Origin of the sequence: Halalkalibacter oceani (genome assembly GCF_023715605.1) — a bacterium.
Lineage (GTDB): Bacteria > Bacillota > Bacilli > Bacillales > Bacillaceae_D > Halalkalibacter > Halalkalibacter oceani.
Window position 1 is genome coordinate 115,344 of the sequence record NZ_JAMBOL010000002.1, and the last position, 57,671, is coordinate 173,014.

Consider the following 57,671-nt stretch of genomic DNA (forward strand, 5'->3'; position numbering starts at 1 on the left):
CGTTTTCTGAGTATAAACGTGCGAAAAATGAATTGCAAGAAGATAAAGAAGCGCAGGAGTGCATTCGGCGGTTTAATGCTGTCAAGGAGCAGTACGAGGATGTGCAGCGCTTCGGGAAGTACCATCCTGACTATAAGCGGATTTCCACGGAGATTCGCGAACGGAAGCGTGAGATGGACGTCATGCCAACCGTAGTCGCCTTTAAAAAGGCGGAGCGTGAGCTGGAGTCGCTGTTGAATGAGGTCAGTGAGATCATAGCCCGCGCGGTGTCGCCGACGATAAAAGTACCAACAGGAAATCCTTTCTTCGATTCGATGTCCTGCAGCGGCGGCTGCGGTTCCGGCGGCAGCTGCAGCTGTGGCGGATAAGAAAGCCGACAAAAAGAAGATTGAAGAGCAGAAACGGTCCATGTTACAGTAGAAAGAGATGAATAAAAGGAGATAAATTATGCTAAGTTCAAAGCGCCAGGGGATTGCCGTATGGCTGACTTCTCTTAAATTTGCCAGACAATTACGCCGGTTTGGACATGTTCACTATGTCTCAAAAAAAATGAAGTATGTCGTCTTTTATTGTGATCAGGAAAAAGTGGAAGACACGATCAAGAAGCTCGAGTCCTTTCATTTTGTCCGGGAAGTAAAGCCGTCAATGCGACCGTTTATTGCGACGGAGTTTCAAAATGCGAAGCCTGACAGAGCAAAGGAATATGATTATAAAATGGGGATTTAAGAGTGTCCAAGCTTTACGGGCACTCCTCTTTTTTGCATTTTTCGTATGGATTTCCGGAAATGGCCGTGTCGCCAGTTTTCTCAGGTTCATGCCAGCAAAGACAAGCATTGCAGCGTGCCCCCCATCCCAGTAGCGAACCCTGGTTACTAACAAAAAGGCCAAGAGGAGAGGTTGGATGAAATAAACAGCTTTCCGCGGAGAGTGAGGGCTATGCTCTCATGTAGTGGAAATACTTTTGTCTCCCGAAAATCAACCGTTGCCTAAACGGCAGGAAAATCGAAGAAATGTATGAAAACCCGCTCAATCCCTTCGCTAAGCATAGGAGAAGCGAGTTGTATATTTCGCAAAACGAAATATACAATAGAAATAAGGAAGTGATTCGAATGAGCGGGTGGAAGCGAAATTTATATATTTTAATGATCTGTCAATTTCTTGTGATGAGTGCCATGACGATGATTATGCCTTTTCTTCCTCTCTATTTGCAGGAGCTCGGGGTAAATGACCCCGCGGCTGTTGGCTTGTGGGCCGGTGTGATCTTCGGCGCAAACTTCTTGACGGCATTTTTATTTTCCCCGTTCTGGGGACGCTTAGCTGATCGATACGGGCGGAAAATGATGATTTTACGTTCCGGCTTCGGCATGGCGCTGATTGTCAGCTTAACAGGCTTTGCAACGGGGCCGGTGTCTCTCCTTTTTCTGCGCCTTGCAAACGGGGTGATTGCCGGGTTTATCCCGGCTTCAATCGGCCTTGTTGCGACAAATACGCCGAAGGAGAAGGCGGGGCACGCGCTCGGACTTCTGCAGGCAGGAACGGTCGCCGGGGCGATATGCGGTCCGTTGATTGGCGGCGTCCTAGCACAGGCTTTCGGTTTCCGGATGATTTTCTTTGTAACAGGAACAGGGCTGCTTGTGGCAACGCTTGTCGTGTTTTTTTTCGTTCGGGAATCCTTTACACCGGCAGAGGTCACTGAAAAGACAAATACATGGCAGGAATGGAAGCAGATTACCGGACATCGGCCTGTCCTTGCGATCTATTTCGTCATCTTTTTCATTCAGCTGGCGATTATGGGTGTCAATCCACTGCTTTCGATTTTTGTGGAAGAGCTGACCTCTCCGGAGCAGGCCGCCTTATTTGCCGGTCTCGCTGTTTCTGTGCTTGGCTTTGGCAATATGCTCGGATCGTCACAGCTTGGCAAGCTCGGGGATAAGGTTGGGGCGCATCATGTCCTGATTTATGCTCTGCTTGGGGCAGCCTGCTTTTCGATTCCACTGGCTTTTGTGACAGAGGTTTGGCAATTGATCTGTTTGCGCTTTTTTATCGGGCTTTGTCTCGGAGGACTTTTGCCTTGCGCCAATACGTTGATCCGGCTTCACGCGCCGGGCGGAATGGAGAGCCGGACATACGGCTTTTCCAACAGTGCGATGTATTTAGGAAATATGCTTGGTCCGGTACTTGGCGGCTCGGTTGTCGCCACGGCGGGAGTGCGCGGTCTGTTTCTCATTTCGGCATTGCTGCTGCTCGGCAATGTGCTGCTCGTCAAAAAGAAAGTGATTCCACCTGCCAGCCGGCGTTTTCGTGCGGAACAACAACGAAATCAAAAAGCGTTGTCATAAAGAAAGGAGGCTGTGCCAAAAGGTTGGTTTTACCTTTTGGCACAGCCTCTAAGCAATGAGCGGAACCGCCACGATTTGTTAAAGCCCGTTGTGAGTGGGTTTCTCACAACGGGCTTGTGGCGTGTGGAGCCATTGCCAGTAGGTCCAAAGCTAGTTTTGGACCAAGACCTTGTTTTTATAGTAGGAAAGCAAAGACTCTTTGTTTTTTGGCTATTGGAGGGGCGGGATAAAACGGTTGAGGCGAAGAACGCCGATCACATATTGAAAATAAAGCTCAAGCTCGTTAAAGTCCGCGGAAGGTTTAACTTCAAGCCGGTGAATCGGGGCGTCAAGTTCATGGGAAAGCTGCTCGAACAGCTGATAGCGCTCTGTTTCTTTTTCTTCCGGTGGGTAAACGCCTTCCAGTGAAAGGTAGAGCGGCATCAGCTTACCTGGTTCGGCAGGCTGCAAAATAACGACCAGCGAAGACTTTTTCTGCCCGGAAATGACCGTATCGAGCTGAACGAGCCGCAGAAGCCGGCGCTGGTTTGTACGGGCGATTTCAAACAGCTCATATAAATCGGTATAGCCTTCCCCTAATAAAATAAAGCGTTGAATCATTGTTATGCCTACTTTCCATTTAGATTCTAGCTGAAAATGTAGCAGACTTTGGCGGTTTTGTCGAGAAAAAAACCTCACAAGGATGTCCTTGTGAGGTGCCTATATGCATATATTCATATGCTTGTAGGCTATGGGAGAGGAGAAACCGGAGGAAGAACTTATGGGGAAACGTAAGCCTTCTCCGCGGTTGTCGTAACACTAACAAGAGTGCTACTACTGTCAGTATGGACGAATTCGGCTTGCTTCATACATAAAAATCAAATGAGAAACAGAAGAGGATAATGACTCTTTTTTATGGTAGGATGAAAGAGGTAATTTCGGAGAAGAAGCAGGTGAAGATGGTATGAGAGTCATATCTGGAAACAAGAAGGGACTGCCTTTGAAGGCTGTGCCCGGCAGCTCGACGAGGCCGACGACGGATAAGGTGAAGGAGTCGATTTTTAATATGATTGGGCCGTACTTTACCGAAGGCCGGGCCCTCGATCTTTATGCGGGCAGCGGAGGGCTTGGAATTGAGGCATTGAGCAGGGGAGTGGAGCAGGCGATTTTCGTCGATCAAAACCGTAAAGCGGTGGAAGTGGTCAAGCAGAATTTAGCGGATTGTGAACTGACTGACCGGGCTGAGGTGTATCGAAATGAAGCGTCGCGCGCCTTGAAAGCGTTGTTAAAAAGAAAGCTGACTTTTTCCCACGTCTTTCTCGACCCGCCTTACGCAAAGCAGAATCTCGTTAATGAAATTCGGATTCTTCAGGATTTTGGCCTGCTGGGGCCTGCATGTACGATCATCTGTGAGCATGACCGGGCTGTGGAGCTGCCTGATTGCATCGGTGATGTGAACAAGCAGCGCAGTGAAACGTACGGAGACACAACAATTACGATCTACAACTATACGGTTGAAGGAGGAAGAATGGATGACTAGTATTGCCGTGTGTCCAGGAAGCTTTGATCCTGTCACGTTAGGACATATTGATATTATTTCAAGAGGGGCGGCGGTGTTTGATAAAGTGATTGTCGCTGTCTTACATAATCGTAACAAGCAGCCGCTTTTCTCAGTCGAAGAACGCCTCGCTTTGCTCCGGGAAGCGACGAAGCATATTGAAAATGTCGAAGTCGACGCCTTTAACGGCCTGTTGATCGATTACATGAAAACAAAAAAGGCGCAGACGATTATTCGCGGTCTGCGGGCTGTTTCTGATTTTGAATATGAGATGCAGGCCGCTTCGATCAATAAGAAGCTTGGCCCGGAAATTGAAACCTTTTTCATGATGACGAATCATCATTATTCGTATTTAAGCTCAAGCATTGTTAAAGAGGTAGCCAAATACGATGCCGATGTCTCTGATATTGTTCCCGAGGTGGTCGCAGCCGCTTTGAAGGAAAAATTCAGCAAGTCTTAAACAAAAACTGTGGCTTCGAGAGGCTGGGTCAAAAGGTTGTTTTTTTACCTTTTGCCCAGCCTTGCTAGTTTTGTCTCAAGCTTTTCTCTTTATTCGCTCTTCAATGTCCGCGACGCCGTCAACAAAATGAAAATGACAAGCATCAAAAGGGTAAAGACGGAGCCATATTGACTGAACGGCTGCCATATCGTTTGAATCCACTGTCCGGACGGAGCGTCGAGAAAGACGGGAAGGCTTGGGCGAAAGTCGGAGCCTGCTTGCTGATTTACGTAAAGCGGCTTCCACAGGAGAAAGACGAGAACCGCTGCGAAAAAGCCGTGAAAGATGCGGGCGATAAAAAACGGTTTAAAGCGAATGTCAGTTTCCGCTAAAATGCTGGCGACCTGAGCCTGGATCGAAAATCCGCTGAAAGCGAGAAAGAAGCTCGTGACGATGATTTGCTGCAGCAGCTCGGTATTGGTCACTTGACTGACCATCTGCGCCCCTAATGTAATTTCAAACAAGCCGGAAATGAGCGGAATGCTTAAATCGTTTGGTAAATGAAAAAAAGCGAGTATAATAGAACAAAATGAAGCTAATACGGCCTGAATTCCGACCAGGCTCAAGATTTTGTTCAATACGGAAAACAAAATAATAAATCCGCCGATCATTAAGAGCGTCCGCACTGAAGAATGAACAGCATCGCCAAGCAGCTTGCCGATTGGCCGGCCGTCGCGGATCCGTTCTTCATGCATCAGCTTTAGCGCATGCGACAGGCCGCGGAAGGGAGGGCGCTCGACGGAATGCTTGGCCTCTTCATCGCGGCCGTGGAACCGCATTAACAGTCCGACGCAAATGTTGCCGATGTAATGCGCGAGGGCAAGGACAATGCCTAACGAGGCGTTGTGAAAAAAGCCGACCGCGATCGCGCCGAAAATAAATAATGGATTGGATGAGTTTGTGAAGCAGACGAGCCGCTCGGCTTCAATTTTTGTCACTTTTTTTTCCTGGCGCAGGCGGGCCGTAATTTTGGCTCCGGCCGGGTTTCCTGAAGCAAGTCCCATGGCCCAGACGAATCCACCGACGCCGGGAACCCGGAAAAAAGGCCGCATCAACGGTTCAAGCAAGGTCCCGATAAAGGTAACGACGCCAAAGCCGATTAACAGTTCAGAAACGATAAAAAAGGGCAGCAAAGAGGGAAAAACGACATCCCACCACATCTCCATACCACGAATCGAAGCATCGAGCGATTCCTTTGGATAGAGCATTAACGAAGCTGCTAATATCATGCTTACCATGGCAAGCAAAAAGGTTTTGGTGATGGATAAGGACATCAATATATGGCCTCCTTCATTAACATAAGCATACGTGAGACATGAATTTTAGAAACATGTCCGTTCATTTAACTATACGTATACAAGCCCGTAATAGACCATATCATTGAAAATAAGTTCTGAATGAAAGTGGAGAGATGGCGGTGAAACAAATGCGTCCTAAAATCGGTCTCGCTTTAGGGTCTGGCGGAGCGCGCGGCTATGCTCATATCGGTGTGCTGAAGGCGTTGCAAAGTGAAAATATCCCGATTGACATGATAGCCGGAAGCAGCATGGGTGCGCTGGTCGGCAGCTTGTACGGCGCGGGCCAATCGGTTGCTCATTTGGAAAGGTTCGCGACTTTATTTCGACGGAAATACTACCTTGATTTAACCGTGCCAAAGCTTGGTTTCGTCATGGGGGTAAAGGTGAAAGAGCTGATCAGGCTGCTGGCCAAACATAAACATGTCGAGGAGCTTGACCCGCCTGTGGCGATTGTCGCCACAGATATTAAAAAAGGCGAGCGTGTCGTCATCCGCTCAGGGGATGTCGCCGCGGCGGTGAGAGCGAGCATTGCCATTCCGGGAATTTTCGTTCCGGAAGAATGGAATGGACGAATGCTTGTCGATGGCGGCGTGATAGACCGCGTTCCGGTTTCGGTTGTAAAAGAAATGGGAGCAGACATTACGATCGCCGTTGATGTATCTTATTTCCGCACGGAGCCGGAGCTCGGGACGATCTATGATGTGATCATGCAGAGCATGGATATTATGGCGCGTGAAATGATCCGTTCCCAGGAGATGAACAGCTCAGTAATGATCAGGCCGATCATCAAGCATTCAAGCTCGCTTGATTTTTCCGGCGTTGAACAGCTGATAGCCTGTGGAGAAGCCGCAACAAAAGAAAAAATGGCTGCAATCAAACAATGTATTCGCGAGTGGGAGGAAAGACATCAATGACACAAACGAAACCGTTACTTAAGAAAAGATGGATTTTTTTATTGGCTGCTTTGCTTTTTATCCATTTCTTTCAGCTTCCGTATTATTATTCGCAGCCCGGCGGAGCACTGGCCCTCGATCAGGTGATCGAAGTGGAAGATGGCTTTCGCGAGGACGGCTCGTTTATGCTGACAACCGTGCAAATGGGAAAAGCCAATTTATTATTTTATGTCTGGGCCCATTTCAGTCCTTACCGGATGCTGTATCCGGAAGAGCAGCTGCGCTTTGAAGGAGAAACGGATGAAGAGTATGAGCATCGGCAATTAATGGCGATGACGAACTCGCAGGAAACAGCGAAAATCGTCGCCTATGAGCATGCCGGTAAAGAAATTGAGTATGTACATAAAGGGGTTCTTGTCACAACGTTAATCGAAGGAATGCCGGCAGACGGCGTCCTCCAGCGAGGCGATCATATTGTGGAAGTCGACGGGACGCCGGTGCAAACTGCGGAGCAGCTAATTGAACTGCTCAATGGTAAAACAGCCGAGGATCAAGTCCGGCTGTCTGTTACCCGCAATGGACGCGTTGAGCAGGTTGAGCTCGGCTTTGCTCCATTTCCCGAGGAATTCGGACTGACGGATGAACGGGTCGGAATTGGCATTTCCGAACCCGTAACTGATCGCGAGCTGACATTTACGCCGGATGTTCAGATTGATACAAGTCAAATTGGCGGCCCTTCGGCCGGGCTGATGTTCTCGCTTGAGATTTATAATCAGCTGCATGAAGAAGATTTAACAAAAGGCTATGCGATTGCCGGAACAGGGACGATCAATGAAGAGGGTCAGGTCGGCCGGATTGGCGGCGCTGCTCAAAAGGTCGTGGCAGCGGATAAGGAAGGGGCGGAGTACTTTCTCGCCCCTAATGAAAACGGCGCTCCCGACTCCAATTACGAGGAGGCATTGGCGGCCGCTGCCGATATCGGCAGCGAGATGGAGATTATTCCAATTGATACGTTCAATGAAGCACTGTCCTTTTTGGAAAGTTTGCCGGCGCGCTCCTAATGTGGACGCACCGGTGAGCGTTTGAACTCCTGCTGAATCTGTTCGGCTTTGAGCCGATTCGGCAGGGCGGATAAATAAATCGCGGTGGCACGCTCCTCAAGCTTAGCGATGATCGCTTCTCCTTTTGGAAAGCGGGTGACGAGCGGGAGCTGCCGCTGTTTTTTTGTATCGTTTAAATAGCGCTGGCCGGCAGCTGTCATTCCGAGCAAACGAATATACGGAAGCGGTGTGGCCAGTCCCGCTTTCATTTCCTCCTTCGTCGTATTGGTTAGCAGGTGGGTTGCCAGCCGTTGCAGGCGGGTCCATGTGTAGCGTTTTGTTTTCATTTTCGTCATCCAGTCCTCAAAGGAAACAGCTGTCATCATCATTTCCTTTACCCGGTATTCCAGTCCTTCTTCGCATTCATAACAGGCGCGCAGGCTCTCAAGCGGGCTCGCCATCACTTTATAATGAAGGAGCGGGAAATAATGCTCCCATGTATGTAAAAGCGTATACGTTTGTTGATAGTTAATCAGCAGCCGGAAAGTCGCTTCAGGCATCACATGCTTTGTTTGTGACAGGCCACTTTCCTTATCCTTACGCAATGCCTGACGAATGCTTGTTGCGCTTGCAATCGCAGTTTGCGGCAATGTTTGCTCATGGTAATGAGCCTGCTGCCGCGGTGTCGTCGAGGCTTGAATCGAATAATTCCCTTCCCGAATCGCCTTCACATAATGATAGCCTAAAATATTGTTCGGCTCCTGCAGGCTGAGGGTATCCGGATCAAGCTGTAATTGCGTAAAGGCTTCGGCTGTCGCGCGCGGGTAGCTTACGCCCTCTTTCATCCTGTCTTTTACAAGCCGGTTAAATGCCTCTTCGTGCTGCTCCATCGTCTCCACCAGTGAAGTAAACCGTTCGATCTCCCCGGCCTCGCTGCCGAAGTTGAGGAAATCGACGCCCATTTCTGCGAGGATGGTTACCGCTCCTTTGGCAAATAATTCGGCTTTTTGGGTAGAGTAAAGATACGGCAGTTCGACGACAAGATCAACACCATTAGCCAGTGCCATTTCCGTTCTATGCCATTTGGAACATAGCGCGGGTTCGCCTCTCTGCAAAAAAGAGCCGCTCATCACAGCGATGACAAGGTCAGCCCCCGTCTGCTTTTTGGCTTCTGTCACATGGTAGAGATGGCCATTATGGAAAGGATTATATTCGACGACGATGCCAACTGCTTTCATTCCAACACTTCCTTTCAGGATCGCTCTTTTTGCTATTCTTTACACACATAGGAGGACGTGCTACAATAAACCTCATGCTCCAAAGAGGATAAATGCTATGTTTATTATAGACAAACCGCTGTAAAGAAAAAAGGTTGACAAAAAAAAGGCGGAGAGCTATACTTAATTTTGTTGTCTTAGAGGTGATTGATCATGAAATGGTCTCTTCAGCAGCTTCAGGCTGCTAAGCATAAGCCATTTACATTTGAGGAAACCGTTGATCTGACGAGCTTAAAAGAACAAAATGCGGAAATTCGCGCCGTCTCTCCAATCGTCGTTCGTGGGGAAGTAACATTCTCCCGTTCACTTTGGACTTTTGAGCTTGATCTATCAGGTGAATTAATTTTGCCTTGCGCAAGGACATTAGCAGATGTCCATTTTCCGATTGACCTGCATGTTACCGAGCGTTTTCATCCATCGGCTGATGAGTGGATCGCCGATGAAGAGGACGATGACATTCATCCGATTGAAGGAGAATCGATCGATCTGCTTCCTTATGTCAAGGAGCGGATTTTGCTTGAAATCCCGATTCAGGTATATGCGGATGATGAAGCGCAGCGTCAAGCCCCTCCGTCCGGGACAGATTGGGAGCTTGTCACGGAAGAACAGCAGAAAAACCGGATTGATCCGCGGCTTGCTGATTTAGCGAAGTTTTTTGATAAGGAATAGGAAAATCGAAGCACCGGCATTGCTCGGCCTTCATTTCATAAAGCCAGTCATATGCTGGTATTGAAGAATTGAATTTTGTAAGGAGGTGGGAATGATGGCAGTACCTTTTAGAAGAACGTCTAAAACTCGTAAGAATAAGCGTCGTACTCACTATAAGTTAGCAGTACCTGGCATGACTAAGTGTCCTGAGTGTGGAGAGTTGAAGCTTGCGCACCGTGTTTGTAAAGAGTGTGGCTCTTACAAAGGCCAGGAAGTTATTAGCAAATAATGGATCATTGATTCAATTAAAGAGGGTATCCAAAAGGTTGAGCGCAACCTTTTGGATACCCTCTTTTTGTATGCCGGGAAACCTCCTCTTTCTCAGAAGTGAATACATTATCAGCAATTGGTCATAATTCTAATAGAATGGCATATTTTTCTGTTGAAAGAACAGAAAGGATATTATTTTTCGGCTTGATTGGAGAAATGCCTCTGGCGTTTTTCTTAATTGTACGTCTTTCTACTCTAGTAGATGCATACAGTATAAGCAACGAAACTTTAGGGAGGGGCTAATTCTATGACCACAATCCGACAAGATGCATGGACTGCAGATGAAGATTTAATTTTGGCAGAAGTTGTTCTCAGACATATCAGGGAAGGGAGCACCCAGCTTGCCGCTTTTGAGGAAATTGCCGAGCGGCTCTCAAGGACAAGTGCGGCTTGCGGCTTCCGTTGGAACTCAACCATTCGTAAAAAATATGAATCAGCCATTGCGCTCGCTAAAAAGCAGCGCTCGAAAAATAAAAAAGGAAAAGCGGTGCAGGAGAGCAAGTGGCAGGAGGAAACGAGTGAGGAGCTGACCGCTCAGGAAAGCCCGGTTGAACAAGTCGAGCAGAAGCCTGAGCAGGAAACCGAGCCAGCCAGCGCAAAAGCCGAGCCGGTGACGCTTACGATGGAGCAGGTTATAGACTTTTTACATGAGTACCATAAAAATCAGCAGCAGGCCGTTGCAAAAGATGTAGAAAGCTTGAAACAGGAAAATGAAGCGCTGAAGCAGGAGCTTGAAAAAGTAAAAGAGGATAAGCGAATCATGGCCGAGGATTACCGCGCGTTATTGTCGATTATGGATCGCGCCAGAAAGATGTCCGGCTATCAGCACGCATCAGAATCGTAGGGCGGCAGGTTCATGCCTTGAATAGAAACATAGAGGGGCTGGGCGTAAGGTTGTTTTTTACCTTTTGCCCAGCCCCTATCTACTATCTGGTTTCGTTTTATCTTTTTATTGTTAAAGTTCCTGGTTTGACTCGACGTTAACCGGCGTTGTGTTTTCCTGCTGTTCCTGAACTCCTGCCGGATACCAGACATACGGGCTTTCCCCGCGGTCGCGCGCCGGCTGGTACGTCACCGGCTCAAAGCCCATATGACTCCAGAATTCCCCCGAGCCTTGACGGGCGTTCGTCTTGATCGGTAAGTTGAATGATTTGGCAAAATCGACGAGCGCTTTTCCGTACCCTTTCTTGCGGTATGGTTCCAGCACTTCCAATTTCCATAATTCCAAATAATCTTGCGGTGGGTCGAAGTAACGGTCGAATTTCGCTTCGATTTTATACAAGCTCATACGAGCAACGAGCTTTTTACCAAAATAGATTCCATAGAATGGTGATTCACTGTCGTTTTCAATAATGTTTGCTTCTAAATCATCTTTCATGGAAAGTTCAGCAGCCCCGAACTCTCGGAAGTTCTTGAATTCTTCTAAGGTTTTGTAGTTCACCAATAAGCGTGTCACTTCATGATTTCCCATTTAGCATTCCTCCCGATTTCCAATGATTCTGTCTTTACCCTTTTATTTTACTACAAGTCGGCGGGAAAGCGTTTAAAAATGCGAAAATTTTTGGGCGGATGGAATAATTCTAATAATCAGAATATAAACGATAGGCATGAAAGGCTAGTAATATGGTACAATTTTCATATGTGATACTAGTTGATAGAAGAAGGGGTTTAGAACGAATGAAGGTTGCGATTGTTGGGGCGGGTGCAATCGGGATGCTGACGGCCTGCTATCTGGCGGACCGCAGGCACGATGTCGTCTTGTTGACACAGCGAAAGGAGCAGGCGGAACGGATTAACGACCACGGGCTGCAGCTGATCGATTTTTATGGAAGGACACAGAGAAAAGCGGTCAAAGCCAAAACGTTAGCCGGGTTGACGGAAAAGGATCAACTGGATGTCGTGATTTTGACCGTGAAAGCATACAGTGTGAAAGACGTGCTTTCCCAATTGAAGGATAAGCGGATTTCCTCGATTTTATTTTTGCAAAATGGGATGGCTCATATCGACTATTTTGCCGACCTGCCAATCGCGACTGTCGCCGTTGGGGTGATGGAGCATGGAGCGGTACGGGAAAATGATCATACAGTCCGGCATACCGGACGCGGCCGGTTGAGATGGGGTTACGTCAGAAAAGAAGCGGCTCTGCTGGACGATCTGTTCGCGGCGGATAGTGGTGAGGACGCTTTTCCGGTCCGCTATGAAGGGGACTGGCTCGAGATGCTGCAGCAAAAACTGATCGTCAATGCCTGTATTAATCCACTGACAGCTTTGCTGGGAGTGAAAAATGGCGAGTTGGTTACAAGCCGGCCCCGCAAAGAGATGATGAGAGCGATCTTTACCGAAGTGATGCAAGTATTGGAGCGTGATGATGAGGAGGAAAGATGGGCTCATGTTGTCCGGGTTTGCGAGCAGACAGCGTCGAATACATCGTCAATGCTCGTTGATCTCTCCAATCGGCGGCAGACGGAAATTGCCAGTATTTCAGGCTATCTCATCAGGCTGGCCGAACAAAAGCAGCTTGCCGTGCCGGTCCTGAACTTTGTTACTATGGCGGTTAGCTCAAAAGAAGAGGCAGCAAGAAAGGAGGGAGACGATTGAGTCAGGTGCTTTCATGGTTTATCGCGACAATCATTACTTTGCCATTACTTGGCTGGTACGTGCTTTATCTCATAACGGTAAAGATAACAAGAAAGAAAGCGAGAGCAATGCGGGTCGCCTCCGATGGAAGTGTGGTCTTATTTATGGCAGCTGTTTATTTTATTATGTATGAGCTGTGGGGGCGCTCTTTTTTGTGGATGATTTTGGCGATTTTCTTTTTTATTGCCCTCGTCTTCACCTGGCTTCATTGGCAGGCATCCGGAGACATTTATACAAGGAAGCTGTTAAAAGGAATCTGGCGCGTTAACTTCCTGCTATTCTTTGTTCTTTATCTCGTGTTAAGCGGCTATGGCTTGCTCTCGCGTCTGATTTCATCATGAACGACAGGTTCCAGTTCATAACGTTTGGTGTTCATAAAAGTTTTTGCTATGATGGGGTAAGAATTTAGCAATACGAAGGGACGTCTTTACATATGAGAGTTGGAGAAGTGAATCTTTCATCCAGGTCCGGCTTTTTGAAAGATTATAGTGAAGGGAAGGAGCGATGTTTGCCTTTTTTAGACTATGCCTTTCTTGATCAGGAAAAGTATAAGCAGAGAGCGGCAGAATTGCTTACCCGTTCTTATCAAAGGGAGCAGTTAGCTGATTACTTCACGGAAGTTCATGCCCGGCTGTCTTATCGGGAGGAAGCGAGACAACAAATTGAAAAGCTGAAACAAGCCAACTCCCTCGTTGTCGTAGGGGGGCAGCAAGCAGGTCTGCTGACGGGACCGCTTTTTACTGTGTATAAGGCGATGTCTATTTTGCTGATGGCGAAGCAGCAGGAAAAAGAACTTGGGCTTCCGGTCGTCCCTGTTTTCTGGATCGCTGGTGAAGATCATGACCTTGATGAAATACGATATGTATACATTGAAAAAAATAAGAGATGGAAAAAGCATATGCTGGAGGAAGGAGGCGCAGCCAATTCGGCGTCTAAGCTTCCACTTGAGCGAAAACAGCTGAAGCAGTGGCTTCAGACCGTGTTCGCTTCCTTGCCGGAAACAGCGTATACGAAGCAGCTCCTCACCAAGCTTGAAGGGTTTCTTGAAGAAGGGGTGACGTATGTCAGCTTCTTTCAAAAAGTGATGAACTGGTTTTTCGGCCATGAAGGGCTATTGCTGCTCGATGCTCATGATCCGTTGCTGCGCCGCCTCGAGATCCCTTACTTTGAACGGTTAATCGAGGAAGTGGAAGAGGTGCAGACCGCTCAGCAAAGGGGAGCGAAAGCCTTTTATGAAGCGGGATACGGCACTCCTGTGGTGACAGAAGCGGAAAATTCCCATCTCTTTTTAGAGGTGAACGGGGAGCGAAAGCGGCTCGATTATCAGGATGAAGCCTTTGTCGTGCGCGGGGGCAAGCTGCGCTTTACGAAACGGGAGCTGCGCGAGCTGCTGCAGCAAGAGCCGGAGCGCTTCAGCAACAATGTCGTCACAAGGCCGTTAATGCAGGAATGGCTGCTGCCGGTACTCGCTTTTATCTCAGGTCCCGGTGAATTGTTATATTGGGCTACGTTAAAGGATGTGTTTCATCATTTTGGCTGGAAGGTCCCGCCGGTCATTCCGCGTTATCAGGCGACGATCGTTCCGGCGGCTGTCCAGAAGTGGCTTGATCAGTTCAGCTATGAAATTGAACCGTTTTTAAGCGGCGGAATGGAGCAGCTGCGCGAGGCATGGTTAGCGGAGCAGAATCCATATCCGGTTCATGAAGTGGCACAACAGGTGCGTGAACAAATGCTGAGCTATCATCGCCCGCTGCGGGAGCTGGCGGTGGAGATGGACGTTACTTTGGCGGCGCTCAGTGAAAAAAATGCGGTGATTATTGAGGATCAGCTGAAGTTTTTAGAAAAAAGAATGGCACATTTCGTTCGACAACAGCATGAACATACGCTTGAAAAATTTGCCGAGGCAGAGCGGTGGCTGTTTCCGCTTCAGCATCCGCAAGAGCGGGTCTTTCATCCGCTTTTATTTGTGAATTTGCTCGGGATTGAGGAATTCCGCCGAATATTGTCGACTGATGTAACTTTAGATATGCGCCATAAGCTCTTTTATTTGTAAATAATTGTTTCTTTTTTCTGTCGGAAGAATGAGAACGAAAAAACTTGCTTTTACGAGCAAGTTTTTTTTGTGGAGAAAAATAAAATTTACAGTGGTGCAAAGTGGAGGGTTGTGGTAACTTAAGGGTAGGAAGTGGGGGGAGTTGGATTCGAGATGTTTATGGGGGAGTATCGCCATAACGTAGACGAAAAAGGGAGAATGATTATTCCGGCTAAATTTCGTGATGGCCTCGGTTCATCCTTTGTGATGACACGTGGGCTGGATCGTTGTTTATTTGTCTATCCTTCTGAAGAGTGGCGGAAGCTCGAAAACCAGCTGAAAGAGTTACCCTTTACAAAAAAAGATGCGCGTGCGTTCACCCGTTTCTTTTTTTCAGGCGCTGCCGAATGTGAACTGGATAAACAGGGAAGGGTAAATATTGCCTCCCCTCTGCGTGAGTTTGCTCAACTGGAAAAAGAGTGTGTCATTATCGGCGTCTCGAACAGAGTTGAAGTGTGGAGCAAAGAGAATTGGGAAACGTATTTCGCTGAGTCTGAGGATTCCTTTAGCGAAATCGCTGAAAATATTGTTGATTTTGACCTCTAGTAGAAAGAGGAACACGGTTTTAGTCATGGAGGTGAAGAATTGTTTCTACACGTAACAGTTTTAAAGCAGGAAGCGGTAGATGGACTACATATTAAGCCTGATGGCATTTATGTTGATTGTACGCTGGGCGGAGCCGGCCATTCCTCGTTAATTGCCTCCCGGCTTTCACCACAAGGTCACTTATATGCATTTGACCAGGATGACAAGGCGCTCGAGGTTGCGAGGGAGCGGCTAGCGGAATTTGAAGGGCGCGTGACCTTTATTCGCAGCAATTTTCGCTTTCTCAAACGGGAGCTACATAAGTACGGCGTTACAGGGGTTGACGGTATTTTATTTGATTTAGGAGTTTCCAGTCCGCAGCTGGATGAAGCTGAGCGGGGATTCAGCTACCATCAGGATGCTGAGCTGGATATGAGAATGGATCAAACCGCTTCTTTAACCGCATATGAAGTGGTCAATGAATGGTCCTTTGAACGGCTCCATTCGATCATTGCCAGATACGGGGAAGAGCGCTTTGCCAAGCAAATTGCACGAAAGATCGAGGCGTACCGCGAACGGAAAGCGATTGAAACAACAGGTGAGCTTGTCGAGATCATTAAAGAAGCGATTCCCGCCCCGGCCCGCCGCAAAGGTGGTCATCCGGCGAAACGGACTTTTCAGGCGATCCGGATTGCCGTTAATGATGAGCTTGGTGCATTTGAGGAAGCGCTGGAGGACGCGATCACGCTGCTTAATAAAGGCGGACGTTTATCGGTGATTACCTTTCACTCACTTGAAGATCGTCTTTGCAAGGAAATCTTTAAGGAGCACAGCAAAGGCCCTGATTTACCACCAGGTCTCCCGGTTGTCCCTCCCGGCTATGAGCCGGTTTTAAAGCTTATCAACAAAAAGCCTGTCGTCGCATCAGAGGAAGAACTGCAAGTCAATAATCGCGCGCGTTCTGCAAAGCTTCGCGTAGCAGAAAAACAGTAACAAGGAGGGTTTCGATGAATATGGTTGCACGTAAGTATCAGGAGCAGCAGCAACAGCAGGTTCAAACAAAAACGCGTGTTCGCCGGGTAAGGATGAACGTTACCTTCGGCGAAAAACTAATCATTGGTTTCATAGTCGCCTGCACCTTTCTTATGGTTAGCATGATTGTACATAACTACGCTACGATTTACGGAACGAATCAGGAAGTATATGAACTGGAAGCGCTGATTGCCGAACAGGTTCAGCTGAATGAAGGGCTATCCTTGCAGGTCGTGGAGCTTAGTGCGCCTGACCGGATTCTCTATCTTGCCTCTGAAGAACTCGGGATGACGCTGGATGACAATAAAGTGAAAGTCGTCAATAACTAGCTCTTGCTACAGGGCTAGTTTTTCCGCGTAAAGAAAGAAGCGTTGATTGAGGGATTAGAGAACGTTCAAGCAGTCTTTCTGTCAGTTTCAAAGGGAGTGACTCCAAAGAAAAGGCGTCTCTGGCGTTTTTCTTACATCATGTTTATGGGATGAGGTGAGAGGGTTGGAAATTAAGCGTAATGTGATGAATAAACGAGCGGTTGTTCTTTTGTTATGCGTGTTGATGATTTTTGTTGTATTAGTAGGCCGATTTATTTTCATTCAAACAAGCAAGGAAGTGAACGGCACGGATTTAGAGGCTTTAGGCAAAGATCGCTGGACGCGCTCGCAAGTTTTAAAAGGAGTTCGGGGCACGATTTATGACCGTTCGGGCGGAGTACTTGCGACGGAGCTTAATTCCTACACCGCCTATGCGATACTGGATGAAGGGCAGCGAAGCTATGTCAAAGATCCGCAGGCAACGGCGGAAAAGCTTTCGCCCTATGTTAACATGCCGGTTGACGAGCTGACCTCGCTGCTTTCCTCCGACCGCTTTCAAGTAGAGCTTGGTTCAGGCGCGAAAAATATGACGCATGAACGAATGGAAGAAATCAGCGCCCTTCAGCTTGAAGGAATATTTTTCAGGGAGGAGCCGCGGCGCTACTATCCGAAACAAACGTATGCTTCCCATGTTATCGGCTATACGGAGCGAGATATGGCGACGGCACGGATGGGGCTGGAACGCAGCTTGGATGAGCAGCTGCGGCCAACGGACGGCCTGATCCAATATCAAAGTGACCGCAAAGGGATTCCGCTTCCTGATCCAAAGCAGAACATCACACCGGCCAAAAATGGCCATGATGTTTATCTGACTCTTGATTCTAACATTCAAACAGCGTTAGATCAGGTTATGACGAAGGTCGAGGAAGAATACGAGCCCGAAAAAATGATCGCGATTGTAGCCGATCCGAAAACCGGCGAAATTTTGGCAATGAGCAATCGGCCGAGCTTCAATCCGAATCATTATGAGGATATTACAAATTATACGAATTATGCCGTGTCCGACCGGTTCGAGCCGGGTTCGACGGTGAAGATGTTCACCTTGGCAGCGGCGATTGAAGAAGGCGTGTATAACGGCGAGGATACGTACCAGTCCGGACGTTACCAGATCGGTCCTGATTCAATTCCCGATCATAACGGCGGCCGCGGCTGGGGAGTTATCACCTATAATGAAGGGCTTTTACGCTCCTCGAATGTCGCCTTCTCAAAAATCGCGCTCGAAGTGCTGGGGCGGGAAAAGCTGTATGAGTACTGGCAGCGGTTTGGCTTTTATGAGCCGACAGGGATTGACTTGCCAAATGAAGCTGATAGCTTAATAGCCGATCAGTACCGGATTGACGCAGCGACAACGGCTTTGGGGCAGGGTACGGCTCTGACGCCGATTCAGCAAGTCCAGGCGGCGACAGCGATTGCCAACGGCGGAAAGATGATGAAGCCGTATATTATTGACCACATCGTCGATCCGAATACGAATACAGTTGTCAAAAAAAATGAACCTGAGGTCGTTGGTGAGCCGATTTCCGCAGAAACGGCGGCTGAAGTGATTGACCTGCTTGAACAGGTTGTTACCTCACCGGCAGGGACAGGTCGTCCTTATTATTTGGAAGGGTTTAATGTAGTCGGAAAAACAGGGACGGCGCAAATCAGAAACGACGACGGTTCGATTATCCGCGGCCATGGGGAAAATATTTTCTCATTTCTCGGGATGGCACCGAAAGAGGATCCGCGCGTGATTGTTTATGTCGCGGTGAAACGACCTCATATTGAGAACTATGAAGTCGGCAGTGAGCCGACGGCGATGATTTTCAATACGATTATGAAGCACAGCCTGCAATATTTGAACATTACACCGACGATGGAAGAAATCGAAGAAGAGATCGCGACAAGCTATGTGACGAAGCAGTATGTTGGCCAGTCTCTTGCTGCCGTTCAACAGGAAATCACGGCAGAAGGGCTTGAGCCGATCATCCTTGGTGATGGCGGAACGATTGCCGCTCAGCAGCCGGCAGCGGGCAAAGGTATCCTTCCAGGAGAGAAGGTCATGCTGCGGACCAACAGCGAACAAGCCGTCATGCCGGATATGACTGGCTGGTCCAATCGCGACGTGCGAAAATTTGCCGAAGTAATGGGGATGCGTCCGACGATTTTCGGCCACGGCTATGTGACGACGCAAAATATTGAACCGGGAAGAGCGATTAAAGAAGGAGACTTCTTCGTGATCGAGCTTGCGACCCCGAGCCGTGAAGGGGAAGCGCAGGAGAGCGAAGAACTGGATGAGGCCGGAGAAGCAGAGCAGGAAGAACAGGAAAATCAGGCCGAGTAATAGAGATTGAGGTGTCCCTCCGTGCTGTTCTAATCATCAGCGTACAAGCATACGCTGATACAAGAATAGAGATACGGGGGGATCATTGTGCGAGTGTCGAATGTAACAGTACGCAAACGCCTCATTTTTGTCCTTTTCGCTGGACTGGCTGTCTTTTTCATTATCGGGCTGAGACTTGGATATGTGCAATTTGCGCTTGGTGACTGGCTGACTGACCGGGCGGAGGATTCCTGGAGCCGGGATGTTCCGTTTGAAGCAAAGAGGGGAGAAATCCGTGACCGGAATGATGTCGTGCTCGCTACAAATGTAAGTGCACCCTCGATCCTTGTCGTGCCGCGTCAAGTGCAGGATCCGGTCGATACAGCGGAACAGCTTGCAGCGGTATTAAATATGGATCATAAGAAAGCATATGAACTGGTGACAAAAAAAGAATCCATTGTCCGCATCAATCCGGAGGGGCGGAAGATTACGAAAGAAAAAGCAAGTGAAGTGCGTGCCTTGCGTTTAGCGGGTGTCTATATTGCCGAAGATAGTAAAAGGCATTACCCTTTTGGCAGCTATCTTTCTCATGTGCTCGGCTTTGCCGGGATTGACAATCAAGGCTTGACAGGCCTTGAGTTGTATTATGATGAACAATTAAAAGGCGAGAAAGGACATGTTTCCTTCTTTTCGACAGCAAAAGGGAACCGGATGCCGAACCTGGCTGATGAATATACAGCTCCAGTCAACGGACTTGACATGAGGCTGACGATTGACAGCAGGGTGCAAACGATCATTGAGCGGGAGCTTGATATCGCGGAGGCAACCTATAATCCGGATGGGGCGATCGCGATCGCGATGAACCCTAATACGGGAGAAATCCTTGGAATGAGCAGCCGGCCTCATTACAACCCGGAAGAGTTTCAGGAAGTGCCGCCGGAGATATATAATCAGAATAAGCCGGTTTGGATGCAATATGAGCCAGGCTCGACCTTTAAAATTATTACATTAGCCGCTGCACTGGAAGAGGGAGAGGTCGACCTAGAGCACGATACATTCTATGATCCGGGCTATATTGAAGTGGCAGGAAGGAATTTACGCTGCTGGAAAAAAGGCGGACACGGTCAACAGACGTTTTTAGAGGTCGTTCAGAATTCTTGTAACCCGGGGTTCGTCGTACTCGGAGAACGGCTTGGCAAAGACCGTCTTTTTGACTACATTGAGGATTTCGGCTTCGGGGAAAAGACAGGGATCGATTTACAGGGCGAAGGAACCGGGATTTTGTTTAACCGGGAAAACGTCGGACCGCTTGAACAGGCGACTACCGCTTTCGGTCAGGGGGTGGCCGTGACACCGCTTCAGCAGGTCGCTGCCGTGTCCGCCGCTATTAACGGTGGCTATTTGTATCAGCCTTATTTGGCGAAGGAATGGATTGACCCGCTAACAGGCGAGGTCGTCGAAGCGCACACCCCTACGGCGAAGCGCCAGGTGATTTCACCGGAGACATCGGAAAAGCTGCGTTATGCGCTGGAAAGCGTGGTCGCGCTTGGAACGGGGAAAGGGGCTTTTGTGGATGGCTACCGCGTCGGCGGGAAGACAGGAACAGCGCAAAAAGCCAAGGATGGACGTTATTTGGAAAATAACCATATCGTTTCATTTATTGGATTTGCCCCGGCCGATGATCCGCAAATTGTCGTCTATGTTGCGGTTGATAATCCGAAGGACACCCTGCAATTTGGCGGAATCGTCGCGGCGCCAATTGTTGGAAAAGTGATCGGCGATAGCTTGAGAGCGATGGGGGTTGAGCCGCGCGAAACACAGATTGAAAAAGAGCTTGTCTGGAGCGATGAACCATTGCTTGAGGTGCCAGATCTAGTCGGGAGAACGAAAAGAGAGATTTTTGATTCCTATTATGAGCTGCAGCTTGAAGTGGAAGGTGAGGGGCAAAATGTATTAGCCCAGTCCCCTGAGCCGGGTGTAAAAGTGACAGCAGGATCGACAATCCGCCTTTATATGGGTGACAAATAGAGAGAGAACGTCTAAAATAATCCTAGTGTGCACATGCCAACTAGAGTGTGAAATGATGGATTGAGAGGTTTTGGACATGATGAAATTAAAAGAGTTAGTAGCACCGTTACGGTTTCAAGCCAACGGAATAACGGAAAACCCGGTTGTCCATTCTTTGGAGATGGATTCAAGGAAGGTAACAGAAGGGACGGCTTTCTTTTGTGTGAAAGGCTATACGGTTGACGGGCATGATTATGCGAAGCAGGCTGAGGAGCGCGGGGCGGTGGCGATCATTGCCGAACGGCCGCTGCCCGTTTCGGTCCCTGTCATTATTGTCAGTGATACGAAGCGGGCAATGGCTCAGCTTGCCTGTCACTTTTATGATAATCCGACAAAAAAACTAAAGCTGATCGGGGTCACTGGAACAAATGGGAAAACGACGGTCACCCATCTGCTTGAGCAAATCATGCAGGACGATGGAAAGAAAACCGGTTTAATTGGAACGATGTATACGAAGATTGGAAATGAGCAGTATGAAACAAGAAATACGACGCCTGAATCGCTCACGCTGCAACAGCTGTTTGCTGAAATGGTAGAGGCCGGTGTTGACCGGGCGATGATGGAGGTTTCTTCCCACGCTCTTCACCAAGGGAGAGTACGCGGCTGTGATTTCGACGTCGCGGTCTTCACCAATTTAACCCCGGACCACCTTGATTATCATGATACGCTTGATGCTTATTTATACGCGAAAGGCCTTTTATTTGCCCAATTAGGAAATACGTTCAGTGATAAGGTTGCTGTCCTCAATGCTGATGACGCCGCTTCACAGGAGCTTGCCAGAATGACGGCCGCAACCGTCGTCACGTACGGGATTAAAGAACAGGCCGATGTGAAGGCGACAGATATCCGCATTTCAGCGTCAGGAACCTCCTTTCGGTTAACGGCCTTTAACGAGGAAGTGACGGTGTCGATGCGGCTGATTGGGATGTTCAGCGTCTACAACGCGCTTGCTGCTGCAACGGCTGCTCTCGTCCTGGGGGAACCGCTTGAAAAGATCAAAGCGAGCCTCGAGCAGGTGAAGGGCGTGGCCGGGCGGTTTGAAACGGTTGATGAAGGGCAGGATTATACGGTTATTGTCGATTATGCCCATACACCTGACAGCCTTGAAAACATATTAAAAACCGTGCGAGAATTTGCAAAAAAAGACATGATTGCGATCGTCGGCTGCGGCGGTGACCGGGATCGGACAAAGCGGCCAGTTATGGCCAGAATCGCTGTTGACTATGCGAGTAAGGCTATTTTCACCTCTGATAATCCGCGCTCTGAGGAGCCGGCAGCGATTATTGCCGATATGGTGACCGGCGTAGAAGAGGGGACTTATGAGGTGATTTTGGACCGGGAAGAAGCAATCAAACGGGCGGTGGCAGAAGCCGAGGCGGGAGATATCGTCATCATTGCCGGAAAAGGACATGAAACGTACCAGATCCTAAATGGCAAAACGATTCATTTTGATGATCGCGAAGTGGCGAGACGGGCGATAAAGGAGCGGATGTCTTCATGTTAAGTCCAGCTTTATTAGAAGGGCTTATTGAGTCCACCAGATTAGAGGAAAAGGAGCGGGAAGAAGGCTTTCGTTCTGTTGCGACCGATACGCGGAAGCTGGAGCCCGGCTCCTTGTTTGTTCCGCTTGTCGGCGACCGTTTCAATGGTCACGACTTTCTGCTTCAGGCGATTGAAGGAGGGGCGGCAGCGGCCTTGTGGCAGGCGGATTATCCGTTGCCGGAAAAGCTGCCTGACGACTTTCAGCTTTATTTCGTCAAGGATACGCTCGCGGCGCTGCAGCGGATGGCCGGGGCCTATCGCCAACAGGTTGATCCGGTTGTTATCGGCGTGACCGGCAGCAACGGAAAAACGACGACCAAAGATTTGTTATTTGCTGTTCTTTCTTTGCACAAAGAAACATATAAAACACAGGGAAACTATAACAATCATATTGGCTTGCCATTAACGATCTTAGCGATGCCGGCAACATGTGAGTATCTCATTTTGGAAATGGGAATGAGCGGCTTTGGCGAAATCGCCTTATTAAGTGAAATTGCGCTGCCGGATGTGGCCATCGTGACCAATATTGGCGATTCCCACCTGGAGCAGCTGGGCAGCCGGGAAGGGATCGCCAAAGCCAAAATGGAAATTACGACCGGGCTAAAAAAAGGCGGAACTGTCATTATAGACGGGGATGAGTCCTTGCTGAATCCTTACCGGAAAGAAGCGACTTGCACGGTCGGCTTTTCCGGACAATGTGATGCGATCCTATCGGCGGTGAACGCAAGCGAGGCAGGCTATTCATTCCAATTTGCCGATCTCGGCCGCTTTTCACTGCCGCTGCTTGGTGAGCATAATGTAAAAAATGCCGGCTTCGTTATTGCCGCAGCGCGCCAAATCGGCGTGCCACAGGAGGCGATCCGGCGCGGACTGGAGTCCGTTTCCTTAACGGGTATGCGGCTTGAAAAGCAACGGGGAAAGCAGGGAGAGCTGATTATTAACGATGCGTATAATGCAAGCCCGACCTCAATGATGGCGGCAATTGAAACGGTCAAAGCGTTACCGGGATTTGAAAAAAGGATTGCGGTTCTCGGCGATATGTATGAGCTTGGGAACGAGGAAGAAATGCTGCATCGAAAGGTAGCTGACGTCATTTCCGAACCGCTCACTCACCTGATTTGCATCGGCGAGAAAGCGCGCTGGATTGCGGCTGAAGCAATCAAAAGCACCACTGCAGGACTTGTCATTCATTGGGCGCGCTCGAAGGACGAAGCGGCCGCTTACATACGAACACTAGCTGATGCCAGGACGGCAATATTATTTAAAGCATCAAGAGGAATGAAATTAGAAGAAGTGATTGACGCTTATCAGACGATGGAAAGGGGGAATGATGAATGCTAGAACGCGTATTATTGCTGACATTAGTTTTATCATTTGTCATTGCCGTCATTCTTTCGCCCCTTTTTATCCCGTTTTTAAGAAGGCTGAAATTCGGGCAAAGTATCCGTGAAGAAGGCCCGAAATCCCATCAGAAGAAGAGCGGGACGCCGACAATGGGAGGAATCGTGATCGTTCTTTCCATTCTGTTTGCCTCCTTGTTTATTTCCATGCGCTTCTTGGCGTTCAGTCAGGAGATCGCTCTCCTGCTGCTCGTAACGGTCGGCTTTGGCCTTGTCGGCTTTCTTGATGATTACATTAAAGTAGTCAAAAAGCGGAATTTAGGCTTGACCTCCAAACAGAAGCTTGCCGGTCAACTGTTGATTGCGATTTTGTTTTATTTCGGTCTTAGACAGATGGGACTGTCAACAGAGGTGGCGATTCCAGCGACATCGCTTTCGATTGACTTCGGCTGGTTTTACTTGCCGCTTGTCATTGTTATGCTCGTCGGCGCATCGAACGCCGTTAATTTGACCGACGGACTGGACGGACTGCTTGCGGGTACCGGGGCTGTCGCCTTTGGCGCATTCGCTGTTTTGGCCTGGAATCTTGAACTGATTGACGTGTCGATCTTTAGTGCGGCTGTCGTCGGGGCGGTGTTAGGATTTCTCGTTTTCAACGCTCACCCGGCTAAAGTGTTTATGGGCGACACCGGTTCGCTTGCTCTTGGAGGAGCGTTGGCGGCGATCGCGATTATGACAAAGCTGGAGATTTTACTGATTATTGTCGGCGGGGTCTTTGTAATTGAAACATTATCGGTCATTATTCAAGTTATTTCTTTTAAAACAAGAGGAAAACGTGTATTTAAAATGAGTCCATTGCATCATCACTATGAGCTATCGGGTTGGTCTGAGTGGCGGGTTGTTGTCACCTTTTGGTTTGTCGGGATGGTCTTGGCGGTCATTGGAATTTATATAGAGGTGTGGATGTAAAATGAAATCAGCTGAGCAATTTCAACATAAGAAAATACTGATCCTCGGCCTGGCCAAAAGTGGTGAAGCAGCGGCTCGTCTTTTACTAAGACTTGGTGCTCATATTGTTGTGAACGATGCGAAGCCTTATGACGAAAATGAGCAGGCGCAGCAATTAGAAAAAGAAGGCGTGCCGGTAGTGTGTGGCGGACATCCTCTTTCTTTAGTGGATGAAGGCTTTGATCTTATCGTCAAAAACCCGGGCATTCCTTACACGAATCCAATTATTCTGGCGGCTCAGGAAAAAGAGATAGAAGTCGTGACGGAGATTGAGCTTGCTTATTTATTGAGTGAGGCGGAAATCATTGCTATTTCTGGATCGAACGGGAAAACGACGACAACGACTTTAGTTTATGAAATGCTGCACGGCGGGGCGCGCACGCCGTTAATTGCTGGCAATATTGGGACGGTGGCATGTGAAGTCGCCGAGCAGGCAAATGCGGACGATGTTCTCGTTCTTGAAGTTTCCAGCTTTCAATTGCAGGGGACGACATCCTTTAAGCCAAAAGTGAGCGTCCTGTTAAACCTGTTTGACGCTCATCTGGACTACCATGGCACGAAGGAAGCTTATGTGCAGGCGAAAGCAAAAATTACAGCAAATCAGACCGAAGAGGATCTTTTTGTCTATAATGCCGATGATCCCCTTGTTGCGGCGGTCGCGGCGACAAGCGCAGCCCGGCTGCTGCCGTTTTCGCTCAAACGTGAGCTTCCGGAAGGAGTCTCCTGTCAAGATCAAGTCATTTCGTATCGGGGCGAGCCGATTATTCATACCGATGAGATCGTCTTGCCAGGCGCGCATAATATTGAAAATATTTTGGCGGCAATCGGCGCGGCTCTCAGCATGGGCGCAGTGAGAGAACAAATCGTGAAGGTTCTTACCTCCTTCAGCGGCGTCGCCCACCGGCTTGAATTTGTGCGGGAAGTGAACGGCCGGCGCTTTTATAATGATTCGAAGGCGACGAACATCCTTGCTTCGCAAAAAGCGCTGGAGGCATTTGAACAGCCGATTATTCTGCTTGCAGGTGGTCTTGATCGCGGCAATGAATTTGATGAGCTCGTTCCTTCGTTGAAAAACGTTCGCACGCTTATTACGTTCGGGGAAACGAAGCATAAGCTTGCCAAGGCGGCAAAAGCGGCCGGAATTGAAACGATTCTGTTCGCTGAATGGGTGGAGGATGCGGTGAAGAAAGCGTACCAGCAATCAGCGGAAAACGACGTAATTCTGCTGTCTCCGGCCTGCGCAAGCTGGGATCAGTACAAAACATTTGAAGAGCGCGGCAGCCGTTTTGCTGAAGCGGTTATGGCGCTTAACGGGTAAATTCGAGTGTGAGGTCTTAAAGGGGAGAAAAAAGCCTTTATTGGAGCAGCTGCTGAAAAAGTACGATTTTCACTTTTTCAGCAGCTTTTTCGTCATGATTTTTCAGTGGTCTCTAAGGCATCAGCTCATATGAAAGGATAATAGGTTGAGGTGGATTCGAGGAAGAGCAACGGCTCCGCGCGCCGCTATTAAGAAAACCCGCATAGCGGGTTTTCTTATGGGACATGTTTTCCTTTGTCCACGCATACATTTAAGGTGAGACCTGACTTAAATTGCGGTGGATTGAGGTGTTTTCAGTGGCCAGATCAAAAGCAACACCTGATTATGTATTATTTGCAACCACGATAGCTCTTCTCGTCATTGGGCTTGTGATGGTCTACAGTGCCAGCGAAGCCTGGGCGACATATCGCTTTGACGATTCGTTTTTCTTCGCCAAACGCCAGCTTTTCTTCTCGAGCGTCGGAGTTGTGGCAATGCTGTTCATGATGAAAGTCGACTATTGGACATGGCGGACATGGGCCAAGCTGATTTTGATCGTTTGTTTTTTGCTGCTCGTTATCGTGCTGATCCCCGGGGTCGGTTTGGTGCGGGGTGGGGCAAGGAGCTGGCTCGGGGTAGGCGCATTTTCGATTCAGCCATCGGAGTTTATGAAGATGGCGATGATCGTCTTTCTTGCCAAGTTTCTGTCTGAAAACCAGAAGAAGATTGTCTCATTTAAAAAGGGGCTTTTGCCCTCTCTGTCTCTTGTGTTGCTCGCCTTTGGCATGATTATGCTTCAACCCGACCTTGGCACCGGGGCGGTGATGGTCGGCACATGTGTGATCATGATCTTTGTTTCTGGGGCGCGGTTAAGCCATTTTTTATGGCTTGGCCTGCTCGGAGTAGCGGGGTTTGTCGCCCTGATCGCCTCAGCTCCCTACCGGATTCAGCGGATCACTTCATTTTTGGATCCGTGGTCTGATCCTTTAGGAAGCGGCTTTCAGATCATTCAGTCGCTATATGCGATCGGACCCGGTGGACTAATGGGGATGGGGCTCGGTGAAAGCAGGCAGAAATATTTTTATTTACCAGAGCCGCAAACCGACTTTATTTTCGCGATTTTGGCCGAGGAGCTCGGCTTCATCGGCGGGGCAATTGTTCTTTGCTTATTTGGGATTTTACTGTGGCGCGGCATTCGGATCGCCTTAGGGGCGCCGGATTTATTTGGCAGCTTCCTTGCGGTTGGGATTATTTCGATGGTCGCGATCCAGGTGATGATTAATATTGGCGTTGTCACCGGGCTGATGCCGGTAACAGGGATCACATTACCTCTGCTCAGCTATGGCGGCTCCTCATTGACGTTGATGCTTGTCTCGTTAGGAGTGCTGTTAAATATCAGCCGGCATATCCGGGTGTGAACCAGGTGTGGCAAAAGGGCTGCTTTCCCTTGTGCCACACCTGTAAGCGGTGAGGGCGAAATGAGGTGGCAGCCTGCGATGCTGGTTCACAGCCTTTTGACATCAAACAATGAAAATCGAAAAGATTACATAGGTTCACGGTATAAACCAAGTTATGTTCGTGATAAAATGGAAATAGTGGATACAATGGGAATCTACTTTGTGATTGATTATACAGTTGGAGGTAACGGATGAAAGTAGTTGTTAGCGGTGGTGGAACTGGTGGTCATATTTACCCAGCTCTCTCATTAATAAATGAAATCAAAAAACAAGATCGCGATGCGGAGATTTTATACATAGGAACAGAGAAAGGGCTGGAAAGTGAAATCATCCCGCGTGAGAACATACCGTTTCAAACGATTCATATTACGGGGTTTAAACGGAAACTATCATTTGATAACGTCAAAACGATCATGAGATTTTTAAAAGGAACGACGCAGGTCAAGAAAATGCTTAACGCGTTCCAACCCGATGTCGTGATTGGCACCGGTGGGTATGTGTGCGGCCCTGTTGTCTATGCGGCGGCAAAAATGGGCATCCCGGCGGTCATTCATGAACAAAACAGTGTACCGGGCCTGACGAATAAATTTTTAAGCCGCTACGTCGATCGCGTGGCGATATGTTTTGAAGAGGCAGGGGGGTTTTTTCCGCAGGAGAAAGTAATCTTTACCGGAAATCCGCGGGCGTCCGAAGTGCAGAACGTCGATCGCCGTGCCGGTCAGCAATCGCTTGGACTTGATCCGTTGAAAAAAACTGTGCTGATTGTCGGGGGCAGCCGTGGAGCGAGGCCGATTAACGACGCCTTTCTTTCTGTAATCGAAAAATTTTCCGAAAAGCCGTATCAGGTCGTCTATGTAACCGGAAGCGTGCATTATGACGCCGTTGCGGAAGCGATAAAAGGAAAGCAGCCTGATAATGTCATCATTAAGCCGTTCATCCATAATATGCCTGATGTGCTGGCGGCTGTTGATTTAATTGTCGCGCGTGCCGGGGCGACGACGCTTGCTGAAGTAACGGCGCTGGGCTTGCCGAGCATTCTGATTCCGAGTCCGTATGTGACGAACAACCATCAGGAAAAAAATGCGCGCTCACTTGCGGAAAATGAGGCGGCGCTTGTACGAAAAGAGCAGGAGATGAGTGGAAGCGCATTGCTTGAGGATATTGACACCATTTTGACCGATGAAACGAAGTGGCGCAGCATGCGTGATGCCGCGAAAGAACTCGGTGTTCCGGATGCGGCCGAGCGGCTGTACCGTGTCTTGACTGAGGCTGCACGATGAGTGGGGCAACAGCATACAAATAGAAGAGATTTGCGACGAAGGAAATGAGGGATGAACATGATAAAACAACTGATAGAGCTGATGGAACGGGAAGAGCTTGGTCTCATCAAACGTCAGGAACCGTTGGCAAATCATACGACGTGGAAAATCGGGGGGCCGGCTGACGTCTTGATTGAGCCGTACAGTTTGCCGGCATTGAAGCGGCTGATGGAGGTCATTGCCGAGTATGAAGTGCCGTGGCGTGTCATTGGCAGAGGCTCCAATCTGCTTGTTGCGGACGAGGGGATCGAAGGAGTAGTGATCAAGCTTGGCAAAGGACTTGATGAGCTGACTGTTGACGGTGAACTCGTCCGGGCTGGAGGAGGCTACCCGTTAATTAAACTGGTAACTCTTATTAGCCGGCAAGGATTAAGCGGCTTGGAATTCGCGGGGGGAATTCCTGGTTCAGTCGGCGGGGCAGTCTTTATGAATGCCGGTGCGCATGGCTCCGACATCTCGCAGATTTTGACGAGAGCACGGGTTTTATTTGCCGATGGGCGGCTGGAATGGATAACGAATGAGGAGATGAATTTCTCGTACCGGACTTCCAGGCTGCAACAGGAAAAGGGGATTTGCCTTGAGGCTGAGTTTGCCTTAACACGCGGTGAAAAAACGGAAATTGTGAAAAAAATGCAGGCGAATAAAGATTATCGCCGCGAATCCCAGCCATGGAAGCATCCGACTTGTGGCAGTGTGTTCCGCAACCCGCTTCCGCAATATGCCGGGCAATTGATTGAAGAATCCGGCTTAAAGGGTTATCAAATTGGCGGGGCGCAAATATCGACGATGCACGCTAATTTCATCGTCAATTTGGGAGATGCTACAGCGCAGGACGTCCTTGATTTAATTGCCCACGTCAAGGCGACAATTAAAGAGCGCTATCAGATTGAACTGCATACCGAAGTGGAAATGATCGGGCGGAATGAAAGAAATGAAAAGACCACTTTTTAACCGTTAGGATATGTTACAATAGGTGTGAGGTCAACGAGACAAAAGCGGCTGCAGGACAGATCGGGGAGTGAATCATGAGTAAGGAAAAGGTCGTAACGATAAATGAACGGATTCCTACGCTGAAAGAACAGCGGAAACAGCGTGCTAACAGGCGCCTGCTGTTTTTTTTATCCTTCTTTTTTTTGTTGCTGCTGGTCATGGTTTATTTCCAGTCGCCACTTAGCCATGTGAAGAGCGTAACGGTTGAGGGAAATCAGTTTATCAGTGATGAGAAAGTAGTGGAATTAAGTGGAATTAAGGGCGGGACAAGCATTTGGAACTTAGATAAAGCGGCGATCATCGACCGGCTTCTGGACGATGAGGAAATAGCGGCCGCCTCTGTAGAACGGAAGTGGTTAAATACCGTCCGGCTTGTGATTCGTGAGCACGCCAGAATCGGCTATTTATATGCGAATGAGCACTATTATCCGATTCTCGAAACAGGGCGGTATTTAGATGAACTGCCGAGGCTGGAATATCCGGCCGATGCGCCGCTGCTGATGAACTTTGAGCAGGGTGAGGCACTGGCGGAATTATCCGCTGAGCTGGCCAAGGTTCCCCCGCAATTGATTGAACGCATTTCGGAGATTTTTTTGACGCCGAATGAAAGTGATCCACTCGCTCTCGTGTTATATATGACAGATGGGATTGAGGTACATTCGACAATTAGAGGATTTTCAGAAAAGATTGCCCCTTACCCCTCCATTGTCAGTGACCTTGATCCAGAAAAAAAAGGAATTCTTCATATGCGGATGAGTCCTTATTTCGAGGAGTTTGTGGTAGAGGAGGAAGACGACAGTGAAGGTGAAGGGTAAACATATTATCCTATCCTTCGTCTTACTTGTGACGGGTTTTATCATTGCTTTAAGCTATGAATTAACAAATGAAAGCCGTTCTGCGAACATACCGGAGCGTCAATGGCAATACGAGGATGATTTGAGAAATCAGATCATTTTGGAACAGGCCGCGAACCGGTCGCTCGCTGAGGATTTACGTTTGTACCAGGATCAGGTGCGAGAGCTAGAGGATAGCTTATCGTCATTAGATGAAGAACAAGAGGCGAAGACGAGGAATCTACTTGAGGATTTGGAGCGGTTACGAAAGATTGTCGGACAAGTTCCGGTTGAAGGTCCGGGAATCGAAGTCGCATTGGAGGATGCCTCCTACATGCCGGACGGAGCGAATCCGAATGATTATATTGTTCATGAGTTTCATATTCAACGGGTCGTCCACGAGCTTTATGTCGCCGGAGCGGAAGCGATTGCGATAAACGGGTACCGGCTTTCACATCAATCCTACATTCAATGCGTTGGCCCGGTGATCCGTATAGACGGCCATACATCGTCAGCGCCGTTTGTCGTCACGGCGATAGGGGATCCCGACCATTTAGAAGCAGCGCTTTCGCTGTATGGCGGAGTGAAGGATCAGCTAGTGAATGATGAAATCAGTGTACGGATGCAGAAAAAGGACTATGTCTTGTTAAGCCCTCATTTAACAGAGGGAAGGTGATGAGTTGCAACAGAAATGGATCTTTACGATTATCACGTTTCTAATTGGCTTTATGCTGGCGATTCAGTTTCACACAACACAGGAACCGGTTGTCAGAGATACGCGGGATGTCCGGGAACTGCGCCGCGAGCTAATGGCGGAGCAGGAAAGACATCAGCAATTAAATAGTGAAATCGAGAAAGCGCAGGCGCTGCTTGCGCAATATGAACAGACCCTTCATAATCGGGAAGACGATATTTCGGATGTGCTGTCCGAACAAATTGCCGCCCTGCGTAAGGAAGCCGGTCTGGAAGAAGAAGTTGGTCCGGGACTGCTTGTTACGATTGATTCCCTTTATCACGAGCAGTTTTTTGGACAGGCAAGACGAACTCCTCCTGCCGACGTCTTTCGCTTTTTAATTAATGAATTAAATATTTACGGAGCCGAAAGCATTGCAGTTGAAAATGAGAGAATTATCTCAACCTCTGCCTTTCGGGATGTGAATAACATGACTCATTTAAATAGCAGGCGTCTTCCACCACTTCCAATTGAAGTAAAAGTACTATCTGAAAAGGCGGAAACGCTCCAAAATCAGATGGTCGTTTCCGAATCAGTCGAATATTTTGAGATAGAAGGCTTCTCGGTGACGTTCGAAATAGTAGAAGAGTTGGAGCTGCCAGCCTACGATCAAACACCAAGGGTGCGCTACATGGAGGAAGTGAAGGAGGAATAGAAGAATGTGGTTGCCAATCATCGGGCTTTTAATCGGGATTATTTTAGGTCTTATGACGGATTTTCGCGTGCCTGCTGAATACACGAGCTATTTATCAATTGCTGTCTTGGCGGCGTTGGATACATTATTTGGCGGGATCCGTGCTTATTTGCAAGAGACATTTGACTCAAATGTGTTTGTGACAGGTTTTTTCTTTAACATTCTCCTGGCAGCAGGTTTAGCTTTTCTAGGTGTGCATCTTGGTGTAGACTTATACTTAGCAGCTATTTTTGCCTTCGGTGTTCGTCTTTTTAACAATCTTGCAGTAATTCGACGGATGCTGCTGGCGAATTGGCAGACAAAGCAGCATCATAATGAGTAAAGAAATGGAAAAGTGAGCATAAAAACAAAAAATTAAGAAAATCAACGTTTTGAAAAGGATAACAGAGTTCTATGTTGAATAAGTCTAGTAACCTCGCGGATTTTAGCCAGTCACGCAGGTACATGTAAAACGAAAAGACGAAATCATATAGAGCTTTATGGAATGAACGTGAGTACACAAGGAGGTGCCACAGATTGAACAACAACGAGATTTACGTAAGTTTAGACATCGGTACATCCAATGTCAGAGTGATTATTGGGGAAATGTCAAATGGAACAATGAATATCATTGGGGTCGGTAAAGCCGGTTCGACCGGGATTAAGAAAGGCTCCATTGTTGATATTGATGAAACAGTGCGCTCGATACGTCAGGCGATTGATCAGGCGGAGCGGATGGTGGGGCTTTCTATTAAACAGGTGATTGTCGGCATCAATGGCAATCATGTGCAGCTCCAACCGTGTCATGGAGTGGTAGCTGTTTCGAACTCGGATCGGGAAATCGGCGACGAAGATATTGCGCGCGTCATTGATGCTGCGCAGGTCGTGTCTGTTCCGCCCGAACGGGAAATCATTGATGTCATCCCTAAACAATTTATCGTGGATGGCTTGGATGAAATTAATGACCCGCGCGGAATGATCGGGGTAAGACTCGAAATGGAAGGAACAATCATTACCGGATCGAAAACAATTTTACATAATCTTCTTCGCTGTGTTGAACGAGCAGGGCTGCAGGTCGCAGATATTTGTTTACAGCCGTTGGCGACAGGTACGGTTGCGATCTCAAAGGATGAAAAGAGCCTGGGTGTCTGCCTCGTTGATATAGGCGGAGGTTCTTCAACAATTTCGATATTTGAACAAGGGACATTGCAGGCTACATCCGTTATTCCTGTCGGCGGAGACCATATTACAAATGATATTGCCATCGGTTTACGAGTTTCGACAGATGAAGCAGAGCGCATTAAAGTCAAGCATGGTCATGCGTATATTGATGATGCTTCAGAGGACGAGCATTTTCAAATGACGGCGATCGGTCGTGCTGAGGCGGAGAATTGTACGCAGTATGAGCTGGCCCATATCATTGAACCGAGAGTCGAAGAAATCTTTGAATTGATTTATCGTGAAATCAATCGTCTTGGTTACCGTGATTTTCCGAGTGGCTATGTGCTTACAGGAGGAACGGTGATGATGCCGGGAATATTAGAGCTTGCGAGTGAGCTTTTCCAGGGCAATGTACGAATGGCCATGCCTGATTATCTTGGTGTCAGAGAACCCCAGTATACAACAGGGGTCGGGCTCATTCAGTTTGCTTATAAAAATTTCAAAGTCCAGGGTCGGGAAGTGGCCGCAGCTGTCAGTTCTCCCGATGCCACGCCTCCTGCAAAACGGGAGAAACAGGAGCCGGCTGCTCCTTCACAGGCAAAACAAAAAGCAAAAGGAAAAGTAAAAAACTGGTTTAAAGTCTTTTTTGAGTAGTGACGACGGATACACAGTCTGATTAGGAGGACCTTATATATGTTAGAGTTCGAAATGGATATGGATCAATTAGCACAAATAAAAGTAATTGGCGTTGGCGGCGGTGGGAGCAATGCCGTCAACCGGATGATTGAGAACGGTTTGCAGGGTGTGGAATTTATTGCGGTGAACACGGATGCCCAGGCCCTTCATCTATCAAAGGCTGAAGCAAAGCTGCAGCTTGGGGGGAAGCTCACAAGAGGTCTCGGGGCCGGTGCGAACCCTGAAATCGGCAAAAAAGCCGCTGAGGAAAGCCGCGAGCAGCTTGAGGAAGTATTGCAAGGTGCCGATATGGTATTTATTACAGCCGGAATGGGCGGTGGCACAGGTACGGGTGCTGCTCCTGTTATTGCTGAGGTTGCCAAAGATCTTGGCGCGCTGACCGTAGGGGTTGTGACACGTCCCTTTACCTTTGAAGGGAGAAAGCGTTCGACCCAGGCTGCTGCCGGAATCGCAGCCTTAAAGGAAAAGGTTGATACGCTGATTGTGATCCCGAATGACCGTCTATTGGAGATTGTCGATAAAAACACGCCGATGCTGGAAGCGTTCAGAGAAGCGGATAATGTATTGCGTCAAGGGGTTCAGGGGATCTCCGACTTGATTGCGACACCTGGGCTGATTAACCTTGATTTTGCCGATGTGAAGACGATTATGAGCGACAAAGGCTCGGCCTTAATGGGAATCGGGATCGCTACAGGTGAAAACCGCGCCAGTGAAGCGGCGAAAAAAGCCATCTCCAGTCCATTGCTGGAGAAGTCGGTTGATGGAGCACAGGGTGTTCTGATGAACATTACCGGCGGTTCCAATCTGTCTTTATATGAAGTGCATGAAGCAGCTGAAATTGTATCAGCCGCCTCCGATGCTGAAGTCAATATGATTTTTGGTTCGGTTATTAATGAGAACTTAAAGGACGAAATTGTCGTCACGGTTATTGCGACGGGCTTTGAAGAAGTAGAAAGCAAGCCGCATCAGCGCCCTTCTGCGCCGAAGCCGGTAAAAGGCTCACCAGCCTCCTCCCATGATGAAGGAGCGAAAGAAAACCGCTTCAGTCAGCCGAGTAGTCAGCCGGCGCCTGAGCCGACGGACACGCTGGATATTCCGACTTTCTTACGCAACCGCCGCAACCGGAACCGTTAGGAAAAGGGCTGTCGATAAAGGACGCCATCCTTTTCCACTTAAATAAGCGATCATTGTCAGAGCTTAAGACAAAGGTAAGCCAACCTTTTGTCTTAAGCTTTTTTCTTTTCCCTCTCTTATTCCTTCCTCTCATTCCGGCATTATTCCCCAGCTGTCAGGCAAAAGAAGCTTTCTAGAAAAATGCTGACAAATTTATTAAAAATCTCTGAAAATAACAACCGTCAGCTTGTCATGAAATGACAGACTTTTTAATAGGATGTAGATATACTCGCTTAAAGAGAATGTTTTAGATGAGAGGGTGGCCATGACCTTATATCTTGATGCCATTTGGTTTCTGAACCTCTGTATCGATTATTTGCTGCTGATATTAACCGCGCTGCTTTTAAAGAGGCCGTATAGGCAAAAACGGCTTATTCTCGCAGCAGTATTTGCCTCGCTCGTTGTGTTTCTTCTGTTTACACCATGGGCCGCTCTGTTTTACCAGCCGTGGATGAAGGCTCTTTATTCCGCGCTGATCGTTCTTATCGCATTTGGCTATAAACGGTGGCGGACGTTTTTGCAATCGCTGCTTATGTTTTATTTCGTCACATTCATGGCCGGCGGCGGGTTGTTTGCCCTTCATTTTTTTTGGCAGACGGAAATCGACCTGCTGTCTTCGGTTGCCGCTTCAAAAGGCTATGCCGGCAGCGGAATCAGCTGGTTTTTTGTCATCATTGGTTTTCCGTTGGTTTGGTGGTTTTCAAAGAAGCAGTTTGAGGAGGCGGAATGGCAGCAAATCCGTTATGATCAGCTGGCGGAGGTTGAAATGACAGTAGCGGGTCATTCGTTTACGGCGACAGGCCTCGTTGACAGCGGCAACCAGCTTTCCGATCCGCTGACGAAAAAGCCGGTGATGATCGTCGAGGCAAAGCTTTTGCGTCCTTTTTTTTCAGAGGAAGCGTTAACCCATCTGCTTCATTTTCATGAACAGTCTTCCGATGAAGGCGCCGATACCCGGTTATTGGAGCGGGCTTGCTTAATTCCTTATCGCGTCGTTGGACAGTCCTCGCCTTTTTTAACCGGCATCAGGCCAGATCGGGTCGTCGTTGTTCAGGGAGGGAAGCGTTATGAAACGGCCAATGTTCTGTTAGGAATACAGGAAAAGGAGCTGTCTGCTGAAGGGGCTTTTCAATGTATTGTTCATCCGAGGTTAGTTGTCGGAGGCGACAGGGAGAAACTAGCATAATATAAATAGAGGAGGCTCGTCATGTTAAAGCTGAAAGCAACATTACTCTGGTACAAAATCATGTATAAGCTTGGAATGAAGGCGGATGAAATTTATTACATAGGGGGGAGTGAAGCTCTTCCGCCGCCCTTATCAAAGGAGGAGGAAGCCGTCCTCTTAAAAAAGCTTCCTTCAGGTGACAAAGCGGTGCGGTCGATGCTGATTGAACGGAATTTGCGGCTTGTTGTCTATATCGCGCGTAAGTTTGAAAATACCGGGATTAATATCGAGGATTTGATCAGCATCGGCACGATCGGACTGATCAAAGCGGTGAACACGTTTAACCCGGAAAAGAAAATCAAGCTGGCTACATACGCCTCCCGCTGCATTGAAAATGAGATTCTGATGTACTTGCGCAGGAATAATAAAACGCGCTCGGAGGTCTCATTTGATGAACCGCTGAATATCGATTGGGACGGAAATGAATTGCTGCTTTCCGATGTGCTGGGAACAGAAGACGATATTATTACGAAAGGGATTGAGGAAAAAGTCGACCGCAAGCTGCTCGTAAAAGCGCTGCATACGCTTAATGACCGGGAAAAACAGATTATGGAGATGCGCTTTGGACTAGCTGGCGAAGAGGAAAAGACACAAAAGGACGTCGCTGATTTATTAGGGATTTCCCAATCGTATATTTCCCGGCTGGAGAAACGGATTATTAAACGTCTCCAGAAAGAATTTAATAAAATGGTGTAAAACCTGGTCGTGAAATTTTTTCCTTCGTGTTTTTTCTTGTCACGACGTGCACGGTCTTTGATGAGCGTCTCTTCTCATCGAATGACCGTGCATATTTTTTTTTCCAGCGGAGATACTTTATTTGACATCATCTCCCACGACTAGGAGGGAAAGAATTGACACGAAACAAAGTAGAAATTTGCGGTGTAGACACGTCAAAATTGCCTGTTTTAAAGAACACGGAAATGCGTGAGCTCTTTCAACGATTACAGAGTGGAGAAACAAGTGCCCGGGAAACATTGGTAAACGGCAATCTTCGCCTTGTGCTTAGTGTAATTCAGCGTTTTAACAACCGGGGAGAGTATGTTGATGATTTGTTTCAAGTCGGCTGCATCGGATTAATGAAGTCGATTGATAATTTTGATTTAAGTCAAAACGTAAAGTTCTCTACATATGCTGTTCCGATGATTATCGGAGAAATTAGACGTTATTTGCGGGATAATAACCCGATTCGCGTCTCGCGCTCCCTCCGAGATATCGCCTATAAGGCACTGCAGGTGCGCGACCAGCTGATGGCGGAAAAAAAGCGGGAAAAAGAGCCGACTGTTCAGGAGATCGCCAAAGTGTTGGACGTGCCAAAAGAAGATGTTGTCTTTGCGCTTGATGCGATTCAGGACCCGGTCTCCTTATTTGAACCGATTTACAATGATGGTGGCGATCCGATCTTTGTGATGGACCAAATCAGTGACGAGCGCAATAAGGATGTCAACTGGGTCGAGGAAATCGCGTTGCGAGAAGCGATGGTCCGCTTGAATGACCGTGAAAAAATGATCTTGAATATGAGATTTTTCCAAGGGAAGACCCAGATGGAGGTTGCGGAGGAAATCGGCATTTCCCAGGCTCAGGTTTCCCGGTTGGAAAAAGGGGCGATTCAGCAAATGAATAAGTACGCGCAAATTTAATGAATAAAATGTAAGGCAGCTTCAGTCCGGCTTTAACGGAATGAGGCTGTTTTTTTTGAGATGAGAGAAAGGAGGGACAAAAAGCCGGGGGGCGTGTTGAAAAAGGATGCAGTCGCTCATAAATCGCTGATGACAATGCATATAGTAAGGTATGGACAATGAAGGAGAGTGAGGGCGATGATGAAAATTTCAGAGTTGCAAGTAAAGGATATTGTCAATATGGAGAACGGAAAAAGGTTGGGACAGCTGACTGATCTGGAGATCAATTTGCACAGCGGGCAAATTGAGGCGCTGATTATTAATGGGACCGGGAAAATGATGGGGCTGTTTGGCAAGGAATCAGCGGAGGTGACGATCCCGTGGAAAAATATCATCCGCATTGGCTCAGATGTGATTCTTGTCGAGGTACCGAGCGGATTTGGGAAAAAAAGCTATCCATTTGAACAGTCTTCGACAGTCCGCAAGCTCTGATTGGGAAGAAAGTCGTTTCTTGTAAGCTTCAACCTGTGATAAGATAAGAGGTATAAGACGATGACATCAACAGCAGGGAGGGATGGACATCGAACCGTTTGTTCAACAATCCGCGATGCATTTCATTATTGAACCTTGGCAGCAAACAGTCCCTTCCCTGATTGCAGGATTTTCCACAAGGGAGGGCGGGGTCAGTGCGGGCCCCTACAGCAGCCTGAATCTTGGTTTTCATGTTGGAGACGATCAAGAATCAGTCCGGCAAAACCGCGAAAGACTGGCGGAACAATTGACGTTTCCCCTTTCACGCTGGGTCGGCACAGAGCAGGTGCATGAAGCAAGCGTGAAAAAGGTAAGCCTTGCCGACGCCGGCAAGGGAGCGGCGACATTGGAGACAGCGATTGCCGGAACGGATGCGCTCTATACAGACGAGGAAAATTTGTTACTGACAAGCTTGTACGCCGATTGCGTACCGTTGTTTTTTCTGGCGCCCGATCAGCGGCTAATCGGGCTCGCTCATGCGGGTTGGCGCGGTACCGTTAAAGGGATTGCCCGGGCGATGGTCAGTCGCTGGCAGGCTGATGAAGGAGTTGATCCGGCCGATGTTCGCGTTGTGATCGGACCATGTATCAGTCAAAGTGCCTATGAGGTTGAAGAGCGCGTGATTGATGCGGTCAGGCAGTCGCTGACGCTCGCGGCAGAGCAAACGTATACAGCCTGCGGAAATGATAAATATATGCTCGACCTCAGGCTCGTTAACAAGCAGCTTCTGCTTGAAGCCGGAGTGCGTGCCGATCATATTTTGCTCAGTTCGATTTGTACGGCGGGCGATGAGAGGATGTTCTCGCATCGGGCTGATGGCGGGAAAACGGGTAGAATGATGAGTTTTATCGGATTACGGGGCGATGAGGAGTGACAGAAGCAGTGTCGGTAAAGCAAAATGGTGAAACGATCAAAGCAGAAATAGAACAGATCTGTGCCCGCTGTGGCCGGGATCCAGACGAAATCAATATCGTCGCCGTGACGAAATATGTAAGTGTGCAAACCGCCCAGGAGGCGTTGTCAGCCGGCTTTGTTCATATCGGGGAAAACCGGGCGGAAGGGCTGGCTGAAAAGCGGGATTCTTTGCAAGGTGAGGCCGTTTGGCATTTTATCGGCTCCCTTCAGTCGAAGAAGGTAAAGAAAGTGATCGACAAAATCGATTATCTTCACTCCCTTGATCGAATCTCGCTTGCCAAGGAACTGGACAAGCGTCTGGCGTTCGGCAACCAGCTGAAGTGCTTCGTACAGGTCAATGTGTCGGGAGAAGAATCAAAGGCCGGACTTGCCCCGGTAGAGGTTATCCCTTTCATTAGGGAGCTGGAGGCGTATCAGGGTGTTAAAGTGGTCGGCTTGATGACGATGGCGCCGTTTGTCGATGAACCGGAGGAAACGCGCGCCGTTTTTTGCAAGCTGCGACTGCTTCGGGATGAAGTGCAGGCTTTGCAATTGGCGCATGCCCCATGTCAGGAGCTTTCGATGGGAATGTCAAACGATTATCAAGTTGCGATTGAAGAAGGCGCGACCTTTATTCGGATAGGCTCTGCCTTGGTCGGGAGAGAATCAGATAGATAAGGGAGGAGAATGAAAATGGGAATGAAGTCGAAGTTCAAGCGTTTTTTCGAATTAGAAGACGAGGTTCAGGAAGTTGAAGAATTTGTTGACGATTCCTACGGCGAAGCTGAAGAGGAATCGAGAACACGAAGCCGCAGCAAAGGGCAGTCGTCACAAAATGTTGTCAGCCTGCAAAGCGTTCAAAAATCGTCAAAGGTCATTTTGCTGGAGCCGCGAACATATGATGAAGCGCAGGATATCGCTGATCATTTGAAAGCGCGCAAGGCCGTTATCATTAATTTACAGCGGATTTCCCACGAACAGGCCAAACGGGTAGTCGATTTTTTGAGTGGAACCGTGTATGCTATTGGAGGAGATATTCAAAAGCTCGGGCCGAATATTTTTCTTTGCACGCCTGATAATATCGACGTGTCAGGCTCGATCACTGAAATGATGCAGGAGCATTTTCAGTCGTAATGGTTAAGAGAAGGTGGTGAATTCATGCAAACACTTGGTGCTCTGTTACTTCAATTGATGTATTTATATTCATTTTTGATTATTGGCTATATTCTGCTCTCATGGTTTCCAAATGCCCGGGAATCATCAATCGGACAATTTCTTGGAAGAGTGGTTGAGCCGTATTTAGAGCCGTTTCGGCGCTTTGTTCCGCCACTTGGGATGATAGACTTTTCACCGATTGTCGCGATCATCGTTCTCAATTTAGCAAGAACTGGAGTGGCGGCGCTCTTCGGTCTGATGTAGAGTAGAAAGGTAGATGTGCAATGTCGGTGTATCAGCATTATCGTCCGGAAGAAAGGCCGTTTATCGACCAGGTGCTCCAATGGCAGGAGGATGTGGAGGTACGTCATCAAATAAGGCTGACAGACTTTCTTGATCCGCGACAGCAAAAGATCATCGAATCGGTGATTGGAGCCAATGATGACGTGTCGTTGTCTTTTTCAGGTGGTCATCCGCTGGCGGAACGGCGCCGTGGTCTGTTGACGCCGCCTTATATCACACCGGCCGAAGATGATTTTCAATTAACGCTTTTTTCCATTGAGTATCCGGCTAAATTTGTCACGCTTGAGCATCGCGACGTGCTCGGTGCGCTAATGAACATCGGGTTAAAGCGGGAGAAATTTGGCGATATTTATTTGAATGAAGCGGCGATTCAACTGGTTGTGACGTCAGAAGTCGCCAACTATGTACAAGCCAATCTCGCCACGATTGGAAAAGCGAATGTGAAGCTGAAAGAAATTCCTGTCGCTGAGCATACTAAGCCTGTCGAAGCGTGGGAGGAAGCGGCGGCAACGGTTTCCTCACTGCGGCTCGATGTCGTACTGGCCCAGTTTTACCGGCTTTCGAGAACAAAGGTCCTTCCCTATATTGATAAAGGCCTGGTGAAGGTTAATTGGAAAGTTGTCGATCAGCCTGCTTTCCCCGTTGAGGAAGGGGACTACATATCTGTCCGCGGTTTTGGAAGGGTCCAGCTCAAAGCCATTGAAGGACGGACGAAAAAGGATAAAATTAGAATACGCTACGAGAGATTACTGTAACCCTCCTGTTGAAGCAGGGTTTTGATATGGGTTTGTCGAAACAAAAAGAAAGATGCTTTGCATTTCATGATTAGCCGGAGGTGACGAATGTGCCTTTAACTCCTTTAGATATTCACAATAAAGAATTTACCAGGGGATTTCGAGGGTATGATGAAGATGAGGTCAATGAGTTTTTAGACCAAATCATTAAAGATTATGAAGCTGTCCTACGCGAGAAAAAAGAATTATTTGAGCAGGTTACCGAATTAGATGAGAAGCTTGAGCATTTTAAAAACATTGAAGAAACGCTGAATAAATCCATTTTAGTGGCGCAGGAGTCCGCTGAGGAAGTCCGTCGCAATGCGCAGAAGGAAGCGCAGTTAATTGTGAAGGAAGCGGAAAAAAATGCCGATCGCATCATTAATGATGCACTGGCAAAGTCACGAAAAATTATGATGGAGATGGAGGAGCTGAAAAAACAGGCCTCTGTTTACAAGATGCGGTTTAAAATGCTCATCGAGGCGCAGATGGAAATGCTGAAGGCTGATGAGTGGGATGAAGTAGCTGAAGAAGAATCGGTTGAATGATTTTCTTGCACTTCTGAAATGGCTGACATATAATAATATCCATTACGAATAGGAAACAAACAGCGAGAGGGACGAGTACAGGGCGAAGGTGTGCATAGCGAACCGGGGATGGTGGAAGCCCGGTCATAACGCGCTTTGGAAAATCACCCTTTAGTTTTGCACTGAAACGTACAGTAGGCTGCAACGCGTCATTCACGTTACGAATACTTGAGTGGGAGCCATTCTCCCATGAGGGTGGTACCGCGGGTTAACTTCTCGTCCCTTACTTAGGGGCGGGAAGTTTTTTAGTTTTTTTAGTTGCTACATCTTTTAAAAAGCCTGGAGAGTAGCGAACGAAGCCATTGCCAGCTTGAAAAGAACCGCTGCAATCATTGATGCGCTAATATGAGCTGAATAAAGTTATTAACCATATAGGAGGAAAGAGAATGGATTATAAAGAAACGCTGTTAATGCCGCAAACTGATTTTCCGATGAGGGGAAATCTTCCGAACCGGGAACCGGAACGACAAGCAAAATGGAGTGAAAGTGATATTTATCAAAAGGTGCAGCAACGTACCGAAGGACGTCCGTTATTTGTTTTGCATGATGGACCTCCATACGCAAATGGCGATATTCATATGGGACATGCGCTAAATAAAATTTTAAAGGATTTTATCGTCCGCTATAAATCAATGAGCGGCTACCACGCGCCGTATGTGCCGGGCTGGGATACGCACGGACTACCGATTGAAACGGCATTGACGAAGAGCGGAAAGGTGAACCGCAAGGCGATGAGCGTCGCTGAATTCCGCAAGCTGTGCGAAGAATACGCGAAAAAGCAAATTGAGCGCCAGCGCGAGCAGTTTATGCGTTTAGGAGTGCGCGGTGACTGGTGGAATCCGTACGTGACGCTTGAGAAGGAATACGAAGCCCAGCAGATCAAGGTGTTTGGTGAAATGGCGAAAAAAGGCTATATTTACAAAGGCAAAAAGCCGGTTTATTGGTCTCCTTCGTCGGAATCTGCTCTTGCTGAAGCTGAAATTGAATACCACGACAAACGTTCTCCTTCGATTTATGTGGCGTTTCAGGTGAAGGAAGGAAATGATGTCCTTGAAGGTGATGAAGCAATCGTCATCTGGACGACGACGCCTTGGACGATTCCGGCAAACTTGGGGATTTCCGTCCATCCAGATCTTGATTACAACGTTGTGAAGGTTGCTGACAAGAAATATGTTGTCGCTGCCGGACTGCTTGAGTCGCTTGAAAAAGAATTGGAATGGGAACAGGTCGACGTGCTGAAGACGTTTAAAGGAAAGGAGCTTGAATACGTCAAAGCCGAGCATCCGCTTTACGGACGCGATTCGCTTGTCATGTGCGGCGACCATGTCACGCTTGATGCCGGTACGGGCTGTGTTCATACCGCTCCCGGACACGGGGAGGAGGACTATCTTGTCGGTCAGAAATATGGTCTTGATGTACTCTGCCCTGTCGATGACAAAGGGAATATGACGGACGAAGCGCCGGGCTTTGAAGGTCTGTTCTACGATCAAGCGAACAAGCCGATTACCGAAAAGCTGGATGAGATCGGCGCTTTGCTGAAGCTGACGTTCATCACGCACTCGTACGCTCATGACTGGCGGACGAAAAAGCCGGTTATTTACCGGGCGACGGCGCAATGGTTTGCTTCGATCGAGCAATTTCGTCCCGAGCTGCTTAAAGCGATCGAGGAAGTCGAATGGCTGCCGAAATGGGGAGAAACCCGTCTGTACAATATGGTGCGCGACCGCGGGGACTGGTGTATTTCAAGACAGAGGGCGTGGGGTGTGCCGATTCCGGTCTTTTACGGAGAAGATGGCGAGCCGATCATTACAGACGAGACGATTGACCATGTTTCCGCCTTGTTCCGCGAGCATGGATCAAATATTTGGTTCGAATGGGAAACGGAGCAGCTTCTTCCGGAAGGCTTTACGTCACCACATAGCCCGAATGGCAGCTTTACGAGAGAAATGGACATTATGGACGTCTGGTTTGACTCCGGCTCTTCGCATCAGGCGGTGTTAGAGGAACGGGCCGACCTCGTCCGTCCGGCTGACCTCTATTTGGAAGGCTCGGATCAGTATCGCGGCTGGTTCAACTCTTCGTTGTCGACAAGCGTTGCCGTTACAGGGAAAGCGCCGTATAAAGGGGTGTTGAGTCACGGCTTCGCGCTTGACGGTGAAGGGCGGAAGATGAGTAAATCAATCGGAAATGTCGTCGTGCCGAACGATGTGATGAAGCAGCTTGGAGCCGATATTTTGCGCCTCTGGGTTGCGTCAGTTGATTATCAGGCCGATGTTCGTGTTTCGGATAAGATTTTAAAGCAGGTCTCCGAAACCTACCGGAAAATCCGCAATACGTTCCGCTTCTTGCTTGGAAATCTGCATGATTTTGATCCGGCGGTGAACCGCGTGGCGACGGAGGAACTCGGTGAGGCTGATTTGTTTATGCTCGTCAAGCTTAACGAAGTCGTTGAAAAAGCGAAGCAGGGCTATGAGCATTATCAGTTTTCGACTGTGTACCATACGATCCACAATTTCTGTACGATTGAATTAAGCTCCTTCTACATGGATATGGCGAAGGATACGCTCTATATTGAGCATGCCAATCATCCCGCCCGCCGAGCAATTCAAACGGTGATGTATGACGTGCTTGTCGCGTTAACGAAATTAGTATCGCCGATTTTGTCTCACACAGCCGATGAGGTGTGGGAGCATATTCCGGGTGTGAGCGAGGAAAGTGTGCAGCTAACGGATATGCCTGAGGCAAAAACGTTTACTGATGTGGAAGCGTTGCTGGCAAAATGGAACCATTTCATGTCTGTCCGCGACGATGTGTTAAAAGCATTGGAGCAGGCCAGAAACGAGAAGAAAATCGGGAAATCGCTGACAGCGGCGATTACGATTTATGCAAGCGGCGCCGTCCGTCAGCTGCTCAGCTCAATCCCGTCGTTGGAAAAGCTGTTTATCGTCTCTGCGGTTAAGCTGGCGGGTGAAGCGAGCGAAGCGCCGGGTGAAGCAGCGGTGTTTGAAGATTTGGCGATTGTCGTTCAGCAGGCGGAAGGGGAAACATGCGAGCGCTGCTGGGTCGTATCAACGACCGTCGGCTCCAACAGCGAGCATCCTACTTTATGTTCGTCATGTGCCGAAACGGTGTCAACGTATTATCAAAACGTCTAATAAGAAAGGCGATGATCGCCTGGATGGAGCTGGAGTAGAAGGTAAAAAACAACCTTTTGCCCCGGCTCTTTTCTTAACGACTATTTGCTTGATTGTTGGTCACACTAAAAAAGAACATTCGCTCGTTGGATGTTCATGCCGATCTAAAGGGAGAGAGACAGCAGTGACAGATTACCGACAAATGAAACAGCAGCTAGTCGCGCGTAAAGCGGAACTTGAAAAAATCATTAAGCAGGAGTTTGGTGATGAAACACACCAGGCGTTATCCGATCTGACAGGCGAGCTTTCGCAATATGATAACCATCCAGCTGATGCGGCAACGGACTTATATGAGCGGGAAAAGGATTATGCTTTGCTTGAGCATGCCGAGCGCGAGCATGAAGAAGTGGAGCATGCTTTGCGGAAGTTTACCGATGGCACATACGGCATTTGTGAAGCGACCGGTCAGACGATTCCGCTCGAGCGCCTCAAGGCAAATCCGACTGCGCGGACCATTGTCGCCGCCGCCTCACAGGAAAATCGCGGACGTCCAGCCGAAGAGGATGTGCTAAAAGGGTTTTCTGCTTATCAATTTGACGGGCGCGACGACGAGACCGAATTTGATGCGGAAGATGCCTACCAAGCGGTTGCGCGCTTTAATGACAACTCGATGACCTATGAGGATGCCTCGCTTGATGAGGAGGATGAATCAATCGGTTATGTCGAAGAAATCGAAGGATTTTTATCGACTGGAATTGAGGGTTATACCGGAAGTGATAAGGTTGATGTCCAGCACAATGTTCATTTAAATCATTACGTCAATGGCGACAAATGAAGGGAGAGCGGGGCTGGGACGCTGAGTGTGTCAGCCCCTGCTCTCCGTTTTTTAAGGATGAGGGCGAAGCGTCGGCTTCTTAAGCGTTTTGGTTCCAACCTTTTTGTGCTATAATGCTATAGTGTGGAAAGATAGGGACAGGAGGACCAGCTTTGAAATATTACCTTTTAGCAGTCGCGATTATACTGATTGATCAACTGACAAAATGGGTAGTTGATACACAGATGGAAATTGGGGAACGGTTGACGATTATTGAAAATGTTCTTTATTTTACGTCGCACCGCAATACAGGTGCTGCTTTTGGAATTTTGCAGGGCCAGATGTGGTTTTTTTATATTATTACAACCGTAGTCATCATCGGAATTATTTATTACATGCAAAAGGAAGCGAAAAACAGCCGTTTGTTCGGGACAGCTTTAGGGCTTATTCTTGGCGGAGCGATTGGCAATTTTATTGACCGTCTCTTTCGCGGAGAAGTCGTTGACTTTGTCGATACATATATATTCGGTTATGATTTTGCGATATTTAATGTCGCCGATGCGTCGTTATGTATCGGTGTAGGGCTGTTGTTTATTAAGATGATCGGTGATGAGCGCCGCGAGAAGAAGGAGAAAAAGTAATGGAAGTTTACAATTGGACAGTGACGGCCGAACAGGAGGCAGAACGGATTGACAAGCTGCTGACGTCGTTTGAGGGGTGGTCACGTTCCCAAGTACAGCAATGGATTAAAGAGGGCGCCGTAACGATCAATGAGCAAGCTGTAAAAAGCAATTATAAAGTGGCGGAGGGTGATCAGATCACGTTAACCGTTCCTGAACCCGAGCCGTTGGAAATAAAGGCAGAAAACATTCCGCTCGATATTGTGTTTGAGGATGAAGATGTGATTGTGGTCAATAAGCCCCGCGGGATGGTCGTCCATCCGGCACCTGGGCATTATTCACACACGCTTGTGAATGCGCTGATGTATCATTGTAAGGATTTGTCGGGGATCAACGGGGTGATTCGCCCGGGGATCGTTCACCGGATTGACAAGGATACGTCAGGCTTGCTGATGGTCGCCAAAAACGACCGCGCTCATGAATCGTTAGTCTCGCAGTTGAAGGCGAAAACGACGAAACGTCTTTACAAAGCGATCGTCCACGGGGTGATTCCTCATCAGCACGGCACGATTGATGCGCCGATCGGACGCGATAAAAAAGACCGCCAAAGCATGGCGGTGACCGATGAAAACAGCCGTGAAGCCGTTACTCATTTTACCGTGTTGGAATGCTTCGCCAATCACACTTATGTGCAGTGTGAGCTGGAAACAGGGCGGACGCATCAAATTCGCGTTCATATGAAATATATCGGCTTTCCACTGGTCGGCGATCCGAAATACGGACCGAAGAAGAAAACGGTCGATATTGAAGGGCAAGCTCTTCACGCTGCCGTTCTTGGCTTCGTCCATCCCCGGACAGGAGAGGAGCTGGAGTTTGAAGCGCCTATTCCAGCGGAAATGGAAGAAGTACTCCGCTATTTACGCTCGATGTAAGCAGAAAAAATGATTGACATCACGAAAGAGATCGTGCATACTGAACAAGAACTAAATGTCCTTTAACTACAGTCCCGTGAGGCTGAGAAGGAAACGAACGTACAGGTAGTATATGTAACGTACATTCACCTCTCATGTCTTTTGGACATGAGAGGTTTTTTCGTTTCTGATACAGGTAGGCTGGAGGTGTGAACATGACACGGGTCATTTTAGATGAACAGGCGATCCGCCGCGGGATCACCCGCGTTGCACATGAAATTATTGAACGCAATAAAGGAATTGAGAATTGCGTCCTCGTTGGCATCAAAACGAGAGGAATTTATTTGGCGAAGCGTCTGGCCGAGCGAATTGAACAAATTGAAGGGGCGTCGATCCCTGTAGGGGAAATCGACATCACGCTTTATCGCGATGATTTAACGGTAAAGTCGAAAAGCGAGGAGCCGATTATCCAGGGGACGGATATTCCGGTCACTATTAGTGGAATGAAAGTGATCCTGGTCGATGATGTCCTTTATACCGGTCGTACCGTGCGCGCCGCCCTTGACGCGCTGATTGATTTAGGAAGGCCTGAACAAATTCAATTGGCTGTCCTGATTGACCGCGGTCATCGGGAATTGCCAATTCGACCCGATTATGTCGGAAAAAACGTCCCGACTTCAAAGAGTGAAGTGATTGTCGCCAAGCTGAGCGAAGTCGATGATAGTGATCAAGTGACAATTGAAGAAAAAGAATAACTACTACTCATTATAATGTTCTCTTTAACTCAGTCCTGTGAGGCTGACAAGAGTGCTTTCCCTGGTCTTACTGTGCCTTAATGAAGACCGCGAAACCCTCTCTGTCAGCCGCAGAGAGGGTTTTTTTGAGAAGAAGAGAGAAAAAGCAGGGGGAAGGAACATGAAAAATCCAGAAAAAATAGGAATCCGTGATATACCGAGATTGGATAAATGGTTTATTTTAAGCTTTCAGCACTTATGCGCGATGTTTGGCGCGACGATTCTTGTGCCGTTTCTCGTTGACTTGAGTCCGTCGGTTGCCTTGCTTTCAAGCGGACTCGGCACACTTGCTTATCTGTTCATTACGAAGGGACAAATTCCGGCTTATCTCGGATCATCCTTTGCTTTTATTGCTCCGATCCTCTCGGCCACAGCGCTCGGAGGTCCTGAAGGAGCGATGATCGGAAGCTTCTTTGCCGGTTTGGTCTACGGGATCGTCGCGCTTTTGATTAAGCAAAGCGGCGTCAAATGGATCCTGCAAATTTTACCGCCGATCGTCGTCGGACCAGTTATTATTGTGATCGGGCTCGGCCTTGCGCCGACGGCGATTGATATGGCGATGAACGTCGACGGAGCCTACAGCTCGCTCCATTTCACAGTCGCCTTGATCACGCTGGCGATTACCGTGATCGCTTCGATGTTTTTTAAAGGCTTCTTCGGACTAGTGCCGATTATGTTTGGAATTATCGGCGGTTATGTGACAGCCTACTTCGTCGGGATTGTCGACCTGACGCCGATTGGCGAGGCGAGCTGGCTGGCGGCTCCGGCCGTTATCATCCCGTTTGTGACGTATGCTCCTGAATTCAACTGGAAAATCGTGGCGATTATCGCGCCGATTGCCGTTGTAACAATCGCCGAGCATATTGGCGACCAAATGGTTCTGAGCAAGGTCGTCGGGAAAAACTTTATCGAAAAGCCGGGTCTGCACCGTTCGATTTTGGGCGATGGCGTGGCGACGATGATCGCGTCCCTAATCGGCGGTCCGCCAAATACGACCTATGGTGAAAATATCGGCGTGCTGGCGATTACCCGGGTGTTTAGTGTGTTCGTTATCGCCGGCGCCGCGGTAATGGCGATCTGCTTTGCCTTTATCGGGAAAATATCGGCGATTATTTCTACGATTCCGGCGGCGGTAATGGGCGGTGTTTCGATCCTGCTTTTCGGAGTAATCGCTTCGTCCGGCTTGCGGATGCTGATTGATAATCAGATTGATCTTGGAGCGAAGCGGAATTTGATTATTTCTTCCGTGATCCTCGTCCTTGGAGTTGGCGGAGCGTTTATCCAGGTTTCTGAGGATATGCAAATTCCGGGCATGGCGCTGGCGACACTTGTCGGGATCGTCCTGCATCTAGTGCTGCCGGATAAAGCGGCAAGCTACAGCAAAAAGCCGATGTTCCAGGAAGAAGAGGAAAATGAGGAAGTCGCCTAAAGCATATATATAAGCCCCTTTAATGTGGTTCAGAGAGACCTCAAAGGGTGCTTGAAGCGGAAGCGGCCACGGCTGCCTGCTTCGGGCTACCCTGAGAGATCGCTCTCAGGGTTTTTAACATTATGGCAAAAGGTTGTCTTCCCTCTTGCCACTGCACTCCCTCGCAAAACAATAAAAAAATCAAGGAGGCTGATGTCGATGATCACCGTGAAAATGAATGAGCCGCAGCTGCGTCAGGAATTGCTGTCACTTGATCTTCTCCCGGTTAGCGAAATTACAACATTGCTGGAGGAAGCCGAGACCTTTTCCTATGGAAAGTCATGGCGCGGAGAAACGGAGCAGTTTGTCGCAAACTTGTTTTTTGAACCGAGTACGCGGACCCGTTACAGCTTTGAGGTCGCTGAGAAGAAGCTCGGTCTGGAGGTGCTTTCCTTCGACGCCAAGCATTCAAGCGTGCAAAAAGGCGAGACATTGCTCGACACTGTCAAAACATTTGAAGCGATCGGTGTTGAGGCCGTGGTGATACGCCATCCGGAAAATGAATATTACCATGACTTGCGCGAGCACGTATCGATTCCGATCATTAATGCCGGCGACGGCAGCGGGCATCATCCAACGCAGTCATTGCTTGATTTACTGACGATTCAGCAGGAGTTTGGCCAGTTTGCCGGCCTGACAGTCGTCATTGCCGGGGATTTGCGCCATAGCCGGGTCGCGCGTTCAAATGCGCGGGCATTAAAGCGGCTTGGCGCCGACGTCCGCATCGCCGGACCTGCGGAATGGATGGCAGGCTTTACGGATGAGTATGACCATCTTCCGTTTGATGAAGCGCTCGGGCAGGCCGATGTGATGATGCTCTTGCGGATTCAGCATGAACGCCATGGCGGCGGGATGCGCTGGTCGAAGGAGGAGTATCACAGACAGTACGGGTTGACGCTTGAGCGGGAGACAAGGATGAAAAAGGAAGCGATCATTCTGCATCCCGGTCCGGTCAACCGCGATGTTGAACTGGCGAGTGAGCTTGTCGAAGCAAAGCGTTCGCGGATTTTTAAACAGATGAAAAATGGAGTCGCTGTTCGCCAGGCTGTATTGAAGCGGGCGCTGACACGTTAACCTAATTTAAGAGGAGGAAATGAAATGACAATTCAATTAAAAGGCGGTTTCGTATTACAGCAGGACGGTTCATTAAAGCAGCAGGATGTTTTTATTTCAGAAGGACGGACGTATTTTCAAAAGCCGGGTGAGCCGCAGGAAGTGATTGATGTCGAAGGTCAGCTTGTCGCACCGGGTCTGGTCGATGTGCATGTTCATTTGCGCGAGCCGGGTGGAGAGGCGAAGGAAACGATTGCCACCGGTTCAAAGGCGGCAGCGGCGGGCGGCTTTACGACGATTTGTGCGATGCCAAATACACGCCCTGTCCCGGATAATGCGGAAACGCTTAGTCACATCCGCAAGAAGATGGAAGAAACGGGCTATGTCCGCGTCCTTCCGTATGCGTCGATCACGATCAGACAGCTTGGTCAGGAGCTGACTGATTTTGCCGCTTTGAAGGAAGCCGGGGCGTTCGCCTTCACCGATGACGGTGTAGGCATTCAATCGGCCGATCAAATGCTGCAGGCGATGACACGCGCGGCCGAGCTTGACATGGCAATCGTCGCCCATTGTGAAGAGGATACGCTGATCCACGGCGGTTATGTTCATGATGGCAACTATGCCGCCAAGCATAACTTGAAAGGAATCCCGTCGATTTGTGAATCTGTACATATTGCCCGTGATGTCCTGCTCGCTGAAGCGACGGGCGCCCATTATCACGTCTGCCATATTAGCACGAAGGAAAGCGTCCGCGTTGTGCGCGATGCGAAGCGCGCCGGCATTCGCGTCACGGCGGAAGTATCACCGCATCACCTCCTGCTGTGCGAGGATGATATTCCAGGCCTGGATCCGAATTTTAAAATGAATCCGCCACTCCGTTCGAAAGAGGACCAGGAAGCGCTGTGGGAAGGGTTGTTTGACGGAACGATTGATTTCATTGCGACCGACCATGCGCCTCATCGCGAGGAAGAAAAAGCAGCCGGAATGGAACGGGCACCGCTTGGCATTGTCGGCTCGGAAACCGCCTTTCCGCTCTTGTATACCCACATGGTGAAAAGCGGAAAAGCGACGCTGAAGCAGCTGGTTGACTGGCTGACGGTGAAACCGGCCGAAGCATTTTCCTTGCCTGCCGCGGTTTTGACAGAGGGCGGCGTTGCCGACGTAACGGTGATTGATCTAACGACTGAAAAAGCGATTGATAAGGAAGCGTTTTTCTCAAAAGGAAAAAACACGCCGTTTGATGGCTGGGTGTGCCAAGGCTGGCCGCTTTATACATTTGTTGACGGGAAGCTTGTCTTTCATAAGGAAGAGGTGAAAGCATGAAAAAGCAGCTGATTTTAGAGGATGGTCACGTGTTTGTCGGCGAAGGCTTTGGTGCTGACAAAGAGATGAGCGGTGAGGTTGTGTTTAATACCGGAATGACGGGCTATCAGGAAATTTTGTCCGATCTCTCCTATTGCGGCCAAATTGTGACGATGACCTATCCGCTCATTGGAAACTACGGTATAAATCGCGATGACTTTGAATCGATCACCCCGGCGATTCATGGCTTGATCGTAAAGGAATATGAAGCGGAGCCTTCCCATTGGAAGGAGGAGGAATCGCTTGGCACGCTTCTTGAAGCAAAGGGCATTCCAGGTCTTGCCGGGATCGATACGAGAAAGCTGACTAGGCTGATCCGCGAGCATGGAACGATGAAAGGACGGATTTGTTCATTGGAGGTCGATCCGCAGGTGGTTGCCGCCGAGCTGAGACAGACGGTGATGCCGACGAATCAGGTCGAGCTCGTCTCGACAAAGGATGCCTATCACGCGCCCGGGCGCGGAAATCGCGTCGTGCTCGTTGATTTCGGAATGAAGCACGGTATTTTACAGGAGCTGATCGCCAGACAGTGCGATGTCGTCGTTGTCCCATACAATACGAGCGCAGAGGAAATCATCCGGCTTGGTGCAGACGGTGTGATGCTAAGCAATGGCCCGGGGAACCCGGTTCATGTTCCTGGCGCGATTGCGATGATACAGGGGCTACTTGGCCGCGTGCCGATTTTCGGAATCTGTCTCGGTCATCAGCTGCTCGCTTTGGCGTGCGGCGCGACAACGAGCAAGCTGCGCTTCGGCCATCGCGGCTCGAATCATCCGGTGCGTGAGCTGGCGACAGGGAAAATTGACATTACAGCGCAAAACCACGGCTATACCGTAGATCCGGATTCCTTAGTCGATACACGTCTGGAGCTGACGCATGTCGCTGTCAATGACGGAACGGTAGAAGGAGTCAAGCATCTTAACGCACCGGCGTTCAGCGTCCAATATCATCCGGAGGCCTCGCCGGGTCCGCAGGATGCAAACCCGTTGTTTGATCAGTTTGTGACAATGATGGAAGCGGAAAAGAAAGCACGAGTACTTGCGTAATAGAGAAGGGAGAGGGAGCAATGGGGAAGCGTGAAGATATTCAGAAAATATTAGTGATCGGTTCGGGGCCGATTGTCATCGGGCAGGCGGCGGAATTTGATTATGCCGGGACACAGGCTTGTCAGGCACTTAAAGAAGAGGGCTATGAGGTTATTTTGATCAATTCAAATCCGGCGACAATCATGACGGATACGACGATGGCCGACCGTGTTTATATTGAGCCGATTACGCTTGAATTCGTCAGCCGGATCATCCGCAAAGAACGTCCCGATGGGATTGTCGCGACGCTTGGCGGACAGACAGGCCTGAATATGGCGATGGAGCTGGAACAAGCGGGAATTCTCGCCGATTACGGAATTGAACTGCTCGGAACGAATCTTGAGGCGATCCAAAAGGCCGAGGACCGCGACCTCTTCCGCACCTTGATGAATGAGCTGGAGCAGCCGGTGCCGGAAAGCGAAATCGTCCACACTCTTACGGAAGCGGAAGCATTTGTCGCGCAGATCGGTTTCCCTGTCATTATCCGGCCGGCTTATACGCTCGGCGGCACGGGCGGCGGGATCGCTCATACGGAAGAAGAGCTGAAAGAAATCGTCACAAGCGGATTGAAGTACAGCCCTGTTACGCAATGTCTGATTGAAAAAAGCATCGCCGGCTTCAAGGAAGTGGAATATGAAGTGATGCGTGACGCGAAGGACCAGGCGATCGTCGTCTGTAATATGGAAAATATCGATCCTGTCGGCGTCCATACAGGTGACTCGATCGTCGTTGCTCCGAGTCAGACGTTAACCGACCGCGATTATCAGCGGCTCCGCAACGCGTCATTGACGATTATTCGCGCGCTCGGTATCGAAGGCGGCTGTAATGTACAATTTGCCCATGATCCGTTCAGCGATCAGTACTATATTATCGAGGTTAATCCGCGCGTCAGCCGTTCCTCGGCGCTCGCTTCAAAGGCGACCGGTTACCCGATTGCCAAGATGGCGGCGAAAATTGCCGTCGGCTACAGTCTCGATGAACTGCTGAACCCGATTACCGGGAAAACCTATGCCAGCTTTGAGCCGGCGCTCGACTATGTGGTGACGAAAATTCCACGCTGGCCGTTTGATAAATTTGATGCTGCCAACCGTTCGCTCGGCACCCAAATGAAAGCAACCGGTGAAGTGATGGCGATCGGCCGTAATTTGGAAGAGTCGTTGTTAAAAGCTGTTCGCTCTCTGGAGGCCGGCTATGACCATCTCTATGATAAAAAGCTTGCCGAAGCTCCGACGGAGACGCTTTTGCAGCGGATTGAGAAAGCCGATGATGAACGGCTGTTTACGCTTGCTGAGCTGCTGCGCCGCGGAGAAACCGTACAAGAGCTGATCGAACGGACGAAAATTGACCGCTTTTTCATTCAGAAGCTGGCGCGGATGATGAAGCTTGAGCAGGAATTGGCCGGAAAAAAAGGTGATCTCGACGTATTGCAGAGAGCGAAGGAACGTGGCTTCTCCGATTTGGCAATTGCCCGTCTCTGGCAGATGGAGGAGCGCGCGGTTTACGAGCTTCGCGCGGCGAACGGCCTTCGTCCTGTTTATAAAATGGTGGACACATGCGCGGCGGAATTTGAATCGGAAACCCCTTATTTTTACGGAACGTACGAAGAAGAAAATGAATCGGTGCGGACGGACAAGAAAAGCATCCTCGTCCTCGGCTCCGGCCCGATCCGGATCGGACAGGGCATTGAATTCGATTATGCGACCGTCCATACAGTTTGGGCGATCAAGGAAGCCGGCTATGAAGCGATTATTATGAACAACAATCCGGAAACCGTCTCAACGGACTTCAGCACGTCAGATAAGCTGTATTTTGAGCCGTTAACGGTTGAAGATGTGATGCATGTGTTTGAGCTCGAACAGCCGGAAGGGGTGATCGTCCAGTTTGGCGGGCAGACGGCGATTAATCTCGCCGCCGATCTTGAGGCGCGCGGCGTGCCGATTATCGGGACGTCGCTGGAAAGCATGGACCGCGCCGAGGATCGTGACAAGTTTGAGCAGACGCTGCTGGCGCTCGATATTCCGCAGCCGCTAGGTAAAACAGCGACGTCGGTCGAAGGAGCGGTGGCGATTGCGACGGAAATCGGCTATCCGGTGCTCGTGCGGCCATCCTATGTGCTTGGCGGCCGGGCGATGGAAATTGTCTATAAGGAAGAAGAGCTGCTCAACTATATGACGAATGCCGTCAATGTCAATCCGAAGCATCCTGTATTGATTGACCGCTACTTGACCGGGAAAGAGCTCGAGGTCGACGCGATTTCTGATGGCGAGAACGTCTTTATTCCGGGAATGATGGAGCATATTGAACGTGCCGGGGTGCATTCAGGCGACTCGATCGCTGTCTATCCACCGCAAACCGTTCCTGATGAGTTAAAGCAGAAGGTGATCGAGCGGACGATTGCGATTGCGAGAGGCTTGCGTATCGTCGGCCTGTTGAACATTCAGTTTGTCTGGCACCGCGACGAAGTGTATGTGCTCGAAGTCAATCCGCGTTCAAGCCGGACCGTGCCGTTTTTAAGCAAAATTACCGGCGTGCCGATGGCGAACCTCGCAACGAAGGTGATGCTCGGCAAAACCTTGCCGGAGCTTGGCTACGAAACAGGCTATCAGGAAGAAGCGAGTGAGGTGTCGGTGAAGGTGCCGGTGTTCTCCTTTGCTAAACTCCGTCGCGTTGATATTACGCTCGGACCGGAAATGAAATCGACCGGTGAAGTCATGGGTCGTGACCAGACGCTTGAAAAGGCGCTCTACAAAGGCCTGATCGCTTCGGGAATGACGATTCCGACCCACGGTTCAGTCTTGTTTACGATTGCCGACAAAGACAAAGAAGAGGCGCTCAGCCTCGTGGAGCGCTTCCATCAGATCGGCTTTGATATTCTGGCTACGGCCGGAACGGCAGGCTATATTAAAGCGAAAAACATTCCGGTGACGGTCGTCAACAAAATTGGTGAAGCGAAGCCGCATTTGCTCGACGTGATTCAGCAGGGGGAAGCGCAGTTTGTCATCAATACGCTGACGCGCGGAAAACAGCCGGCGCGGGATGGCTTCCGCATCCGCCGGGAAGCGGTAGAAAACGGCATCGTCTGCTTAACGTCAATCGATACGGCAGAGGCACTGCTCCGTGTGCTTGAGTCGATTACGTTTTCGTCAGAATGCATGCCGCAAATGCAGATGTGAGAAGAATAGAGGAGGGACAACGATGAAAAAAGGCTTACTAACGATCATCAATCAAAGAGAGCTGACTAGAAATGTCGTCGAAGTAACATGTGAGGGTGAGCTTGCCGGCTTAATGAAAGAACCGGGACAATTTCTTCATCTTCGCGTCAGTGAAACAGACGATTTGCTGTTGCGCAGACCGGTCAGTATTTGCGATGTCGATCTTGAACGGAAGCAGGTCAAAATGCTCTACCGGATCGAAGGGAAAGGAACAGCGCGCCTCGCGGCCAAGCCAGTGGGGACGGCGCTCGACGTGCTTGGCCCGCTTGGTCACGGGTTCCCGCTTGAGGCGACAGAGCGCGGGGAAACGGCCTTGTTGATTGGTGGAGGGGTAGGCGTCCCTCCTCTCTATTATTTGTCAAAGCAGCTGCTGGCACGAGGCGTCAATGTCATTCATATTCTCGGCTTTCAATCGGCCGAAGATGTCTTTTATGAGCAGGAATTTAAAGAACTGGGACCGACCTATGTCGCGACCGTTGACGGAACGAGAGGAACGAAAGGATTTGTCACAGATGTGATCTCGCGCGAATCGCTGGAATGTGATACACTTTATGCTTGTGGACCGACCCCAATGCTTGAGGCTCTTTCGGCTTTATATGCCGATCAACGGGCGTTTTTATCGCTTGAGGAACGGATGGGCTGTGGGATTGGCGCCTGCTTCGCCTGCGTCTGTCATGTCGCTGGAGATGAAGCGGGGACAAGCTACCGGAAAGTGTGTACAGATGGACCTGTCTTTGCTGTAGGGGAGGTAGTGCTATGAACCGTTTAGCTGTCAATTTACCTGGTTTAACGATGCGAAATCCGATCATGCCTGCTTCAGGCTGCTTCGGCTTCGGGAAAGAATACGCCGACTATTTTGATTTGGCTCAATTAGGGGCGATTGCGATCAAAGCGACGACATTTGAGCCGCGTTTCGGTAATCCGACGCCGCGTGTCGCTGAGACCGCCAGTGGTATTCTGAATGCGATCGGCCTGCAAAATCCCGGCCTCGAATCCGTGCTCGCCAATGAGCTGCCGTGGCTCGAGCG

57 protein-coding genes and 1 other annotated feature (2 of these 58 cut by a window edge) are annotated in these 57,671 nt (G+C 49.0%); of the genes, 53 read left to right on the top strand and 4 right to left on the bottom strand.

Features of this window, described 5'->3' with window-relative positions; genetic code table 11:
* The 3 genes from M3202_RS03205 to M3202_RS03215 all read left to right on the top strand — a co-directional run.
* Nucleotides 1–368: the 3' portion of a YlbF/YmcA family competence regulator gene (locus M3202_RS03205; RefSeq protein WP_251221913.1), read on the top strand. The gene continues 76 nt to the left of window position 1, outside the view; 368 of the gene's 444 nt are visible here — the last part of the coding sequence; its start codon lies beyond the left edge, outside the window; it ends in the stop codon at nt 366–368.
* Between the two features lie 79 nt (nt 369–447).
* A complete protein-coding gene (locus tag M3202_RS03210; protein ID WP_251192035.1) occupies nt 448–726 on the top strand; it encodes a YlbG family protein in 279 nt (92 codons plus the stop codon).
* 383 nt (nt 727–1,109) lie between these two features.
* Complete coding sequence (locus M3202_RS03215) at nt 1,110–2,339, top strand: MFS transporter (RefSeq protein WP_251221914.1); 1,230 nt, start codon at nt 1,110–1,112, stop codon at nt 2,337–2,339.
* Nucleotides 2,340–2,549: 210 nt separating this feature from the next.
* Here M3202_RS03215 and M3202_RS03220 read toward each other — a convergent pair whose 3' ends face one another.
* Entirely contained in the window at nt 2,550–2,939 is a 390-nt protein-coding gene (locus M3202_RS03220; protein WP_251221915.1) for a DUF7147 family protein, read from the bottom strand.
* A gap of 343 nt (nt 2,940–3,282) precedes the next feature.
* Between M3202_RS03220 and rsmD the strand changes: the two genes are divergently transcribed.
* Nucleotides 3,283–3,858 carry a 16S rRNA (guanine(966)-N(2))-methyltransferase RsmD gene (gene rsmD, locus M3202_RS03225; protein ID WP_251221916.1) on the top strand — a complete coding sequence of 192 codons (576 nt, stop codon included), beginning with the start codon at nt 3,283–3,285 and terminating at the stop codon, nt 3,856–3,858.
* Entirely contained in the window at nt 3,851–4,336 is a 486-nt protein-coding gene (gene coaD, locus M3202_RS03230) for a pantetheine-phosphate adenylyltransferase (RefSeq protein ID WP_251221917.1), read from the top strand. Before rsmD ends, coaD begins: the two co-directional genes overlap by 8 nt.
* Before the next feature lie 89 nt (nt 4,337–4,425).
* On the opposite strand, the gene ylbJ is transcribed toward coaD, so the two are convergent.
* Nucleotides 4,426–5,649 carry a sporulation integral membrane protein YlbJ gene (gene ylbJ / locus M3202_RS03235; RefSeq protein WP_251221918.1) on the bottom strand — a complete coding sequence of 408 codons (1,224 nt, stop codon included), beginning with the start codon at nt 5,647–5,649 and terminating at the stop codon, nt 4,426–4,428.
* 152 nt (nt 5,650–5,801) lie between these two features.
* On the opposite strand from ylbJ, the gene M3202_RS03240 reads away from it, so the two are divergent.
* The gene (locus tag M3202_RS03240) at nt 5,802–6,587 is read left to right on the top strand and encodes a patatin-like phospholipase family protein (RefSeq protein WP_251222227.1); all 786 of its coding nucleotides are present in this window, start codon (nt 5,802–5,804) and stop codon (nt 6,585–6,587) included.
* Nucleotides 6,584–7,627 carry a SepM family pheromone-processing serine protease gene (locus M3202_RS03245; RefSeq protein ID WP_251221919.1) on the top strand — a complete coding sequence of 348 codons (1,044 nt, stop codon included), beginning with the start codon at nt 6,584–6,586 and terminating at the stop codon, nt 7,625–7,627. The genes M3202_RS03240 and M3202_RS03245 overlap by 4 nt, the downstream gene beginning before the upstream one ends.
* Here M3202_RS03245 and M3202_RS03250 read toward each other — a convergent pair.
* Nucleotides 7,624–8,844 (bottom strand): nucleotidyltransferase, encoded by a 1,221-nt coding sequence (locus M3202_RS03250; protein WP_251221920.1) that lies wholly within the window; start codon nt 8,842–8,844, stop codon nt 7,624–7,626. The genes M3202_RS03245 and M3202_RS03250 overlap by 4 nt on opposite strands.
* Before the next feature lie 192 nt (nt 8,845–9,036).
* On the opposite strand from M3202_RS03250, the gene M3202_RS03255 reads away from it, so the two are divergent.
* The 3 genes from M3202_RS03255 to M3202_RS03265 all read left to right on the top strand — a co-directional run bounded on the left by M3202_RS03255 (nt 9,037) and on the right by M3202_RS03265 (nt 10,705).
* Nucleotides 9,037–9,552, top strand: coding sequence for a YceD family protein (locus M3202_RS03255; protein WP_251221921.1), 516 nt, complete (start codon nt 9,037–9,039; stop codon nt 9,550–9,552).
* A 94-nt stretch (nt 9,553–9,646) separates the two neighbouring features.
* On the top strand, nt 9,647–9,820 hold the full coding sequence (rpmF, locus tag M3202_RS03260) for a 50S ribosomal protein L32 (protein WP_251222228.1): 174 nt from the start codon (nt 9,647–9,649) through the stop codon (nt 9,818–9,820).
* A 288-nt stretch (nt 9,821–10,108) separates the two neighbouring features.
* Entirely contained in the window at nt 10,109–10,705 is a 597-nt protein-coding gene (locus M3202_RS03265) for an RsfA family transcriptional regulator (RefSeq protein WP_251221922.1), read from the top strand.
* Nucleotides 10,706–10,816: 111 nt separating this feature from the next.
* Here the strand turns inward: M3202_RS03265 and M3202_RS03270 are convergent, their stop codons facing one another.
* Nucleotides 10,817–11,332, bottom strand: coding sequence for an N-acetyltransferase (locus M3202_RS03270; RefSeq protein WP_251221923.1), 516 nt, complete (start codon nt 11,330–11,332; stop codon nt 10,817–10,819).
* Nucleotides 11,333–11,538: 206 nt separating this feature from the next.
* On the opposite strand from M3202_RS03270, the gene M3202_RS03275 reads away from it, so the two are divergent.
* The 43 genes from M3202_RS03275 to M3202_RS03485 all read left to right on the top strand — a co-directional run.
* A complete protein-coding gene (locus M3202_RS03275; protein ID WP_251221924.1) occupies nt 11,539–12,459 on the top strand; it encodes a 2-dehydropantoate 2-reductase in 921 nt (306 codons plus the stop codon).
* A gap of 5 nt (nt 12,460–12,464) precedes the next feature.
* The gene (locus M3202_RS03280) at nt 12,465–12,839 is read left to right on the top strand and encodes a DUF3397 domain-containing protein (protein WP_251222229.1); all 375 of its coding nucleotides are present in this window, start codon (nt 12,465–12,467) and stop codon (nt 12,837–12,839) included.
* A 92-nt stretch (nt 12,840–12,931) separates the two neighbouring features.
* Nucleotides 12,932–14,551 (top strand): bacillithiol biosynthesis cysteine-adding enzyme BshC, encoded by a 1,620-nt coding sequence (gene bshC, locus M3202_RS03285; protein ID WP_251221925.1) that lies wholly within the window; start codon nt 12,932–12,934, stop codon nt 14,549–14,551.
* A 153-nt stretch (nt 14,552–14,704) separates the two neighbouring features.
* Nucleotides 14,705–15,136, top strand: a complete 432-nt coding sequence (gene mraZ, locus M3202_RS03290) for a division/cell wall cluster transcriptional repressor MraZ (RefSeq protein WP_251221926.1) — start codon at nt 14,705–14,707, stop codon at nt 15,134–15,136.
* Between the two features lie 39 nt (nt 15,137–15,175).
* The gene (gene rsmH, locus M3202_RS03295) at nt 15,176–16,108 is read left to right on the top strand and encodes a 16S rRNA (cytosine(1402)-N(4))-methyltransferase RsmH (protein ID WP_251221927.1); all 933 of its coding nucleotides are present in this window, start codon (nt 15,176–15,178) and stop codon (nt 16,106–16,108) included.
* 14 nt (nt 16,109–16,122) lie between these two features.
* The gene (gene ftsL, locus M3202_RS03300; RefSeq protein ID WP_251221928.1) at nt 16,123–16,476 is read left to right on the top strand and encodes a cell division protein FtsL; all 354 of its coding nucleotides are present in this window, start codon (nt 16,123–16,125) and stop codon (nt 16,474–16,476) included.
* 163 nt (nt 16,477–16,639) lie between these two features.
* Nucleotides 16,640–18,838, top strand: a complete 2,199-nt coding sequence (locus M3202_RS03305; RefSeq protein WP_251221929.1) for a penicillin-binding protein — start codon at nt 16,640–16,642, stop codon at nt 18,836–18,838.
* Nucleotides 18,839–18,925: 87 nt separating this feature from the next.
* Nucleotides 18,926–20,845 carry a stage V sporulation protein D gene (locus M3202_RS03310; protein ID WP_251221930.1) on the top strand — a complete coding sequence of 640 codons (1,920 nt, stop codon included), beginning with the start codon at nt 18,926–18,928 and terminating at the stop codon, nt 20,843–20,845.
* Between the two features lie 79 nt (nt 20,846–20,924).
* Nucleotides 20,925–22,388 (top strand): UDP-N-acetylmuramoyl-L-alanyl-D-glutamate--2,6-diaminopimelate ligase, encoded by a 1,464-nt coding sequence (locus tag M3202_RS03315; RefSeq protein ID WP_251222230.1) that lies wholly within the window; start codon nt 20,925–20,927, stop codon nt 22,386–22,388.
* Nucleotides 22,382–23,767, top strand: a complete 1,386-nt coding sequence (locus tag M3202_RS03320; RefSeq protein ID WP_251221931.1) for a UDP-N-acetylmuramoyl-tripeptide--D-alanyl-D-alanine ligase — start codon at nt 22,382–22,384, stop codon at nt 23,765–23,767. The genes M3202_RS03315 and M3202_RS03320 overlap by 7 nt, the downstream gene beginning before the upstream one ends.
* Nucleotides 23,761–24,735 (top strand): phospho-N-acetylmuramoyl-pentapeptide-transferase, encoded by a 975-nt coding sequence (gene mraY, locus M3202_RS03325; protein ID WP_251221932.1) that lies wholly within the window; start codon nt 23,761–23,763, stop codon nt 24,733–24,735. Before M3202_RS03320 ends, mraY begins: the two co-directional genes overlap by 7 nt.
* 1 nt (nt 24,736) lies before the next feature.
* Nucleotides 24,737–26,092, top strand: a complete 1,356-nt coding sequence (murD, locus tag M3202_RS03330; protein ID WP_251221933.1) for a UDP-N-acetylmuramoyl-L-alanine--D-glutamate ligase — start codon at nt 24,737–24,739, stop codon at nt 26,090–26,092.
* Between the two features lie 296 nt (nt 26,093–26,388).
* On the top strand, nt 26,389–27,489 hold the full coding sequence (gene spoVE / locus M3202_RS03335; protein WP_251221934.1) for a stage V sporulation protein E: 1,101 nt from the start codon (nt 26,389–26,391) through the stop codon (nt 27,487–27,489).
* Between the two features lie 230 nt (nt 27,490–27,719).
* Nucleotides 27,720–28,808, top strand: coding sequence for an undecaprenyldiphospho-muramoylpentapeptide beta-N-acetylglucosaminyltransferase (gene murG / locus M3202_RS03340; protein ID WP_251221935.1), 1,089 nt, complete (start codon nt 27,720–27,722; stop codon nt 28,806–28,808).
* 60 nt (nt 28,809–28,868) lie between these two features.
* Nucleotides 28,869–29,798 carry a UDP-N-acetylmuramate dehydrogenase gene (murB, locus tag M3202_RS03345; protein ID WP_390189647.1) on the top strand — a complete coding sequence of 310 codons (930 nt, stop codon included), beginning with the start codon at nt 28,869–28,871 and terminating at the stop codon, nt 29,796–29,798.
* 74 nt (nt 29,799–29,872) lie between these two features.
* Nucleotides 29,873–30,652 (top strand): cell division protein FtsQ/DivIB, encoded by a 780-nt coding sequence (locus M3202_RS03350; RefSeq protein ID WP_251221937.1) that lies wholly within the window; start codon nt 29,873–29,875, stop codon nt 30,650–30,652.
* Nucleotides 30,636–31,346 carry a DUF881 domain-containing protein gene (locus tag M3202_RS03355; protein WP_251221938.1) on the top strand — a complete coding sequence of 237 codons (711 nt, stop codon included), beginning with the start codon at nt 30,636–30,638 and terminating at the stop codon, nt 31,344–31,346. The genes M3202_RS03350 and M3202_RS03355 overlap by 17 nt, the downstream gene beginning before the upstream one ends.
* 4 nt (nt 31,347–31,350) lie before the next feature.
* Nucleotides 31,351–32,058 carry a DUF881 domain-containing protein gene (locus tag M3202_RS03360; protein ID WP_251221939.1) on the top strand — a complete coding sequence of 236 codons (708 nt, stop codon included), beginning with the start codon at nt 31,351–31,353 and terminating at the stop codon, nt 32,056–32,058.
* A gap of 4 nt (nt 32,059–32,062) precedes the next feature.
* Nucleotides 32,063–32,419, top strand: a complete 357-nt coding sequence (locus M3202_RS03365; protein ID WP_251192062.1) for a small basic family protein — start codon at nt 32,063–32,065, stop codon at nt 32,417–32,419.
* A 194-nt stretch (nt 32,420–32,613) separates the two neighbouring features.
* Complete coding sequence (ftsA, locus tag M3202_RS03370) at nt 32,614–33,891, top strand: cell division protein FtsA (protein ID WP_251221940.1); 1,278 nt, start codon at nt 32,614–32,616, stop codon at nt 33,889–33,891.
* A 39-nt stretch (nt 33,892–33,930) separates the two neighbouring features.
* On the top strand, nt 33,931–35,067 hold the full coding sequence (ftsZ, locus tag M3202_RS03375) for a cell division protein FtsZ (protein WP_251221941.1): 1,137 nt from the start codon (nt 33,931–33,933) through the stop codon (nt 35,065–35,067).
* Nucleotides 35,068–35,371: 304 nt separating this feature from the next.
* Nucleotides 35,372–36,292 carry a sigma-E processing peptidase SpoIIGA gene (gene spoIIGA / locus M3202_RS03380; RefSeq protein WP_251221942.1) on the top strand — a complete coding sequence of 307 codons (921 nt, stop codon included), beginning with the start codon at nt 35,372–35,374 and terminating at the stop codon, nt 36,290–36,292.
* A 21-nt stretch (nt 36,293–36,313) separates the two neighbouring features.
* The gene (gene sigE, locus M3202_RS03385; protein ID WP_251221943.1) at nt 36,314–37,027 is read left to right on the top strand and encodes an RNA polymerase sporulation sigma factor SigE; all 714 of its coding nucleotides are present in this window, start codon (nt 36,314–36,316) and stop codon (nt 37,025–37,027) included.
* Nucleotides 37,028–37,182: 155 nt separating this feature from the next.
* Nucleotides 37,183–37,968: an RNA polymerase sporulation sigma factor SigG gene (sigG, locus tag M3202_RS03390; RefSeq protein ID WP_251221944.1), complete on the top strand. Its 786-nt coding sequence runs from the start codon at nt 37,183–37,185 to the stop codon at nt 37,966–37,968.
* Between the two features lie 177 nt (nt 37,969–38,145).
* Nucleotides 38,146–38,439, top strand: a complete 294-nt coding sequence (locus tag M3202_RS03395) for a YlmC/YmxH family sporulation protein (protein WP_251221945.1) — start codon at nt 38,146–38,148, stop codon at nt 38,437–38,439.
* Between the two features lie 82 nt (nt 38,440–38,521).
* Nucleotides 38,522–39,352, top strand: a complete 831-nt coding sequence (pgeF, locus tag M3202_RS03400) for a peptidoglycan editing factor PgeF (protein WP_251221946.1) — start codon at nt 38,522–38,524, stop codon at nt 39,350–39,352.
* A gap of 8 nt (nt 39,353–39,360) precedes the next feature.
* The gene (locus M3202_RS03405) at nt 39,361–40,050 is read left to right on the top strand and encodes a YggS family pyridoxal phosphate-dependent enzyme (RefSeq protein ID WP_251221947.1); all 690 of its coding nucleotides are present in this window, start codon (nt 39,361–39,363) and stop codon (nt 40,048–40,050) included.
* A 15-nt stretch (nt 40,051–40,065) separates the two neighbouring features.
* Nucleotides 40,066–40,506, top strand: coding sequence for a cell division protein SepF (locus M3202_RS03410; protein ID WP_251221948.1), 441 nt, complete (start codon nt 40,066–40,068; stop codon nt 40,504–40,506).
* A 24-nt stretch (nt 40,507–40,530) separates the two neighbouring features.
* Complete coding sequence (locus M3202_RS03415) at nt 40,531–40,791, top strand: YggT family protein (RefSeq protein ID WP_251221949.1); 261 nt, start codon at nt 40,531–40,533, stop codon at nt 40,789–40,791.
* A 20-nt stretch (nt 40,792–40,811) separates the two neighbouring features.
* Nucleotides 40,812–41,585 carry a YlmH family RNA-binding protein gene (locus M3202_RS03420; RefSeq protein ID WP_251221950.1) on the top strand — a complete coding sequence of 258 codons (774 nt, stop codon included), beginning with the start codon at nt 40,812–40,814 and terminating at the stop codon, nt 41,583–41,585.
* Nucleotides 41,586–41,674: 89 nt separating this feature from the next.
* A complete protein-coding gene (locus M3202_RS03425; protein ID WP_251221951.1) occupies nt 41,675–42,151 on the top strand; it encodes a DivIVA domain-containing protein in 477 nt (158 codons plus the stop codon).
* Between the two features lie 53 nt (nt 42,152–42,204).
* Nucleotides 42,205–42,417, top strand: a binding site (T-box leader).
* A gap of 159 nt (nt 42,418–42,576) precedes the next feature.
* Nucleotides 42,577–45,345 (top strand): isoleucine--tRNA ligase, encoded by a 2,769-nt coding sequence (ileS, locus tag M3202_RS03430; protein WP_251221952.1) that lies wholly within the window; start codon nt 42,577–42,579, stop codon nt 45,343–45,345.
* Nucleotides 45,346–45,508: 163 nt separating this feature from the next.
* A complete protein-coding gene (locus tag M3202_RS03435; protein ID WP_251221953.1) occupies nt 45,509–46,159 on the top strand; it encodes a TraR/DksA C4-type zinc finger protein in 651 nt (216 codons plus the stop codon).
* Between the two features lie 152 nt (nt 46,160–46,311).
* Nucleotides 46,312–46,779, top strand: a complete 468-nt coding sequence (gene lspA, locus M3202_RS03440) for a signal peptidase II (protein WP_251221954.1) — start codon at nt 46,312–46,314, stop codon at nt 46,777–46,779.
* A complete protein-coding gene (locus M3202_RS03445; protein ID WP_251221955.1) occupies nt 46,779–47,690 on the top strand; it encodes an RluA family pseudouridine synthase in 912 nt (303 codons plus the stop codon). The genes lspA and M3202_RS03445 overlap by 1 nt, the downstream gene beginning before the upstream one ends.
* Before the next feature lie 194 nt (nt 47,691–47,884).
* Nucleotides 47,885–48,424 carry a bifunctional pyr operon transcriptional regulator/uracil phosphoribosyltransferase PyrR gene (pyrR, locus tag M3202_RS03450; RefSeq protein ID WP_251221956.1) on the top strand — a complete coding sequence of 180 codons (540 nt, stop codon included), beginning with the start codon at nt 47,885–47,887 and terminating at the stop codon, nt 48,422–48,424.
* Between the two features lie 160 nt (nt 48,425–48,584).
* The gene (locus M3202_RS03455; protein WP_251221957.1) at nt 48,585–49,892 is read left to right on the top strand and encodes a solute carrier family 23 protein; all 1,308 of its coding nucleotides are present in this window, start codon (nt 48,585–48,587) and stop codon (nt 49,890–49,892) included.
* A 198-nt stretch (nt 49,893–50,090) separates the two neighbouring features.
* Nucleotides 50,091–51,005 (top strand): aspartate carbamoyltransferase catalytic subunit, encoded by a 915-nt coding sequence (locus M3202_RS03460; RefSeq protein ID WP_285890139.1) that lies wholly within the window; start codon nt 50,091–50,093, stop codon nt 51,003–51,005.
* A gap of 24 nt (nt 51,006–51,029) precedes the next feature.
* Nucleotides 51,030–52,307, top strand: a complete 1,278-nt coding sequence (gene pyrC, locus M3202_RS03465; protein ID WP_251221958.1) for a dihydroorotase — start codon at nt 51,030–51,032, stop codon at nt 52,305–52,307.
* Entirely contained in the window at nt 52,304–53,392 is a 1,089-nt protein-coding gene (locus M3202_RS03470; protein ID WP_251221959.1) for a carbamoyl phosphate synthase small subunit, read from the top strand. The genes pyrC and M3202_RS03470 overlap by 4 nt, the downstream gene beginning before the upstream one ends.
* Nucleotides 53,393–53,412: 20 nt before the next feature.
* Nucleotides 53,413–56,604 carry a carbamoyl-phosphate synthase large subunit gene (gene carB / locus M3202_RS03475; RefSeq protein WP_251221960.1) on the top strand — a complete coding sequence of 1,064 codons (3,192 nt, stop codon included), beginning with the start codon at nt 53,413–53,415 and terminating at the stop codon, nt 56,602–56,604.
* Between the two features lie 22 nt (nt 56,605–56,626).
* On the top strand, nt 56,627–57,403 hold the full coding sequence (locus M3202_RS03480) for a dihydroorotate dehydrogenase electron transfer subunit (protein WP_251221961.1): 777 nt from the start codon (nt 56,627–56,629) through the stop codon (nt 57,401–57,403).
* Nucleotides 57,400–57,671 carry the 5' end (the start) of a dihydroorotate dehydrogenase gene (locus tag M3202_RS03485; protein ID WP_251221962.1) on the top strand. Its footprint extends 661 nt past the window's final position, so 272 of the gene's 933 nt are visible here — the first part of the coding sequence; the start codon lies at nt 57,400–57,402; the stop codon falls past the right edge of the window. The genes M3202_RS03480 and M3202_RS03485 overlap by 4 nt, the downstream gene beginning before the upstream one ends.

Bases quoted from the DNA above. Each gene is read 5' to 3' on its own strand.
- M3202_RS03365 (WP_251192062.1), top strand. From the start codon at position 32,063: ATGTGGTTGCCAATCATCGGGCTTTTAATCGGGATTATTTTAGGTCTT.
- sigE (WP_251221943.1), top strand. From the start codon at position 36,314: ATGTTAAAGCTGAAAGCAACATTACTCTGGTACAAAATCATGTATAAG.
- M3202_RS03445 (WP_251221955.1), top strand. From the start codon at position 46,779: ATGGAAGTTTACAATTGGACAGTGACGGCCGAACAGGAGGCAGAACGG.
- M3202_RS03265 (WP_251221922.1), top strand. From the start codon at position 10,109: ATGACCACAATCCGACAAGATGCATGGACTGCAGATGAAGATTTAATT.
- M3202_RS03275 (WP_251221924.1), top strand. From the start codon at position 11,539: ATGAAGGTTGCGATTGTTGGGGCGGGTGCAATCGGGATGCTGACGGCC.
- M3202_RS03395 (WP_251221945.1), top strand. From the start codon at position 38,146: ATGATGAAAATTTCAGAGTTGCAAGTAAAGGATATTGTCAATATGGAG.
- M3202_RS03470 (WP_251221959.1), top strand. From the start codon at position 52,304: ATGAAAAAGCAGCTGATTTTAGAGGATGGTCACGTGTTTGTCGGCGAA.
- rsmD (WP_251221916.1), top strand. From the start codon at position 3,283: ATGAGAGTCATATCTGGAAACAAGAAGGGACTGCCTTTGAAGGCTGTG.
- rpmF (WP_251222228.1), top strand. From the start codon at position 9,647: ATGGCAGTACCTTTTAGAAGAACGTCTAAAACTCGTAAGAATAAGCGT.
- M3202_RS03255 (WP_251221921.1), top strand. From the start codon at position 9,037: ATGAAATGGTCTCTTCAGCAGCTTCAGGCTGCTAAGCATAAGCCATTT.
- spoIIGA (WP_251221942.1), top strand. From the start codon at position 35,372: ATGACCTTATATCTTGATGCCATTTGGTTTCTGAACCTCTGTATCGAT.
- bshC (WP_251221925.1), top strand. From the start codon at position 12,932: ATGAGAGTTGGAGAAGTGAATCTTTCATCCAGGTCCGGCTTTTTGAAA.
- mraY (WP_251221932.1), top strand. From the start codon at position 23,761: ATGCTAGAACGCGTATTATTGCTGACATTAGTTTTATCATTTGTCATT.
- M3202_RS03315 (WP_251222230.1), top strand. From the start codon at position 20,925: ATGAAATTAAAAGAGTTAGTAGCACCGTTACGGTTTCAAGCCAACGGA.
- M3202_RS03245 (WP_251221919.1), top strand. From the start codon at position 6,584: ATGACACAAACGAAACCGTTACTTAAGAAAAGATGGATTTTTTTATTG.
- ylbJ (WP_251221918.1), bottom strand. From the start codon at position 5,649: ATGTCCTTATCCATCACCAAAACCTTTTTGCTTGCCATGGTAAGCATG.
- M3202_RS03455 (WP_251221957.1), top strand. From the start codon at position 48,585: ATGAAAAATCCAGAAAAAATAGGAATCCGTGATATACCGAGATTGGAT.
- mraZ (WP_251221926.1), top strand. From the start codon at position 14,705: ATGTTTATGGGGGAGTATCGCCATAACGTAGACGAAAAAGGGAGAATG.
- carB (WP_251221960.1), top strand. From the start codon at position 53,413: ATGGGGAAGCGTGAAGATATTCAGAAAATATTAGTGATCGGTTCGGGG.
- M3202_RS03420 (WP_251221950.1), top strand. From the start codon at position 40,812: ATGTCGGTGTATCAGCATTATCGTCCGGAAGAAAGGCCGTTTATCGAC.
- M3202_RS03270 (WP_251221923.1), bottom strand. From the start codon at position 11,332: ATGGGAAATCATGAAGTGACACGCTTATTGGTGAACTACAAAACCTTA.
- M3202_RS03210 (WP_251192035.1), top strand. From the start codon at position 448: ATGCTAAGTTCAAAGCGCCAGGGGATTGCCGTATGGCTGACTTCTCTT.
- ftsZ (WP_251221941.1), top strand. From the start codon at position 33,931: ATGTTAGAGTTCGAAATGGATATGGATCAATTAGCACAAATAAAAGTA.
- murG (WP_251221935.1), top strand. From the start codon at position 27,720: ATGAAAGTAGTTGTTAGCGGTGGTGGAACTGGTGGTCATATTTACCCA.
- M3202_RS03460 (WP_285890139.1), top strand. From the start codon at position 50,091: ATGATCACCGTGAAAATGAATGAGCCGCAGCTGCGTCAGGAATTGCTG.
- pyrR (WP_251221956.1), top strand. From the start codon at position 47,885: ATGACACGGGTCATTTTAGATGAACAGGCGATCCGCCGCGGGATCACC.
- ftsL (WP_251221928.1), top strand. From the start codon at position 16,123: ATGAATATGGTTGCACGTAAGTATCAGGAGCAGCAGCAACAGCAGGTT.
- M3202_RS03320 (WP_251221931.1), top strand. From the start codon at position 22,382: ATGTTAAGTCCAGCTTTATTAGAAGGGCTTATTGAGTCCACCAGATTA.
- M3202_RS03240 (WP_251222227.1), top strand. From the start codon at position 5,802: ATGCGTCCTAAAATCGGTCTCGCTTTAGGGTCTGGCGGAGCGCGCGGC.
- M3202_RS03220 (WP_251221915.1), bottom strand. From the start codon at position 2,939: ATGATTCAACGCTTTATTTTATTAGGGGAAGGCTATACCGATTTATAT.
- pyrC (WP_251221958.1), top strand. From the start codon at position 51,030: ATGACAATTCAATTAAAAGGCGGTTTCGTATTACAGCAGGACGGTTCA.
- M3202_RS03215 (WP_251221914.1), top strand. From the start codon at position 1,110: ATGAGCGGGTGGAAGCGAAATTTATATATTTTAATGATCTGTCAATTT.
- M3202_RS03410 (WP_251221948.1), top strand. From the start codon at position 40,066: ATGGGAATGAAGTCGAAGTTCAAGCGTTTTTTCGAATTAGAAGACGAG.
- ileS (WP_251221952.1), top strand. From the start codon at position 42,577: ATGGATTATAAAGAAACGCTGTTAATGCCGCAAACTGATTTTCCGATG.
- murD (WP_251221933.1), top strand. From the start codon at position 24,737: ATGAAATCAGCTGAGCAATTTCAACATAAGAAAATACTGATCCTCGGC.
- coaD (WP_251221917.1), top strand. From the start codon at position 3,851: ATGACTAGTATTGCCGTGTGTCCAGGAAGCTTTGATCCTGTCACGTTA.
- M3202_RS03480 (WP_251221961.1), top strand. From the start codon at position 56,627: ATGAAAAAAGGCTTACTAACGATCATCAATCAAAGAGAGCTGACTAGA.
- M3202_RS03350 (WP_251221937.1), top strand. From the start codon at position 29,873: ATGAGTAAGGAAAAGGTCGTAACGATAAATGAACGGATTCCTACGCTG.
- M3202_RS03250 (WP_251221920.1), bottom strand. From the start codon at position 8,844: ATGAAAGCAGTTGGCATCGTCGTCGAATATAATCCTTTCCATAATGGC.
- pgeF (WP_251221946.1), top strand. From the start codon at position 38,522: ATGGACATCGAACCGTTTGTTCAACAATCCGCGATGCATTTCATTATT.
- M3202_RS03415 (WP_251221949.1), top strand. From the start codon at position 40,531: ATGCAAACACTTGGTGCTCTGTTACTTCAATTGATGTATTTATATTCA.